Annotated in this window: 50 protein-coding genes and 2 riboswitches (1 of these 52 running past the window's edge); of the genes, 40 read left to right on the forward strand and 10 right to left on the reverse strand. The window is 29.3% G+C overall.

Annotation, left to right across the window (positions count from 1 at the left end; translation table 11 throughout):
• The 16 genes from I1959_RS12205 to I1959_RS12280 form a co-directional block, all read left to right on the forward strand.
• A partial coding sequence (locus tag I1959_RS12205) for a methionine adenosyltransferase domain-containing protein (protein WP_195238431.1) occupies positions 1-483 on the forward strand: 483 nt, incomplete at its 5' end.
• A 118-nt stretch (positions 484-601) separates the two neighbouring features.
• Positions 602-2824, forward strand: a complete 2223-nt coding sequence (gene recD2 / locus I1959_RS12210; protein ID WP_195238440.1) for an SF1B family DNA helicase RecD2 — start codon at positions 602-604, stop codon at positions 2822-2824.
• Entirely contained in the window at positions 2825-3595 is a 771-nt protein-coding gene (locus tag I1959_RS12215) for a ComF family protein (RefSeq protein WP_195238442.1), read from the forward strand. It begins immediately after the preceding gene.
• A 608-nt stretch (positions 3596-4203) separates the two neighbouring features.
• Positions 4204-4752, forward strand: coding sequence for a ribosome hibernation-promoting factor, HPF/YfiA family (gene hpf, locus I1959_RS12220; RefSeq protein ID WP_092921917.1), 549 nt, complete (start codon positions 4204-4206; stop codon positions 4750-4752).
• A 218-nt stretch (positions 4753-4970) separates the two neighbouring features.
• On the forward strand, positions 4971-7643 hold the full coding sequence (gene secA / locus I1959_RS12225) for a preprotein translocase subunit SecA (RefSeq protein WP_195238452.1): 2673 nt from the start codon (positions 4971-4973) through the stop codon (positions 7641-7643).
• A gap of 15 nt (positions 7644-7658) precedes the next feature.
• Positions 7659-8769, forward strand: a protein-coding gene (gene prfB / locus I1959_RS12230; protein WP_195238454.1) for a peptide chain release factor 2 whose coding sequence is annotated in 2 segments (ribosomal slippage) — positions 7659-7733 and positions 7735-8769 — 1110 coding nt in all. Because the reading frame shifts where the segments join, the coding sequence is not laid out codon by codon here.
• A gap of 80 nt (positions 8770-8849) precedes the next feature.
• Positions 8850-10988 carry a Tex family protein gene (locus I1959_RS12235; protein WP_195238456.1) on the forward strand — a complete coding sequence of 713 codons (2139 nt, stop codon included), beginning with the start codon at positions 8850-8852 and terminating at the stop codon, positions 10986-10988.
• A gap of 20 nt (positions 10989-11008) precedes the next feature.
• A complete protein-coding gene (locus I1959_RS12240) occupies positions 11009-12166 on the forward strand; it encodes an amidohydrolase (RefSeq protein ID WP_195238458.1) in 1158 nt (385 codons plus the stop codon).
• A gap of 122 nt (positions 12167-12288) precedes the next feature.
• Positions 12289-12408: riboswitch (FMN riboswitch) on the forward strand.
• Between the two features lie 115 nt (positions 12409-12523).
• Positions 12524-13138, forward strand: a complete 615-nt coding sequence (locus I1959_RS12245) for an ECF transporter S component (RefSeq protein ID WP_195238466.1) — start codon at positions 12524-12526, stop codon at positions 13136-13138.
• Positions 13139-14601: 1463 nt separating this feature from the next.
• Positions 14602-15564 (forward strand): histidine decarboxylase, pyruvoyl type, encoded by a 963-nt coding sequence (gene hdcA, locus I1959_RS12250; RefSeq protein WP_092921928.1) that lies wholly within the window; start codon positions 14602-14604, stop codon positions 15562-15564.
• Positions 15565-15658: 94 nt separating this feature from the next.
• Entirely contained in the window at positions 15659-17137 is a 1479-nt protein-coding gene (locus I1959_RS12255; protein WP_166506102.1) for a basic amino acid/polyamine antiporter, read from the forward strand.
• 611 nt (positions 17138-17748) lie between these two features.
• The gene (gene tsaE, locus I1959_RS12260; protein WP_092921932.1) at positions 17749-18201 is read left to right on the forward strand and encodes a tRNA (adenosine(37)-N6)-threonylcarbamoyltransferase complex ATPase subunit type 1 TsaE; all 453 of its coding nucleotides are present in this window, start codon (positions 17749-17751) and stop codon (positions 18199-18201) included.
• Positions 18201-18917, forward strand: coding sequence for a tRNA (adenosine(37)-N6)-threonylcarbamoyltransferase complex dimerization subunit type 1 TsaB (gene tsaB / locus I1959_RS12265; protein ID WP_195238473.1), 717 nt, complete (start codon positions 18201-18203; stop codon positions 18915-18917). The genes tsaE and tsaB overlap by 1 nt, the downstream gene beginning before the upstream one ends.
• A complete protein-coding gene (rimI, locus tag I1959_RS12270; protein ID WP_242871280.1) occupies positions 18907-19362 on the forward strand; it encodes a ribosomal protein S18-alanine N-acetyltransferase in 456 nt (151 codons plus the stop codon). Before tsaB ends, rimI begins: the two co-directional genes overlap by 11 nt.
• A 2-nt stretch (positions 19363-19364) precedes the next feature.
• Positions 19365-20381, forward strand: a complete 1017-nt coding sequence (gene tsaD / locus I1959_RS12275) for a tRNA (adenosine(37)-N6)-threonylcarbamoyltransferase complex transferase subunit TsaD (protein ID WP_092921936.1) — start codon at positions 19365-19367, stop codon at positions 20379-20381.
• Between the two features lie 32 nt (positions 20382-20413).
• Positions 20414-20686 carry a hypothetical protein gene (locus I1959_RS12280; protein ID WP_166506100.1) on the forward strand — a complete coding sequence of 91 codons (273 nt, stop codon included), beginning with the start codon at positions 20414-20416 and terminating at the stop codon, positions 20684-20686.
• A 42-nt stretch (positions 20687-20728) separates the two neighbouring features.
• On the opposite strand, the gene I1959_RS12285 is transcribed toward I1959_RS12280, so the two are convergent.
• Complete coding sequence (locus I1959_RS12285) at positions 20729-22105, reverse strand: MATE family efflux transporter (protein WP_176579625.1); 1377 nt, start codon at positions 22103-22105, stop codon at positions 20729-20731.
• A 162-nt stretch (positions 22106-22267) separates the two neighbouring features.
• The gene (locus I1959_RS12290; protein WP_195238474.1) at positions 22268-24181 is read right to left on the reverse strand and encodes an ABC-F family ATP-binding cassette domain-containing protein; all 1914 of its coding nucleotides are present in this window, start codon (positions 24179-24181) and stop codon (positions 22268-22270) included.
• A gap of 119 nt (positions 24182-24300) precedes the next feature.
• Between I1959_RS12290 and I1959_RS12295 the strand changes: the two genes are divergently transcribed.
• A complete protein-coding gene (locus I1959_RS12295) occupies positions 24301-24939 on the forward strand; it encodes a redox-sensing transcriptional repressor Rex (RefSeq protein WP_092921948.1) in 639 nt (212 codons plus the stop codon).
• A gap of 47 nt (positions 24940-24986) precedes the next feature.
• Here I1959_RS12295 and I1959_RS12300 read toward each other — a convergent pair whose 3' ends face one another.
• Entirely contained in the window at positions 24987-25157 is a 171-nt protein-coding gene (locus I1959_RS12300) for a DUF362 domain-containing protein (protein WP_092921951.1), read from the reverse strand.
• A gap of 392 nt (positions 25158-25549) precedes the next feature.
• Here I1959_RS12300 and cooS point away from each other — a divergent pair, with 392 nt between their 5' ends.
• The 5 genes from cooS to I1959_RS12325 all read left to right on the forward strand — a co-directional run bounded on the left by cooS (position 25550) and on the right by I1959_RS12325 (position 31686).
• Entirely contained in the window at positions 25550-27451 is a 1902-nt protein-coding gene (cooS, locus tag I1959_RS12305; RefSeq protein ID WP_166506098.1) for an anaerobic carbon-monoxide dehydrogenase catalytic subunit, read from the forward strand.
• Entirely contained in the window at positions 27444-27896 is a 453-nt protein-coding gene (locus I1959_RS12310) for a 4Fe-4S dicluster domain-containing protein (RefSeq protein WP_166506097.1), read from the forward strand. The genes cooS and I1959_RS12310 overlap by 8 nt, the downstream gene beginning before the upstream one ends.
• The gene (locus I1959_RS12315; protein ID WP_207733587.1) at positions 27890-29158 is read left to right on the forward strand and encodes an NAD(P)/FAD-dependent oxidoreductase; all 1269 of its coding nucleotides are present in this window, start codon (positions 27890-27892) and stop codon (positions 29156-29158) included. Before I1959_RS12310 ends, I1959_RS12315 begins: the two co-directional genes overlap by 7 nt.
• A 114-nt stretch (positions 29159-29272) precedes the next feature.
• Complete coding sequence (locus tag I1959_RS12320; RefSeq protein WP_166506096.1) at positions 29273-30082, forward strand: ATP-binding protein; 810 nt, start codon at positions 29273-29275, stop codon at positions 30080-30082.
• A gap of 398 nt (positions 30083-30480) precedes the next feature.
• Positions 30481-31686 carry a C40 family peptidase gene (locus I1959_RS12325; protein ID WP_242977258.1) on the forward strand — a complete coding sequence of 402 codons (1206 nt, stop codon included), beginning with the start codon at positions 30481-30483 and terminating at the stop codon, positions 31684-31686.
• 63 nt (positions 31687-31749) lie between these two features.
• Here the strand turns inward: I1959_RS12325 and I1959_RS12330 are convergent, their stop codons facing one another.
• Positions 31750-32259 (reverse strand): ferritin, encoded by a 510-nt coding sequence (locus I1959_RS12330; RefSeq protein WP_092921965.1) that lies wholly within the window; start codon positions 32257-32259, stop codon positions 31750-31752.
• A gap of 416 nt (positions 32260-32675) precedes the next feature.
• Here I1959_RS12330 and pyrB point away from each other — a divergent pair, with 416 nt between their 5' ends.
• Genes pyrB through pyrE form a run of 4 tightly spaced genes read left to right on the forward strand, consistent with a single transcriptional unit; the run spans position 32676 to position 35909 of the window.
• Entirely contained in the window at positions 32676-33647 is a 972-nt protein-coding gene (pyrB, locus tag I1959_RS12335; RefSeq protein WP_166506095.1) for an aspartate carbamoyltransferase, read from the forward strand.
• 30 nt (positions 33648-33677) lie between these two features.
• Positions 33678-34370, forward strand: coding sequence for a dihydroorotate dehydrogenase electron transfer subunit (locus I1959_RS12340; protein WP_166506094.1), 693 nt, complete (start codon positions 33678-33680; stop codon positions 34368-34370).
• Entirely contained in the window at positions 34363-35265 is a 903-nt protein-coding gene (locus I1959_RS12345; protein ID WP_166506093.1) for a dihydroorotate dehydrogenase, read from the forward strand. The genes I1959_RS12340 and I1959_RS12345 overlap by 8 nt, the downstream gene beginning before the upstream one ends.
• Positions 35266-35324: 59 nt before the next feature.
• Positions 35325-35909: an orotate phosphoribosyltransferase gene (gene pyrE / locus I1959_RS12350; protein ID WP_166506092.1), complete on the forward strand. Its 585-nt coding sequence runs from the start codon at positions 35325-35327 to the stop codon at positions 35907-35909.
• A gap of 379 nt (positions 35910-36288) precedes the next feature.
• On the opposite strand, the gene I1959_RS12355 is transcribed toward pyrE, so the two are convergent.
• Positions 36289-37182, reverse strand: coding sequence for a LysR family transcriptional regulator (locus tag I1959_RS12355; protein ID WP_166506091.1), 894 nt, complete (start codon positions 37180-37182; stop codon positions 36289-36291).
• Between the two features lie 173 nt (positions 37183-37355).
• On the opposite strand from I1959_RS12355, the gene I1959_RS12360 reads away from it, so the two are divergent.
• Entirely contained in the window at positions 37356-38408 is a 1053-nt protein-coding gene (locus tag I1959_RS12360) for a YeiH family protein (protein ID WP_330615183.1), read from the forward strand.
• 82 nt (positions 38409-38490) lie between these two features.
• Here the strand turns inward: I1959_RS12360 and I1959_RS12365 are convergent, their stop codons facing one another.
• The 3 genes from I1959_RS12365 to I1959_RS12375 form a co-directional block, all read right to left on the reverse strand.
• Positions 38491-39750, reverse strand: coding sequence for a cation:proton antiporter (locus tag I1959_RS12365; protein WP_195238478.1), 1260 nt, complete (start codon positions 39748-39750; stop codon positions 38491-38493).
• Between the two features lie 174 nt (positions 39751-39924).
• Complete coding sequence (locus I1959_RS12370) at positions 39925-40578, reverse strand: deoxynucleoside kinase (protein ID WP_195238480.1); 654 nt, start codon at positions 40576-40578, stop codon at positions 39925-39927.
• Positions 40566-41234, reverse strand: a complete 669-nt coding sequence (locus I1959_RS12375) for a deoxynucleoside kinase (RefSeq protein WP_092921995.1) — start codon at positions 41232-41234, stop codon at positions 40566-40568. The genes I1959_RS12370 and I1959_RS12375 overlap by 13 nt, the downstream gene beginning before the upstream one ends.
• Positions 41235-41409: 175 nt before the next feature.
• Between I1959_RS12375 and I1959_RS12380 the strand changes: the two genes are divergently transcribed.
• From I1959_RS12380 to groL, 4 genes are all read left to right on the forward strand, one after another.
• Positions 41410-42285: a DNA-3-methyladenine glycosylase family protein gene (locus tag I1959_RS12380; protein ID WP_195238485.1), complete on the forward strand. Its 876-nt coding sequence runs from the start codon at positions 41410-41412 to the stop codon at positions 42283-42285.
• A gap of 16 nt (positions 42286-42301) precedes the next feature.
• Positions 42302-43792 (forward strand): cardiolipin synthase, encoded by a 1491-nt coding sequence (gene cls / locus I1959_RS12385; RefSeq protein ID WP_195238487.1) that lies wholly within the window; start codon positions 42302-42304, stop codon positions 43790-43792.
• A gap of 154 nt (positions 43793-43946) precedes the next feature.
• The gene (locus tag I1959_RS12390) at positions 43947-44231 is read left to right on the forward strand and encodes a co-chaperone GroES (RefSeq protein WP_092922004.1); all 285 of its coding nucleotides are present in this window, start codon (positions 43947-43949) and stop codon (positions 44229-44231) included.
• 18 nt (positions 44232-44249) lie between these two features.
• The gene (groL, locus tag I1959_RS12395; protein ID WP_195238489.1) at positions 44250-45875 is read left to right on the forward strand and encodes a chaperonin GroEL; all 1626 of its coding nucleotides are present in this window, start codon (positions 44250-44252) and stop codon (positions 45873-45875) included.
• 102 nt (positions 45876-45977) lie between these two features.
• On the opposite strand, the gene I1959_RS12400 is transcribed toward groL, so the two are convergent.
• On the reverse strand, positions 45978-46514 hold the full coding sequence (locus tag I1959_RS12400) for a hypothetical protein (RefSeq protein WP_195238491.1): 537 nt from the start codon (positions 46512-46514) through the stop codon (positions 45978-45980).
• Positions 46515-46959: 445 nt separating this feature from the next.
• Here I1959_RS12400 and larB point away from each other — a divergent pair, with 445 nt between their 5' ends.
• From larB to I1959_RS12435, 7 genes are all read left to right on the forward strand, one after another.
• On the forward strand, positions 46960-47703 hold the full coding sequence (larB, locus tag I1959_RS12405) for a nickel pincer cofactor biosynthesis protein LarB (protein WP_166506087.1): 744 nt from the start codon (positions 46960-46962) through the stop codon (positions 47701-47703).
• A gap of 30 nt (positions 47704-47733) precedes the next feature.
• Positions 47734-48468, forward strand: coding sequence for a LarC family nickel insertion protein (locus I1959_RS15670; RefSeq protein ID WP_195238493.1), 735 nt, complete (start codon positions 47734-47736; stop codon positions 48466-48468).
• A gap of 29 nt (positions 48469-48497) precedes the next feature.
• On the forward strand, positions 48498-48917 hold the full coding sequence (larC, locus tag I1959_RS15675) for a nickel insertion protein (RefSeq protein WP_195238495.1): 420 nt from the start codon (positions 48498-48500) through the stop codon (positions 48915-48917).
• Positions 48918-48964: 47 nt separating this feature from the next.
• A riboswitch (purine riboswitch) is annotated at positions 48965-49066 on the forward strand.
• A 214-nt stretch (positions 49067-49280) separates the two neighbouring features.
• A complete protein-coding gene (gene guaB / locus I1959_RS12420; protein WP_092922022.1) occupies positions 49281-50744 on the forward strand; it encodes an IMP dehydrogenase in 1464 nt (487 codons plus the stop codon).
• A gap of 1 nt (position 50745) precedes the next feature.
• A complete protein-coding gene (guaA, locus tag I1959_RS12425; protein ID WP_092922026.1) occupies positions 50746-52278 on the forward strand; it encodes a glutamine-hydrolyzing GMP synthase in 1533 nt (510 codons plus the stop codon).
• Between the two features lie 159 nt (positions 52279-52437).
• A complete protein-coding gene (locus tag I1959_RS12430) occupies positions 52438-53775 on the forward strand; it encodes an NCS2 family permease (RefSeq protein ID WP_092922028.1) in 1338 nt (445 codons plus the stop codon).
• 80 nt (positions 53776-53855) lie between these two features.
• Positions 53856-54878, forward strand: coding sequence for a BMP family lipoprotein (locus tag I1959_RS12435; RefSeq protein ID WP_092922031.1), 1023 nt, complete (start codon positions 53856-53858; stop codon positions 54876-54878).
• 26 nt (positions 54879-54904) lie between these two features.
• Here the strand turns inward: I1959_RS12435 and I1959_RS12440 are convergent, their stop codons facing one another.
• Positions 54905-55771, reverse strand: coding sequence for a potassium channel family protein (locus tag I1959_RS12440; protein WP_195238497.1), 867 nt, complete (start codon positions 55769-55771; stop codon positions 54905-54907).
• A gap of 336 nt (positions 55772-56107) precedes the next feature.
• Here I1959_RS12440 and I1959_RS12445 point away from each other — a divergent pair, with 336 nt between their 5' ends.
• Both I1959_RS12445 and I1959_RS12450 read left to right on the forward strand, forming a co-directional pair.
• Positions 56108-57436, forward strand: coding sequence for an NCS2 family permease (locus I1959_RS12445; RefSeq protein ID WP_271893805.1), 1329 nt, complete (start codon positions 56108-56110; stop codon positions 57434-57436).
• Positions 57437-57635: 199 nt separating this feature from the next.
• Positions 57636-57671, forward strand: the beginning of a protein-coding gene (locus I1959_RS12450; RefSeq protein WP_195238499.1) for a hypothetical protein. It continues 309 nt past the right edge of the window; the window shows 36 of its 345 coding nt (coding positions 1-36); its start codon is at positions 57636-57638; the stop codon falls past the right edge of the window.

Here is a 57671-nt window from a genome sequence, read left to right on the forward strand (position 1 = left end):
CCAACAGGAAGATTCGTTATAGGAGGACCACAAGGAGATACAGGTCTTACAGGAAGAAAAATAATAATAGATACTTATGGAGGATACTCAAGACACGGTGGAGGAGCATTCTCAGGAAAAGACCCAACAAAGGTTGATAGATCAGCAGCTTATGCAGCAAGATATGTAGCTAAAAACATAGTAGCAGCAGGACTTGCAGATAAATGTGAAATAGAGTTAGCTTACGCAATAGGTGTTGCTAGACCATTATCAGTATTTATAGATACTTTTGGAACTGGAAAAGTTGAAGAATCTAAGTTAGTAGAATTAGTAAATAAACACTTCGATTTAAGACCAGGAGCAATAATAAGAGATTTAGACTTAAGAAGACCTATATACAAGCAAGTAGCAGCTTATGGTCACTTTGGTAGAACAGATATAGATTTACCATGGGAAAGAACTGATAAAGCAGAGCTATTAAGAAAAGAAGCATTAGGACAATAATTTAAAATAACTATAGAGAATTCACCCCAGTTCAAGGGGTGAATTTTTTTTGTATAAAAGGTATAATAAATACAACTTAAGTGAACGATAGAAATATTATGGGTTGTAGGAGATGAATATGGAAAGATTAGAAGGAATGATAAGTGATATAGTATTTAAAAATGAGGATAATGGGTACACTATAGCCCACTTGGCTAACTCAGATAATGAAGTAGTCATAGTTGGTTGTATGCCTACCTTATCGGTGGGGGAAAGCATAGAAGTTGAAGGAAAATGGACAAATCATAAAACTTATGGAACTCAGTTTGAAGTAAATAAATTTATGCCAGTAACACCAACATCTCTGGAGGGGATATATGTATACTTATCTTCTGGTATGATACATGGAATCGGCGAAAAAATGGCAAAAAAAATAGTGGATAAGTTTGGAGTAAGTACATTAGATATAATTCAAAATAATCCTCATAGGCTGAGTGAAGTGGATGGTATAGGTCAAAAGAAAATAGATCAGATAGTAAAAAGCTATGAAGAAAATAGAGAACTTAGAAATATAATAATAGAACTTTCTCCATATGGAATAACTCCTAACTACTGTATGAAAATATATAAAAAGTATAAAAACAAAGCTATTGAAGTTATAAACAAGAATCCATATAAATTAGCGGAAGATATAAGAGGTGTTGGATTCAAAATAGCAGATAATATAGCTAGTAAAATAGGAATTGAAAAAAATTCAAAAGATAGGGTCTCTCAAGGAATACTCTATACTCTAAACCAATCATTAGGGAATGGTCATACATACCTACCAGAAAATATCCTTATACAAGAAGCTATTAAATTATTAGAGGTAAAAGGAGAGCTTGTAAAAGAGTGCATACTAGAACTTGCATATGATCAAAAAATACATATAGAGAAAAAAGATAATAAACATCTAATATATTTAATACCATACTATTTATCGGAAAATGGAGTATGTAAACAAATAATAAAATTATCTCAGCATGAATTTAAAGATTTAAATATAGATATAGAAGAAGAGATAAGAGTAGTAGAAAAAGAAGAAGGTATAAAGCTTGCTAACAATCAAATGTTAGCTGTAAAAGAAGCAATAGAAGGTGGAGTAGTAATAATAACTGGTGGTCCGGGAACAGGAAAAACCACTACTATAAACACCATAATAAAAATATTTGAAAATAATAATCAAGAAGTTGTATTAGCTGCCCCAACAGGAAGAGCAGCAAAGAGGATGAGTGAAACTTCAAGTAAAGAGGCTAAGACTATACATAGATTGCTAGAAATGGGATATGCAACAGATAGTGATGAACTTCAATTTATGAAAAATGAAGAAGAGCCAATAAAAGCCGATGTAATAATAATAGATGAGGTTTCTATGGTTGATATTTTACTAATGTACTCTTTACTAAGGGCAATTAAACCTGGAACAAGGGTTATATTAGTTGGTGATAGTGACCAATTACCATCAGTAGGTGCAGGAAATGTACTTAAAGATATGATAGATTCTTGTGTTATAAAAGTAGTTAGATTAACTGAGATATTTAGGCAAGCTCAAGAAAGTATGATAGTAGTTAATGCCCATAAAATAAATAATGGCCAGCCATTACATTTAAACTCCAAAGGAAAAGACTTCTTTTTTATAAGAAAAAATACCAATGAAGAGATAATAAATGAAATAATAGGTTTAGTAAGTGAGAGATTGCCTAAATTTTATAATGTAGATAAATTAAAAGATATACAAGTTTTATCTTCTATGAGAAAAGGAGATTTAGGAGTTACAAATCTAAATATAGAACTTCAAAAGTATCTTAATAAACCAGAAAAGTATAAAGTAGAGGAAAACTTCCAACGAAGGATTTTTAGAGTTGGCGATAAAGTCATGCAAATAAAAAATAATTATACTAGAAAATGGGAAAATGAGGATAAAACTGATAGTGGAGAAGGTATATACAATGGTGATATTGGATATGTATATCATATAGATAAAGATAAAAGAATAGTATACGTTATATTCGATCAAGTCAAAATTGTATCATATACCTATGATGAGTTAGATGAGTTAGATCATAGTTATTGTACTACTATTCATAAAAGCCAAGGAAGTGAGTTTCCAATAGTTGTAATACCTATAACCTGGGCGCCACCAATGCTTTTAAGTAGAAATTTATTATATACAGCAGTAACTAGAGCAAAAAAACTAGTTGTACTAGTAGGAGATGTAAAGTATTTAGAATACATGATAAAGAACAATAGAATTAATAATAGACATTCAAATTTATCCTATAAGCTAAATAAATTTAAGGAAGAAGGTTTGTTAATTAAATAGATGTATAATTTCTTAATACATAAACAAAAACTAATAAGAGAAATATTTCATACAAGTTTAGAATTATTGTATCCAGATAATATATCTTGTATAATTTGCAACAATCCTATAAAAACTACAAATACATATTCATTATGTACATCTTGCTTTAAGGAATTACATTTTATATTAGATGGATGCCTAAAATGTGGAAAACCAACTATCAATGATTCTTTAGAAGAAATAGATATTTACAATTGTAGATATTGCAAATGTAAATCTTTTTATTTTGATAGAGCTATATCATGTATAGAATATAGTGAATTTAGCAAAAAAGTAGTTTTTGGATTAAAGTATAATAGCAAGACATATATGAGTAGATATATAGCGACTATAATGAAAGAAAGGATACAATTAGAGTCTTTAGAATTTGATTATATTTTGTTTGTTCCACTTCATAAAAAAAGACAAAGAAAAAGAGGTTTTAATCAATCAGAGAAAATAGCTAAGTACTTAGGTGAGATATTAGGTAAAGATGTTTTAGATATAATTGTAAGAACTGAAAATACAAAAAGACTTTACAAATTGAATAAAGAAGAGAGGAAGAAAGAATTAAAGAATGTATTTGAATTAAAGGAAGAATCGTTCAAATTAAAAAATAAGAATATTTTATTAGTGGATGATATTTTTACAACAGGGTCAACAGTAAATGAAATATCAAAAATATTAAAGTTAAATAATGTAAATAGGATTACAGTGATAACATTTTTAACTAGAACCATTGATACCTAAAATTACTATTGACATTAAGTTACTAAAATATTAAAATAGATAAGTAATATTTAGGTCTGTGGTTGAAAGTCCAAGCCAGTCGCAGGCAAAGGGATCCACGTAAGTTAACACTAAAAATTGGGTTAATGATCATGGTGCGGCTTAGAAGTAAGACCTACCGATATAAAATCGAGAGAGCTAGTAGTGCGGCAAACCCAAGCGAACCCTCCAGTAGGCGAGTGTGGGGTCAAAAACCAGGTCAGCTAAATATTCAAAAGTACCTTCAGAGGTGCTTTTTTTTTTACAAAAATTTAAATTACGACAATAATTCACAAATTAATCACAATTATTATTGATATATGTGGATAGTTGAAGAATTATGAATAGCTAGAAATACAGTATTTAAGAGTTATTAACAAATTTATCCACATTATCCACAAAGGTAATAAAAACATTAATCCACATGATAATAGTAAATATTAATAAATAAAATAATATAACTTTATTTGAATATAATGAATTATAAAAGTAAACAATAAAAATAAAGGATTGTATAAGTCGATATAGAATATATTATGTAAGTATAAAATATAAGTTTTATACCGTTATAACCGAAGGGAGATGTTCTTATGAATATAATTATATCTGGAAAACAAATAGAACTAACAGATGGAATAAAGTCATCGATAGAAGAAAAAATAGGTAAGTTAGATTATTATCTTCATCCATCAACAGAGGCTAAAGTAACTGTTAGTGCTAAAAAAGCTAGACACAAAATAGAAGTAACAATAATCCCTATAAGTGGACCAATAATAAGAGCAGAAGATATAGAAGAAAATTTATATGCTGCTATAGATGTTGTATACGATAAATTAAATACTCAATTAAGAAAATATAAAAAAAGATTGCAGGATAGACACCATGTAAATGAGAGTATAAGATATCAAACAGATGATTTATTAGAGGATAGTGATTATTCTGAGGATGAAGAAAATATAGACATAGTTATAGAAAGACATAAGAAATTTGATATGAAGCCTATGAGTGCAGAAGAAGCTGTTTTACAAATGGATCTTATAGGACATGATTTCTATATGTTCAGAAATGTTGATACTGATGATATTTCTATAGTTTATAGACGTAGAAATGGTGGATATGGAATGATAGAACATGAGTAAGCTGTATTAATGTATTTATATATTAAAAATAATGCCACTAATTAAAGACATATAAAATCTTTGTTAGTGGCATTTATTTTGTTTGTAGATAATAATTGCAAAATTAAAATATTAAGCAAGATCAAGTAAATACATGGTAAATATAACAATATAAAATCTATTGTTTTTATGGTAAAATGTATAATAGTATAATAAATGAGCGAGGAGAGATGCTAAACATGGGTTTTTTAGATAATTTATTCAATATGGCAGATAGAAGAGAACTAAAAAAATTCAATAAGATAGTTGATGAAATAGACTCTTTAGAATCAAAGTTCGAGCCTATGACAGATAAAGAACTGAAGAATATGACTAATATATTCAGAGAAAGACTAGATGGTGGAGAAAGTATAGATAGTATTTTACCAGAAGCATTTGCTGTAGTTAGAGAAGCATCTAAAAGAGTACTAGGTATGAGACACTATAGAGTACAGCTTATAGGTGGGATAGTGCTACATCAAGGTAGAATAGCAGAGATGAAAACAGGGGAAGGTAAAACGTTGGTTGCAACAGCTCCAGTATACCTAAACGCTCTTACAGGAAAAGGGGTACATGTAGTAACTGTAAATGATTACTTAGCAAAACGTGATAAAGAGCAAATGGGAAAAGTATATGAGTTTTTAGGGATGACTGTAGGTGTAATAGTTCACGGTCAAAACCCACAAGTTAGAAGAGAACAATATCAATGTGACATAACTTATGGAACAAATAATGAGTATGGGTTTGATTACCTAAAAGATAATATGGTAATACATAAAGAACAAATGGTTCAAAGAGAATTAAACTATGCTATAGTGGATGAGGTCGATTCAATACTTGTCGATGAAGCAAGAACTCCTCTTATCATATCAGGACCTGGAGATAAATCTACTCATTTATATTCGGATGCAAATACATTTGTATTAACACTAAAGCCAGATGACTATGAGATAGAAGAAAAACAAAAAGCGGTGTCTTTAACAGAATCAGGTATACAAAAATCAGAAATTTACTTCAATGTTGATAATATAACTGATGTAGCTCATATAGAGTTATATCACCATATAAACCAAGCATTAAAAGCGCACGTTATAATGAAACGTGATGTTGACTATGTATCTAAAGATGGAGAAATAGTTATAGTTGATGAATTTACAGGAAGACTTATGTTTGGTAGAAGATACTCTGAAGGATTACACCAAGCTATAGAAGCTAAAGAAGGATTAAGAATACAAAGAGAATCAAAAACATTAGCTACTGTAACATTCCAAAATTACTTCAGAATGTACAACAAGTTATCAGGTATGACAGGTACAGCTAAAACTGAAGAAGAAGAATTTAAAGCAATATACAAAATGGATGTTGTTCAAATACCTACAAATAAAGGGATACAAAGAGAAGATTTACCAGACTCTGTATATAAAAATATGAAAGGTAAATTTAATGCAGTTGCTGAGGATATAATAGAAAGACATAAAACAAAGCAACCTATACTAGTAGGTACAGTTTCAATAGAAACTTCAGAATTATTATCTCATCTATTAAAAAGAAGAGGAATAAAGCATGAAGTATTAAATGCAAAATACCATGAAAAAGAAGCAGAAATAATATCACAAGCTGGTAGATTAGGAGCAGTAACAATAGCAACTAACATGGCAGGTCGTGGTACGGATATAGTTCTAGGAGGGAACCCTACTTTCTTAACTAAAAAAGAAATGAAGAAAATGGGATACGAAGAAGACATTATAAATAAAGTAGATTCATCATTAGAGGGAATAGAAAAAGAAGGAAATGAAGAATTATTTGCAGCTAGAGAAGAATACATAAAATTATATGCAAAATATAAAGCGCAAACTCAAGCAGAGCAAGAAGAAGTTTTAAAAGCTGGTGGTTTAGCTATCATAGGTACAGAAAGACATGAATCTAGAAGAATAGATAACCAGTTAAGAGGACGTGCTGGTCGTCAAGGGGACCCAGGTAGTTCAAGATTCTATATATCTTTAGAAGATGACCTTATGAGATTATTCGGAAGCGAAAGAATAACTTCTGTTGTTGAAAAAATAGGTCTTGAAGAAGATATGCCTATAGAGCATAAGATGTTAACTAAATCAATAGAAAGTGCTCAAAAGAAAGTTGAAGGTAGAAACTTTGGTATAAGAAAACATGTACTTCAATATGATGATGTTATGAATAAGCAAAGAGAAATAATCTACGCTGAGAGAAGACGTGTATTAGAGGGTGAAAACTTACAAGAACAAATACAAGGCATGATCTTATCTATAATAGAAGACACAGTAGCTGCATATACTTTAGAAAATGGATTTAATTTCGTTGGATTTAGGGATTACTTATATCATGTATTCCTACCAAAAGGAAGTATAGAAATACCAGATGTGGAAAAACTTAATACTGCTCAAATAGTAGAAGAAGTTTATAACATAGCAATGAAGATATATCAAGGTAAAGAGGAAAGAATAGGATCTGAAAGAATGAGAGAAGTTGAAAGAGTAGTATTACTTCAATCAGTAGATAACCATTGGATAGACCACATAGATGCGATGGATCAATTACGTCAAGGAATAGGTCTTCGTGCAATAGGTCAACAAGATCCAGTAGTTGCATACAAAATGGAAGGATTTGATATGTTTGATGAAATGACTAAGCATATCAAAGAAGATACTGTAAGATACCTATTTAATATAACTATAGAAGAGCCTGTAGAAAGAAAACAGGTTATAGATGTTGACCACTTATCATCAAATACTGATGAAGAATCATCAAACAAAACTGTTAGAAAAGAAGAGTCAGTAGGAAGAAATGATGATTGCCCTTGTGGAAGTGGGAAAAAATACAAAAAATGTTGTGGTAGATAATTTCGGAGGACAGAAATGTTAAAATTACAAGACTATAGAAATAGCATAGAGTCAATGTCTTCAAATCTAGATGAAATGAGGGTTTCTCTTTGACATTGCTGGTGCACTAGCTAAAATAGAAGAAAATGAGAAAAAAATGAACGAGCAAGATTTTTGGAACAACAATGAACTTGCTCAGAAGGTTCTTCAAGAAAATAAGGTTTTAAAAGAAACAGTAGGAGAATTTAACACTTTAAAAGATTCATTAGAAGAAATCGAAGTTTTAATAGAATTAGGACTAGAAGAAAATGATGAATCTATAGAAAAAGAAATAGAAGAGTCTATATCGAACCTTGAAAAAGAAATAGATACTCTTAAAATTAAAACATTACTTAGCGGAGAATATGATAAAAATAATGCAATTTTATCTATAAATGCAGGAACTGGTGGTTTAGATGCTCAAGATTGGGCACAAATGTTACTAAGAATGTATATTAGATGGGGAGAAGGTAAGGATTATAAGGTTAAAGTCTTAGATATGCTATCAGACCCAGCAGCAGGTATAAAAAGTGCAACACTTCTAATAGAAGGAATAAATGCATATGGATACCTAAAGAGTGAAAAGGGAGTTCATCGTATAGTAAGAATATCTCCTTTCGATCCATCAGGAAAGAGACATACTTCATTTGCATCAATAGATGTGCTACCAGAGTTAGATGAAAGTATAAATATAGATATTAACCAAGCTGATTTGAAAATAGACACATACAGAGCCTCTGGAGCAGGAGGACAGCATGTAAATACTACAGATTCAGCTGTAAGAATAACACATATTCCTACAGGGGTAGTAGTTCAGTGTCAAAACGAAAGATCTCAGCATAAAAATAAAGATACAGCAATGAGAATGCTTATGGCGAAGCTTATAGAACTTAAGGAGTTAGAGCAAAAAGAAAAGATAGAAGACATTCAAGGTAAATATTCTCAAATAACTTGGGGAAGTCAAATCAGGTCATATGTATTCCAACCATACAAGTTAGTTAAAGATCATAGAACTAATGCAGAAGTAGGTAATGTAGATAGCGTAATGGATGGAAATATAGATTTATTTATAAATGAATATTTAAAAATGAATAAATCTAGTAAATAGTAAAATAAGGGCTTGAGAATTTTATTCTCGAGCCCTATTTTGAGGCTACATATAAATTTCTACGAAAGAAGAGGACAAATATGAAAATAAATGAAATCTTAAAAAAAGAGTTTAACCTTAGAGATGAACAAATAAAAAATACTATCAAGCTTATAGACGAAGGCAATACAATTCCTTTCATAGCTAGATATAGAAAAGAAATGACTGGTGAAATGAGCGATGTTGTATTGAGAGCTTTTCATGATAAGCTAGTATATTTAAGAAATTTAGAAAGTAGAAAAGAAGATGTCATAAGAATCATAGAAGAGCAAGGAAAACTTACTGAAGAATTACAGAAAAACATAGCAAAAGCAAATACACTTCAGGAAGTAGAAGATATTTATGCTCCATTTAAACAAAAGAAAAGAACAAGAGCAACTATAGCAAAAGAAAAAGGATTAGAAAATTTTGCTTTAGCTATACTAAATGGAGAAGTAGAAAATATAAGTATAGAAGCTAAAAAATACATTAACTCAGAAAAAGACGTAAATAGTGAAGATGATGCTATAAAAGGAGCAAAAGATATAATTGCCGAAATAGTTTCAGAAGATGCTAAGATAAGAAAATATATAAGAGAATTAGCATTAAGAGAAGGTATGATTAGTACAAAAAATTCTAAAGATGAAAAATCAGTTTATGATATGTACTATGACTACAATGAAGCAGTAAAGACAATGGCTCCTCACAGAGTACTAGCAGTAAATAGAGGGGAAAAGGAAGGATTCTTAAAAGTTAAATTAGAAATAAACAATGATAAAGTAATAAATCATATAGTAAATGAATATGTAAAAGAAAAGAATAAATTAAAAGAAGAAATAATATCATCTATAGAGGATGCTTATAAGAGATTAATATTCCCATCTATAGAAAGAGAAATAAGAAATCAACTAACAGAAAATGCACAAGAAAGAGCAATAAGTGTATTTGGTAAAAATATAAAAAGTTTATTATTACAGCCACCTGTTAAAGACAAGGTAGTCATGGGATTTGACCCAGCATTTAGGACAGGATGTAAAATAGCTGTTGTAGATAAAAATGGTAAATTATTAGACTTTACAACTGTTTATCCTACACAGCCACAAAACAAAGTAGAAGAAGCTAAAAAAGAGTTAAAAGAATTAATAAGAAAATATTCCATAGATATAATATCTATAGGAAATGGAACAGCATCCAGAGAATCGGAAAAAATAGTATCAGATATGATTAAAGAGATGGATGAAGACGTTCAATACATAATAGTAAATGAAGCAGGAGCATCTGTATATTCTGCATCAGAACTTGCAAATGAAGAACATCCAGACATAAACGTATCTATAAGAGGTGCCATATCAATAGCTAGAAGGCTACAAGATCCATTAGCAGAACTTGTAAAAATAGACCCTAAGAGTATAGGTGTAGGTCAATACCAACATGACCTTAATCAAAAAAGATTAGAGCAGGTTCTAGGTGGAGTTGTTGAAGATTCAGTTAATAGTGTTGGAGTAGACTTAAATACTGCATCATATTCTTTATTAGAGCATATTGCTGGTATAAGCCATAGTATAGCTAAAAATATAGTAGCATATAGAGAAGAAAATGGAGATTTCACATCTAGAGCACAACTTAAAAAAGTAAAAAGACTAGGGCCTCAAGCCTTCACTCAATGTGCAGGTTTTATGAGAATATTAGATGCTAAGAATCCTTTAGATAATACTTCAGTTCACCCAGAAAGTTATAAGATTTGTGAAAGTATGTTAAAATTATTAGGATACTCAATGGATGACTTAAGAAATAAAAATATAGAAGGTATAGATGCTAAAGTTGAACAAATAGGGCTTAAAAAATTAAGTGAAGAGTTAGAAGTTGGAGAATTAACATTAAAAGACATTATATCTGAAATTAAAAAGCCAGGTAGGGACCCTAGAGAAGACGGTATGAAACCTGTACTCAGAACAGATGTCTTAAAAATAGAAGATATTAAAGAAGGAATGGTATTAAAAGGAACAGTTAGAAACGTAGTAGACTTTGGTGCATTTGTTGATATAGGTATAAAAAATGACGGATTAGTTCACAAATCTCAAATGAGTAAAAGTTTTGTAAAGGATCCTATGGACATAGTTACAGTAGGAGATATTATAGATGTAAAAGTTATAGGAGTAGATATGGATAAACAAAGAGTAGCTTTATCTATGAACATATAAACTATATTAGGAGGGAAGATATGCTTCTTATAAAAAATGGTGTAATAAACACTATAACAAATGGAATAATTGAAGGAGATATCCTTATAGAAAATGGAAAAATAAAAGAAATAGGAAGTAATATAACTTCTCAAGAGGATATAAAAACAATAGATGTAGAAGGAAAATTTGTATTTCCAGGATTTATAGATGCACATACGCATCTAGGATTATGGGAAGATGGAATGGGATTTGAGGGTGCTGATGGAAATGAAGAAACAGACCCTATAACACCACACTTAAATCCAATAGATGGTATAAATCCAATGGATAATACATTTACAGAAGCAGTCCAAGGTGGTATAACATCAGTATGTACAACACCTGGAAGTGCTAATGTGATGGGTGGAGAATGTATAGCTATAAAAACTTATGGAAAAAGAATAGATAAAATGGTTCTAAAAAATCCAGTAGCGTCAAAAATTGCATTTGGAGAAAATCCGAAGAGTTGTTATGGTAGAGATGAAAAAATGCCTCAAACTAGAATGGCTATAGCTGCACTTTTAAGAGAGCATTTAAAAAAAGCTGAAGAATATTTAGAAGAAATAGAGTTATACGAAGAACATGAAGATCATGATAAACCAGAATATGATATGAAAATGGAATGTATGATACCTATATTAAAGGGTGAAATACCATTTAAAGTTCATGCACATAGAGCAGATGACATATTCACAGCTATAAGAATAGCTAAAGAATTTGATATAAAGTTAACCTTAGATCATTGCACAGAAGGGCATCTTATAGCAGATGAATTAGCTGAAGAGGGATATCCTGTTGTAGTTGGACCATCATTATCAGAAAGATCTAAAATAGAGCTTAGAAATCTGACTTTTGATACAGCAGGTATACTTGCAAAAGAAGGACTTCAAGTTTCATTAACGACAGATCATCCTGTAATACCAGTACAGTACTTGCCAATATGCTCTGGAATAGCAGTAAAACATGGTATGGAAAAAGAAAAAGCATTAGAAGCTATAACTATAAATCCAGCCAAAACTTTAGGAGTAGATGATAGAGTTGGATCTTTAGAGGTTGGAAAAGATGCAGATATAGTTGTATGGGATGGTTGTCCTCTAGAAATACAAAGTAATGTACTAATGACTATTATAGATGGAAAAATAGTTTATAGAAGATAGTTATGGGTATAATAATATTGTAATTGAAATAAAACTATACCCCAAAATTATATCTAATAACCAGTTGACTTTGAATAAACTATTTAATATTATTAAAGTATACGGAAAATTAAATAGTTTCTGAAGATCTTCGGGGCAGGGTGAAATTCCCTACCGGCGGTTATAGCCCGCGAGCTACAATAGTAGCATGATTTGGTGAAATTCCAAAGCCGACAGTAAAGTCTGGATGAGAGAAGGTATTTATGGAAATATCTATATATAAGGACATATTTATAGTTTTTGCTATATCCATAAAGGCTCGAAGGTAAGATCTTCGAGCTTTTTATTTTTCCTAATAAAAATTAGGAGGTAAAAATTATGCAACAAACACTTAAAAGTAATAGGGTGTTTTCTACATCTACATTAGTAAAGGTAGGGATATTATCGGCTATTGGATATATACTTATGTTTATATCAGTTCCAATACCTGTATTATTCCCAGATTTCTTAAAAATAGATGTATCGGATTTACCAGCACTTTTAGGAGGAATAACTTTAGGACCTACTGCTGGTGTTATAATAGCTTTTTTAAAGAATTTGCTTCAATTTATAACAGGAATGTCTACTACAGGCGGGGTAGGAGAGCTAGCAAACTTTATAATAGGTGGATCATTTGTATGGACGGTATCATATATATATAGCAAAAAAAGAGAAACGAAAGATCTTATAATTGGCCTTTTACTAGGAATTATAGTAATGACAATAGTAGGGTGTTTATCTAACTACTTTATCATGTTACCATTTTATAGTACTATAATGCCAATTGAAGCAGTTATAGAAATGGGTGCAGCGATAAATCCAGTAATCGTAGATAAGTTAAGTTTTGTTATATGGATAATAGCACCATTTAACATATTAAAGGCAACGATAATGTCTTTACTAACATTACCAATGTATAAAAAAACTGAAAAAGTTTTAAATAGAATGAAATAAAAATAAAGCTATCTCTTAGAAGGGATAGCTTTATTTTTATAAATTTTTTATATGACAATAAATTTAAAAAATCGATATAAATTAATAAATATGTTGGTAAGTTAAATTTTAACTAAAAATACTCCAAATATACAATTATACTTAAAATAGCAGCAACTATAGTATATAGCACAGAAACTATAAAGGGAGGACTTATATAAAATCTTAAAAAATGTGTATTTCTACGAGATTCACTTTCTAATAAGTGTTTAATTGGTAGGTCAGTTTTGGAAGTAAAAAAGCCACCTTCACTAGAGAAATAAAAAATAATTACTGATATTAATAAACCTGTTAAAAATGACATTTCTATAAATGATGTATTAAATAATTTAGAGAATAAAAAATTAATAGTAACTAATACGATAAGATATAATAAAGAGTATATCTAGTTTTTCATATAATACCTCCAAAAACTAAAACTTATTATATCAGTACGGGACACCTGAGAAAGATATTTCCCTCATGCTTTCACAATATAATTATTTTCTGAATCACATGTACATACAAGCATATTTGGTTACTGTTTATAACTAATGTATATGTAATATTTCATTAATTGTTACATGTTTTTAATACGGATTTTTCTATAGATTAGCAACATCTTAATTAGTATTTGATGATGTTATATATTGAGCGAATTTTTTGCTTTATAAATTATATTCTCAATAGAAACTCTAAATTCTGTGTATTCAATCATTGATAAATATTTTTGCTATTACTTCTATGTATAATTTCATCTTTTTTTAAATTTCAAATTTGATTTTTCCATCGTCTTTTAGATGATTATTTAAAAATTTATAAATATAATTTTCTGAAAGCACATTAATTGATGCAATACCAAAGTTCGCAGTTAAATAAGAAAATACTCTATATTTTTTTTGAGTATCTAAAAAATATTTAAATTCATTAGATGTTAATGAGTTATTGAAAATAGATTGCCCATCACTTCTATCAATAAAAGCCTTATTAGAGGATATTATTAGTGTTTAATCCAATTTAATCAGAGTATAATTTAGCACAATCATATACTCTGCCAGTAGTGATAGCAACATAAATACCTTTAGTAAAAGCATTTTTAAAAGCAGTTTTATTTTTTTAGAAATAGTTTATTGATTTATTAGAAGAGCATCATATATATCTAGAGATATTAATTTTATATTCATATTAAATTTTTTTAGGTTTATTATAATGTATGCAAAAAAATAGGTTAAATTGAAAAAATCTATAATTATTAAAGGAAAAGTTTATTATATCTAATAAATCGTATGATATAAATAATCATTAAAATAATGTACAAGTATATAGAACTTTAGTAAATTTCTAAATATAAAGAAATAAACGTTTTCTGATTTTATTTTTTTGTCAAGGGTATATGTACTCATGTACAGCGATTTGCTGTATATAATTTTTGGGAGGTGTTCAAAATGAACAAGAATTTAGAAGAACAGAGAAATCGAACTATAGGGGTAGGGCCCAGAAAGGTAAGAAAAGTAAGAGCGGCTAAGGTAGATAAAACAGCTATAAGTCCATATAATCGTTACTGTGATGGATACGGAATGCCAGGAGCTTATGGAAATGGATATGTTTCAGTTCTTACAGTTTCTGTTGGTACAGTTAAAAAAACAGATGACTTTTTATTAGACGGGATAGTTTCATATGATAGAGCGGAAATAAATGATGCATATGTCGGTCAAATAAATATGCTTACAGCTTCATCTTTTTGCGGTATAGCAGGGCAAGTATGGGGTTATGATTTAGCAACACATATGAATATAGCGGATGAAAAAGAACAACCATTATTTGATGTTGAACAATTTGATGGAACACCACTTAAAGTGTATGACGCTAAACCTTTATTAGAAGCAGGTATTGAATTATTCGGTACAGAAAAAAATAGACGTTTCCCAACAATACCAGGAGCTCATGTAATATGCGCAAACAAGAGTGTTACATCTTATAGACCAAAAGAAAATAGACCTTTAAAAGAAGGAGAAGCTTACGGAGTTTGGTCATTTATAGCAATTTCATTATCAAATGATAGAGATAATTGTGCGGATTTATTTATAGAAGATGCGGGACTTTGGACAAAAAATGATAATGAAGAAGATCTAAAAAAATTCTTAGAAAAACACAGAAAAGCAGTTGCTTGGTCAGTTAAAGAGTGTGGTAGAGATTCACATGTAGTATTTGATAGAACTTATGTAGGATTTGCATATACAATAATGAAACCAGGTGAAATCGGAAATGCATTAACTTGTGCTCCATATGTAACTTTAGCAAGAGATGCAGTACCTGAAAGCGGATTTTCAAGTTTAAATCAATTAACACTTAATGAGTGGTTAGATGAGATGGAATTTAAGCCATTAACAGAATGTACTCAGAAATAATTATTTTAAGTACATTTTGTTAAGAGTTTAAATTACAAAATGCACTTAAAGCTAGTAATTTTCATAAAACTTAATGAAATTTAGGAGGGCTATTATGAGCGATAAAAGTAGCGGTAGCGAAGCGAAAGATAATAGCACTAAAAAGCTTGGTGTAGTTGCTTTAGCGGGCGTAGTAATAAGCGCTATGCTAGGTGGTGGAGTTTATAATCTACCACAAAATATGGCTCAGCATGCATCTGCCGGTGCAATACTAATTGCATGGATAATAACTGGTTTTGGTATGTGGTTTATTGCAAACACTTTTAGAGTGCTTGCAGCAGCCAGACCAGATGTGACAACTGGTATATATGCTTATGGTGAGTTAGGATTTGGTAAATTTACAGGTTTCTTAATGGCATGGGGGTATTGGATATGTAATTCTTTTGCCAATGTAGGATATGCAGTACTATTAATGGATTCACTTAACTATTTCTTTCCATCATATTTTACAGGTGGGAATAACTGGTTGTCTATTGTTTGTGGGTCAATAGTACTTTGGGTTATTTATTTTGCAGTTTTATCAGGTGTTAAACAGGCTGCATTTTTAAATGTAATAGGAACAATCGGTAAACTAGTTCCATTAGCTATATTTATATTAGTATTAGCTATATCATTTAAAGTTTCACTCTTCTTTACTGATTTTTGGGGCTTAAAAACTGTTGCATCAGTTCATGATAGCGCGCTAGGTGGATTATTGCCTCAAGTTAAGAGTACCATGCTGGTAACTTTATGGGTATTTACAGGTATAGAAGGAGCGGTTGTTGTATCTGGTAGAGCTAAATCACAAAAAGATGTTGGGAAAGCTACATTTTTAGGGTTCTTAACTTGTCTTTTACTATACACTATGCTTTCATTATTACCACTTGGTGTAGTTCCTCAAGGGGCTGTATCTAAAATGGCACCACCGTCAACTGCAGCAGTCTTAATGACTATAATGGGCAAATGGGGTAGTATAATAATGAATGTTGGTGTAATTATAGCCATTTTAAGTTCTTGGCTTATATGGACAGTTATGTTAACAGAATTACCATATGCAGCGGCAAAAGATGGAACATTCCCTAAAGTATTTACAAAAGAAAATAAAAAAGAAGCACCATCATTTTCATTACTTGCATCTACTATTGTAATGCAAATAATATTAATATGTGTTCACTTTACCGGAAATGCTTGGAATATGATGTTAAGTATAACAAGTGTTATGGCTTTACCTTGTTATATAGCTTCAACTTTATACTTATATAAAATATCTTCAAAAGAGGATGCTTATCCGAAAAAAATATTTGCAAGCCGTACTTATGCATATATAACTGCCATAATAGGTACTATATATGGGTTATGGTTATTATATGCAGCGGGGCTAGAATATTTATTAATATCACTAATTATCTATGCGATAGGTATTCCAGTATTTAAAAAAGCAAGAAAAGAAATAGAGCCAGACAAACCTGAATTTACTAAGATAGAAAGATATGTTGCTATAGGGCTAATAGTGCTTGGGATAGTAGGTTTAATATATCTATTTAAATTTATGTAATTTAGATAAAATAAAAAAATAGAGAGATTATAAAAATTAATCTCTCTATTTTTTCGTTTTATTTAGAAATTTAATATTTTATTATATAAGAATATATTCATTATTAACTTTGTTTATTTATTTGTATATCTCTGACTTAAGTATATGTGTATTCAAATTAAAAAGCACCTACTAATTTCTTAGCAAGTGCTTCAGGGGAATAAGGAATATATTGTTTGGGGGAATAAATATTTCTTATACTATAATTATTATCAAATTAAAAGATTATATACATATTTTATAAAAAAATTTATTTATAATGAATATGGCTAAAATATTAAACTAAAAAGAAAAAACTGCCTACATTACAGGCAGTAGGAAATAATTATTTTAAAAAGGGTTAGGAATATAGAGTAAATTTAAAAAAGGTTTTTAAAAGTACATACACCTGTACCTTTAAAAACCTTCATGGTTTCAATTAACTTATATTCTTAATTAAATAGTAGTTCACTATTTTCAAAAAGTCAACCATAAATGTATATTATATTTATAAATACTTTATAATACCAGATGGTTATAATATAATAATATCTAGTTGATAATTTTTTCAAACTATTTATGGAGATGAATTTATGATTAAAATATATTTAGAAGATGAAAATAAAACAAAAGAAATTGGATATAAATTAGGAAAATTGCTAACACCAGGAAGTGTTATATGTTTAATAGGAGATTTAGGAGCTGGAAAGACTACAATGACTCAAAGTCTTGCAAAGGCCCTAGAAGTAGATGATTATATAACTAGCCCAACATTTACAATAGTAAATGAGTATGAAGGAAAAATGCCTTTATACCATTTTGATGTATACAGAATTGGTAGTAGTGATGAAATGTATGATATAGGATATGATGAGTATATAAATGGAGAAGGAGTATGCATAATAGAATGGGCAAATCTAATAGAAGACATACTTCCAGAAGAATACTTACATATAGAATTAAGATACAAAGATATGTCTAGAGAAATGATATTAAATCCAGTGGGAGAAAAATATGAAAAGATAGTTGAGGAGTTGACAAGATAATGAAGGTACTAGGAATAGATACATCTTCGCTTGCTACAAGTATAGCTGTTATAGAAGATGATAAATTAATATGTGAATATATAGTAAATACAAAAAAGACACATTCTCAAAAACTTATGCCTATGATAGAAAATATGCTTAAGATGAGTGATTTAAATGTTAATGATATAGACCTAATAGCTATATGTGAAGGACCTGGATCATTTACTGGACTTAGAATAAGTATGGCTACAGCAAAGGCTATATCACATGTAAATAATATACCAATGGTAGGTGTTAATTCAGTAGAATTATTAGCTGGGAATATGGACTTATGTGATAAGAAAATATGCTCTATATTAGATGCACAAAGAACTCAAGTTTATATGGGACAATATAAATATGAAAATGGAAAATTAGTTGAGTTAAAAGGTGTAGATGTAGTAGAGATATATGATTTATTAGAAGAATTATCAAACTCTAATGAAGAGTGGATATTAGTTGGAGAAGCTGTATATAAATATGAAGACAAGATTAAGGAAATAGAAAATATACATATACCAGAACCTTCTCATAATGTAAATAAAGCAAGTAGCTTATGTGTAATAGGTATGGAAAAGTATAAAAATAATATAAATGTTCATGATTGCTATACTATAAATCCAGTATATATTAGAAAATCTCAAGCAGAAGTTCAATATGATGAAAAGATGAAGAGGTTAAATGATGGAAAATAATATAGTTATAGAAAGAATGACGGCCAAAGATATTGACGGAGTTTTTGAAGTTGAAAAAAACTGCTTTGAAGATTATTGGTCTAAAGATGCATTTAAAAAAGAATTAAGTAACGATGTTGCTAGATATTTAGTTGCTAAAATAGATGATAAAGTAGTAGGTTACGTTGGAATATGGTTTGTTGTTGATGAAGGCCATATCACTAATGTAGCGGTACATGAAGATTATAGAGGTAGAAAAGTAGGAGACAAGCTAATACAAGCACTAGTAGAGCTTTGCAGAGAAAGTAATATAGTATCAATGACTTTAGAAGTAAGGGTTTCAAATATAGTTGCTCAAAATCTTTATAAAAAGTATGGATTTAAGTTAGCAGGAATAAGAAAAGAATACTATAGCAACAACAAAGAAGATGCCATGATTATGTGGAGTGATATAAAGGCGGTGTAGTAATGAAAGATATAATAACATTATCAGTAGAGAGTAGTTGTGATGAAACTTCTATAGCTATTTTAAAAAATGGTAGAGAAGTTTTGACAAACATAGTTTCAACTCAAATAGATTTACATAAAAAATTCGGTGGAGTAGTTCCTGAGGTTGCATCAAGAAAGCATATAGAAAATATAGATGGAGTATTACAAGAAGCTTTAGATGAAGCTAAAATAGAATTAAAGGATATAGATCATATAGCAGTAACTTATGGACCAGGCTTAGTTGGTGCTTTACTTGTTGGATTATCTTATGCAAAATCATTAGCATTTTGTTTAAATAAACCACTTGTAGGGGTAAATCATATAGAAGGGCATGTTAGTGCAAACTATATAGCTCATAAGGATTTAAAGCCACCATTTATAACTTTAATAGTTTCTGGTGGACATACTCATTTAGTAGAAGTTAAGGACTATGGAAAATATGAGATACTTGGAAGAACAAGAGATGATGCATCTGGAGAAGCTTTTGACAAAATAGCGAGAGCTATGGGATTAGGATACCCAGGAGGACCTATAGTAGATAAGTTAGCTAAGCAAGGAAATAAAAATGCAATAGATTTTCCTAGAGCTTATTTAGATGAAGGTTATGATTTTAGTTTTAGTGGATTAAAATCTGCTGTATTAAATTATCTAAATGCTAAAAAGATGAAAAAAGAAGAAATAGTAGTAGAAGATGTATGCGCATCTTTCCAAGAAGCTGTTGTAGAAGTATTATCTCAAAAGGCAATAAAAGCAGCTAAGGAAAAAGGATACAATACAATTGCTTTAGCAGGAGGGGTTGCTTGCAACTCAGCACTTAGAGAAAAAATAACAGAATTAGGAAAAGAAAATAATATAGATATAAAATATCCACCAGTAGATTTATGTACAGATAATGCAGCTATGATAGGTTGTGCAGGATATTATAATTATATAAATGGAATAATAGATGATATGAGTTTAAATGCTGTTCCAAATCTAAAAATTGGACAGAGGTAAATACAATAAATTGTAAATTATAAGGGGAAATTATGAAAAAATCAAATGTACTATTAATTGTAGCAGTGATATTTCAAATTATGTTTTTATTAGTATTTACATCAATAATAGATTTATATGCTATATTAGCAAGCTCATTAGCTACATCAATAATAGACTTTTTATGTTCAGGAGCTATAGTTTCTGGATTTATAGCATCATATATTTATTATGAAGAAAATAAAAAAATATCTATAGGCTTATGGATTATAAGTACATTATTTTTAGTGATATATATTTTTAGTGCATTTATAGGTACAATGTGATAAAAAATAACTCTGAGAAATTTCTCAGAGTTATTCTTTTAATTAATTCATTTCTTTTACTATATTTGCAGCCCATTTTTTAGATAATGCTCTTGGAACACCAAAAATAAACTTAACTAGCTCTTCACTGTAAGTTAATAGTACTAATACATAAATAGGAGCACCTTTAAATGCTGCTATAAATGTTAATGGAATTGATACTAACCACATACATCCAAGCTCTAAAAATAAGGCATATCTAGTATCTCCACCACTTCTTAAAACACCTATTATTATTAATGTATTAAATGATTTAAGAGCCATTAAAATACCCATTATAATAAATATCTTAGTTATATCCGGAGCTAAATTTGGTGTAACACTAAATATATTCAATAATAGAGGAATATTTAATATTAGCAACCCTCCAAAAATTAGACCTGTAATAAATACAAGAGCAGAGAACTTTTTAGCATAAGAGATAGCTCTATCTATATTATCTGCACCAAGTTCATTACCCAACATTATAGATGCTCCTATAGCTATACATACAGCTGTCATTATAAAGAAGTTACCTGTACTTGTTGCTATTTGGCTAGCAGCTATGGCAGAAGTACCAGCTTTTGAGTACGCAACTGAATACAATACTGTACCAATTGCCCATGCAGTATCATTTAAGAAGATTGGAAAACTAGTTTTTAAAAATGATGAAGAAAACTCTTTATCAATAAGTTTTAATTCTTTTATACCAAACTTTAAAGTATAATCTTTTTTAAAGAAGTATACATATCCAATTAGTAAAGAAAATTCAACTATTCTAGCTATAACCGTAGCAAGTGCAGCACCTTTAACACCTAACATAGGCATCCCTAAATTACCGAATATAAGGCCATAATTAAGAATTATATTAACAATTAACGCAACTGAGCTACAAATCATACCTAGCTTAGGATTTCTAATTCCTCTTGAGCCTACACTAAAAACACTACTCATAGCAATAAGAGGATAACAAAATACAACTATACTAAAGTATTCTGTGCATTGTCTTATTACTTCAGGGTCATATGAAAATATATGAATAATTTCGGTTGGTATGATTAATGCTGGTATAAAAAATACTAGACTAAGTAAAACTGCTAGTATAATAGTAAATCCTGTTACCTTACGAATATTAGTTGTATCACCTTTTCCAAAGAACTGAGAAATAAATATTCCAGCACCACCAGTAATACCTGATAGAGACATACTAAATAAGAAAAAGAACTGGTTTGCAACACCGATAGAAGCTACTGATGTTTCGCCCAAACTACTTATCATCATAGTATCTATTACATTTACTGATGTTGATATAAGTTGTTGTATTATTATTGGAATGCATAAAGATACAAGTACCTTATAGAACATCTTATTATCATCACTTAAAGAAAATAATCCTTGCAAAATATCACCCCTTTATTTAATTTTAAAATCATCTTGTTAAATAATATCATAATAAAGTACGTGTGTAACTATATAAATAATAGAAATTTAAATTAAAAATATTTTATATTATAATATTATCTTATAGAATTACCCACAAAAAAAGAAGCCTGTAAATGGCTTCTACATAAATAATTCCCACTCTTCATATAAGGTAGATAATTTATCTTCAAGAGATGATTTTTTTTGACTAACTTCTCTTGATTTATCAGGATTAGAATAGACTTCCTCTTGACATAGTAATACATCCAGTTCTTCTATTTCAGATTCAGTTTCTTCTATTTCTTTTTCTATATTTTGTCTTTTAATTCTATTTTTCTTTTCTATTTCTCTTTGTTCTCTCTCTTTACGTTTTTCATCTTTTAGTTGTGTTTTAGTTTTCTCTACAACCTCAACATTGTTACTCATTTCTTGAACCTGTTTTTTCTTTTCTAAATAGTAGTCATAGTTACCAAGGTATTCAGTTATACCAGTTTCATCTAAAACTAATATTTTATCTACAACAGTATTTAGGAAATATCTATCATGAGATATTGTAAACACTGTACCCGTATATCCACATAAAGCTTCTTCAAGAACTTCTTTAGAATCTATATCTAAGTGGTTAGTAGGCTCATCAAGAAGAAGAAAATTAGCTTTTGAAAGAATTAATTTAAGTATAGCAACTCTAGCTCTTTCTCCACCACTTAATGTTGAAATCTTTTTAAACACATCTTCACCTTCAAATAAAAAGGCTCCAAGCATACTTCTAAGAGTAGTTTGAGTCAGGTGAGTATTATCATTCCATATCTCATCTATAATAGTATTTTCTAAATTAAGAGTTTTTTGCTCCTGGTGGAAATAAGATACATTAACATTAGTACCAAACTTAACATCTCCAGAAAAAGGAGTTAACTCATTCATAATTATTTTAAATAGAGTAGATTTACCGATACCATTAGCACCTATAAGAGCCACCTTTTCTCCCCTGTATATATCAAGGTTTATATCTTTAAATAATATTTTTTCACCATAACCCATAGAGATATCTCTTAATTGGAGAACATCATTACCACTAGTAACAGATGGATTAAATTCTATTCTAGCTCTCTTTCTTTTACCATCAGGCTTATCTAACACATCGACTTTAGCAAGCATTTTTTCTTTACTTCTAGCTCTTTTTATATGCTTTTCTCTGCCATATGCTTTTAATCTTTCTATAGATTCTTCTTGTTTCTTTATTTCCTTTTGCTGGTCTTCATACTTCTTTTGTTCTATTTCTTTTTCTACAATAGAAGCTTTTACGAAATCAGAGTAATTTCCATTATAAGATTTTAATCTCTTATTATGTATCTCAAATACTCTATTAACAACTTGGTCTAGGAAATATCTATCATGTGATATTAAAATTACTGTACCTTTATATTGTTTTAAGAAAACTTCAAGCCATTCTATTGCTTCTGCATCTAGGTGGTTAGTAGGTTCGTCTAATAGAAGTAGGGTAGGTTTTCTAAGAAGTAGTTTACCTAGAAGTACTCTAGTTTTTTCACCTCCAGAAAGTACGTCGATAGGTTTGTTCATATCGTCATCGCTAAACCCTAATCCTTTTAAAACACCTTTTGCCTCAGATTTATATCCGTAACCATTCATATCAGAGAACTTTTCTAATTTGTGAGAGTATTCGTCCATTATTTTTTCAAGTTTATTTGAGTTAGGATTTGCACTTTCTTCAGCTATTTTAACCTCTAAGTTTCTTAAGTAGTTTTCCATTTCTATTAAGTCTTTAAATACTTCTAAAACTTCTTCTAAAATAGTGTTGTTTGAGTGGAAATTGGTATGTTGTTCTAAGTATCCTATTTCACAATCTTTAGACGTATATATATCTCCACTATCATAACCATATATCCCAGAGATAACTTTAAATAGAGTAGTTTTACCCGTACCATTTACACCAACTATCCCTATTTTATCACCTTCATTAACAGTAAAACTTACATTTTCTAATATAGAATCTATTCCAAAACTTTTATTTAAGTTATTACACGACAAAACGATCATAAATTTATACCTCCTTGAACTACCTAAAATTATAATGTTTTGATATAATATAATCAAGGATATTAAACTATGTTTTAAAAATATAGATAATTATGTCATATTTACAGGAGGTGAAAAAAATGGGTTCTAAGAATATATCGATGGCAGTTATAAGAAGATTACCGAAATATCATAGATACTTAGGAGAGTTATTAGATAAGGATATACATAGAATATCATCTAAGGAATTAAGTGAGATTATCGGTTTTACAGCATCTCAAATAAGACAAGATTTAAATAATTTTGGTGGTTTTGGCCAACAAGGTTATGGATATAATGTAGAAGCACTTCATAATGAAATCGGAAAAATTTTGGGGCTAGATAGAAAGTATAATGCAATACTAATAGGGGCAGGAAATTTAGGTCAAGCAATAGCTAACTATTCTGGATTTAGAAAAGCTGGATTTGAAGTTAAAGCATTATTTGATGCAAATCCCAAAATGATAGGGTTAAAAATAAGAGACTTTGAAGTACTAGATTCAGAGGAGATAGAGAAATATGTTGAGGAACATAATATAGATATTGCTATACTATGTATACCAAAGAACGGAGCGCAAGACACAGTCAATAGATTAGTTAGTGTTGGTATAAAAGGAATATGGAACTTCGCACCTATAGATTTAGAAGTACCAAAGGATGTTATAGTTGAGAACGTAAATTTAACAGAAAGCTTATTCACTCTATCATACTTAATGAAAGAAAGTGAAGAAGAATTATAAAAATAAAAAACTACCATACATATGTATGGTAGTTTTTGTATATTAGATTACTCTGGTTGAGGAGCATCAACTGGACATACTCCAGCACAAGCACCACATTCAACACAAGTATCTGCATCTATAACGTATTTGTCATCTCCTGCAGATATACATTCAACTGGACATTCAGCAGCACAAGCACCACAGCTTATGCAAGCATCATTTATCATGTAAGCCATCACAAAATCCTCCCTTGATTTTTTTATTATGTATTCATTAATATTATAACAAAAAAATTCCAACATAACAAAGAAAAAAATTTTACAAGAATATTAATAAAATGACAGATTAATATAAAATAAAATGGGTATAGACTAACAAAAAATAATATTTAATTATATAATGAACAGATTAATCATTATAAAAAATAAATATATATAAAAAAAGTTTTATAATTAAGACAAGAAAAATTTAAAAAATATGTTTAAGATTAAAATTTTTATGGTAAATATTGAATATAAAATTATAGTTAAAAAAAAATCAATCAAGTCATCAAGGTCAAATCAATTCAATTCTAACTAAATTTTCATCCAAATTAAAATCTAATAAATAATATTAAGGGGGAAATATTATGTCTTGTAATACTTGTAGAATGTGTGAAAGTGCTGATAAGAGGTTAGAAAGCTTTATAGCTTCAAAGGATGTAGAAACATCATTCCATAGAACAGAAGATCAAAAAATTAAATGTGGATTTGGGCTTCAAGGAGTGTGTTGTAGACTATGTTCAAATGGTCCATGTAGAATAACACCAAAATCACCAAGAGGTATATGTGGAGCAGATGCAGATACCATAGTAGCTAGAAACTTTTTAAGAGCAGTTGCATCAGGTTCCGCTTGTTATTTACATGTAGTAGAAACTACAGCTAGAAATCTAAAGGATTTAGGAGAGAAAAAAGGGAATATAAAGGGATTAAATGCACTAAATAATTTAGCTGAAATGTTTGGAGTAGAATCTAAAGATAATCATCAAAAATGTATAGATATAGCCAATAAGGTGTTAAATGACTTATATAAGCCAAGATACGAGAAAATGGAATTAGTTGAAAAGGTAGCATATGGACCAAGAGTAGATAAATGGAAAGAGCTAGGAATAATGCCAGGTGGAGCTAAGTCAGAAGTCTTTGATGCAATAGTAAAATCATCTACAAACTTAAATAGTGATCCAGTAGATATGTTGGTTAATTGCTTAAATTTAGGTATATCAACAGGCTTATATGGTCTTACATTAACTAACCTTTTAAATGATGTTATGTTAGGAGAGCCAGTTATAAGAATGGCTCCAGTAGGATTTAATGTTATAGATAAAGATTATATAAATATAATGATAACAGGACATCAACATTCAGTATTTTCTCATTTCCAAGATAGATTAAAAGACAACGATGTAGTAGAATTAGCAAAATCGGTAGGAGCTAAAGGGTTTAAATTAGTTGGATGTACTTGTGTAGGTCAAGATTTACAGTTAAGAGGAGAACATTACCAAGAGGTATTTGTGGGTCATACAGGAAATAACTTCACTAGTGAGGCTGTACTTTCAACAGGTGCTATAGACATGGTACTATCAGAATTTAACTGTACAATACCAGGACTTGAGCCAATAGCAGATAAATATAAAGTTAAGATGGTTTGCTTAGATGATGTAGCTAAGAAATCAAATGCAGAGTATATACCATTTGATAGAGAGAATATAGAATCTATAAGCGAAAGTCTAATAAATAAAGCATTAGAAGCATATAAAGAAAGAAGAAATGTAGTAGAAATAGATATACCAAGTGACCATGGATACGAAAAATCTTTAACAGGAGTAAGTGAAAAGAACTTAAAAGCATTCTTAGGAGATTCATGGAAACCATTAATAAACTTAATTGCAGAAGGAAAAATTAAAGGTATAGCTGCTGTAGTTGGATGCTCAAATATGACTGCTGGTGGACACGATATAAATACAGTTGAATTAACTAAAGAATTAATTAAGAGAGATATAATAGTTCTTTCTGCTGGATGTTCAACAGGAGGGCTTGAAAATGTAGGGCTTATGTCTCCAGGGGCAGAAGAATTAGCAGGGGATAACTTAAAAGAAGTTTGTAAGTCTTTAGGAATACCACCAGTACTAAACTTTGGACCATGTTTAGCAATAGGAAGATTAGAAATAGTTGCTACAGAAATAGCAGCAGAATTAGGTATAGATTTACCTCAATTACCACTTGTACTATCAGCACCACAATGGCTAGAGGAGCAAGCATTAGCTGATGGGGCATTTGGTTTAGCACTAGGATTACCACTTCACTTAGCATTACCACCATTTATAACAGGAGGAAAACTAGTAACAGAAGTGCTTACAGAAAAATTAAAAGATTTAACAGGAGGCCACGTTATAGTTAATCCAGACCCAAAATCGTCAGCAGAGCAATTAGAAGAAATAATAATTGATAGAAGACAAAAACTTGGGTTAAAGGAAGTGGAATCTTATGCATAGAATTATAATTAATAAAGAATTATGTACTGGATGTAAAAGTTGTGTTTTAGCTTGTATGTTAAAGCACAGTGAAAATAGCAACATGTATACACTTAATCTAGATGATATAGATAATGATAGTAGAGGGCATATAGAATTAGATAAAGATAATAAACCAGTACCAATTATATGCAGACATTGTGATGAGCCAGAATGTGTTCTAACTTGTATGAGTGGAGCAATGGTTAAAGATAAAAAGACAGGAATAGTTTCTTATGATGAAAAGAAATGTGGGTCATGTTATATGTGTATAATGTCTTGTCCTTACGGGGTTTTAAAAGTAGACGATAAAACAAAGCAAGTTGTATTAAAGTGTGACTTATGTATAAATGAAGAAAATCCTAAGTGTGTAGCAAATTGTCCAACTGGAGCACTAGAGCTACAGAAGGGAGAATCATTATGTTAGATAAAATATTAAACATATTTAGAAGTAAAAAAAGTATTGATTATGTTATATTAGGTGCAAGTGCAGCAGGGATAAGTGCAGCTAAAACATTAAGAGAATTGGATAAAGAAGGTAGCATAGTAATAGTATCAAAGGATGATAAAACATATTCGCGTTGTATGTTGCATCATGTTATATCTAACCATAGAACTGTAGAGGAAATAAACTTTGTAGATGAAGAATTTATGAAAGAAAATAATATTATATGGGTAAAAGGAACAAGTGTTAAATCTTTAGACACAAATTCTAAAAAGGTAATATTAGAAAATCAAGCTATAGAATATAATAAACTTCTAATAGCTACTGGTGCATCTGCATTTATACCGCCAATAAAGAATTTAAGAGAAGCAAACAATGTATACCCATTAAGAGATATAGAAGATGCATATAATATAAAAGATAAAGTTAAAAAAATAAATAAAGTAGCCATTATAGGGGCTGGATTAGTTGGAATAGATGCTCTTGTTGGGTTGTTAGAGTACAAAAATATTGAAGTATCTTTAGTAAACACAGGTCAATTTATACTTAATAAACAATTAGATAAGTATAGTGCATCAACATATGAGAAAAAATTTATAGAAAACGGTGGAAAGCTATATCAAGGTGTAGCCATAAAAGAAATAGTAATAAAGGACAATAAGGATATAGTAGGGATATTGTTAGAAGATGGAACTTTGGTTGAATGCGAAATGATTATTGTGGCTACAGGAGTTAGACCAAATGCAGATTTTATAAAGAACACTAACATATCCTATGATAAAGGAATAGTTATAAATGACAAATGTGAAACTACGCAAAAAGACGTATATGCGGCAGGAGATGTAGTAGGAAAAAATGCTATATGGCCAATAGCTGTAAAACAAGGCTTAGTCTCAGCCTATAATATGTACGGAAAAGAAAGATTAATAGATGATAGTTTTGCAGCAAAAAATAGTATGAACTTTATGGGAATAGCGACAGTATCCCTTGGAATGGTAGAACCTATAGATGAATCATATAAAGTTGCAATTAGAAAGGATAATAATAATTACAAGAAATTTATATATAAAGATAATATGATATATGGAGCTATTGCTCAAGGTGATATATCTTATATAGGAACTATAACTTATTTAATTAAAAATAAGATAGAAATAGAAAACTTAGAAAACAGAATATTTGATATAGGTTATGCAGATTTCTTAAGTCTAAAAGAAAATGGAGAATTCTGTTATAATATATAATAAATAAGGCTATAGATTAATCTATAGCCTTATTTATTATATATTATAGATATATTAAAAATATAAATAATAATTTATATAGAATTAAAATTTATGGGGTATAGAGGTGTTTTTATGAGAATTTATGCACTTATTGGTTCAAGTGGAACAGGTAAGAGTTATAGAGCTTTAGAGTTGGCATATGAAAAAGATATAGATTATATAATAGATGATGGTCTTCTTATACATAAAAATAAGATATTAGCTGGAGTATCTGCGAAACAAGCAAAGACAACTATGGAAGCAGTAAAAAGAGCTATATTTAATGATGAATTACATAGACAATCGGTTAAATCAAAGATAAAAAACGAAAAAGTAGAGAATCTATTAATATTAGGAACATCAAAAAAAATGATAGATAAAATAGTAAAAAGATTGGAAATAGGAACAGATTATAAAGCAATAGATATAAGAGATATAAGTAGTGATAGGGAGATAGATATAGCAAGAGAGTCTAGAAGAAGGGGCAATCATATAATACCCGTACCAAGTGTGGAAATAAAACAAATAGCTACTGGATTAAGTATAAACTCTATAAAAAAATTATTTAGAAAAAAGGATAAAGATTGTAAACTAATAGAAAAAACTATTATTAGACCAACATTTAGTTATATAGGAAAATTTTATATAAGTCCTAATGTCATGCATCAAATTATAAGATATGAGTTGAGGCAAATAAATGAAATAGAAAAAGTCAATAAAGTAGAGGTATTTAATGCAAATAATAACATAAAGATATTTTTAAATGTGAATATCAAAAGCCCAACAATTTTTAATAAAATTGAAGAAATACAAAAAAAATTAAAAAATAACATAGAAAAAGTAACAATGATGAATGTATATAAAATAGACATTTATATAAATAAATTAAGGAAAGATTTTTAAAGTTAAGTATAGAATTGCATAAAAAAATACCTGTTAGTATAAAAATTCTACAGGAAAATATGACGAAAATTGTAAAAAACTTTACATAAAACCATTATTAGGATATAATAAAGGTTACAAATGTATATTTAAGTGATACATTGGATAAAATAATAAATTTAATTAAAATATTTTTTATACAAGATTTGTAAAGTTTTAAATAATTCTCAAAATAATTCAAAATAATTCAAAATAAATAATTCTTAATAAAATAATACTACATAGTTAGTAACAATAGATTACAAAAAAGTTACAAGTTTTACAAAAATTATAAAATCTTGTGTATTAGTATTTTATCCGTATAAGTTTCACGTAAAAAGTAACCATAAATTATGGTCAGTTTTTGGAGGAGAAATATTATGAAAAGGAAAATATTAGTACCAATGTTTGCATCAGTTGTAGCATTATCAATGAACTCAGTTGCCAATGCAGATGAAAAAGCAAACGTAGAACAAAAAGAAGATAAACAAAATACTTTAAAATTAGATGAATTTAAAGATGTTTCATATAAAGTTGCAACTGTTAAAGATGGAGTAGCTGTAAAGATAAGAAAACAAGGTGAAGTTAAAAAAGTAGCTTACACTGGAGAGGAATTTAAAGTTTTAGGTATTCAAGGTGAGTGGGTAAAAATATCTGACAATGGTGAAGACGGTTGGTTACCAAAAAGATTTGTAGATATAAAAGAAGCTCATGGGTACACTACTGAAAACAAGGTAAACTTTAGAAAAGAAGCAAATACAGACTCTGATATAATAGATGAGTTAGATTTAGGAAGTTCACTTAAAGTTTTAGAGGACAAGGGTGAATGGGTGAAAGTTAAAAAAGGTGAAGATGAAGGGTATGTTAAAGCATCTTATATTTCTGATCAAGCCCCAGTTATAGAAGAACAAGTTGCTCAAGATAAGCAAAATTTAAATGATGCAGCTGTTGATACTAACGTAAGCAATAACGATACAGATAATAATGATGTAAATAATAATACAAATAATTCTTCAAGCACTAGCATGAATACTAACTCAAATAGCAACGCAAATAATTCTTTAAACACTGATAAAAATGCTAACTCAAACAGTAGTACAGATAGTGAATTAAATACAATAAAAAAACCTAGTTCAAATGAAAACAATGTACAAGCTGACAAGATAACTCAAGAAAAAAATGATTCTTACAATCCACCAGCAAGTAATACATCAGCTGCTCAAGCTGTAGTTAATTTAGCTTATGCTAAGTTAGGGTCACCATATGTTTGGGGTGCAGAAGGTCCAAATAGCTTTGACTGTTCAGGTCTTACATCTTATGTATATAGAAATGCAGCAGGAGTATCATTACCAAGATCGTCAAGTGCTCAAGCTGGATACGGACAAACTGTAAGTAGATCTAATCTTAAACCAGGTGATTTAGTATTCTTCTCAACTAATGGGACTGGAAATGTAAGTCATGTTGGAATATATGTAGGTGGAGGAACAATGATTCACTCGCCTAAGCCAGGTAAAAGTGTTGAAACAGCGAATATAAACTCATCTTACTATTCATCAACATTTGTTACAGCAAAAAGAGTTTTATAAATAGATTTTGATAAAAAATATTACTGGAATTAATAATTCCAGTAATATTTTTTTACTTAGATTTTAAGCATTAGTAGGAGGTGTGAAAACTCTAGTTGATAGCTCTTCATCTAGCATATATAAAGCAGCTGTATTTCCTTCACATCTTCTAACTTTTTTAAGAAGAGAATTAAAGGTATTTTCTTCTTCAACTTGTTCATCTATAAACCACTTAAGGAAACTTATAGTAGCATGTTCTCTTTCTTCGTTAGCAGTATCTGCAAGTTCATAGAATCTACTAGTTACAACTTGCTCATGGTTGTATCCTCTTTGGAAGGCATCTAATATATTCTCATAATCATTTTCTGGTTTAGCTATTTCTTCTAATTTAACCATACCGTTTTTTTGGAATATGTAATCATATAGCTTCATTGCGTGGAATAACTCTTCTTGAGCCTGAACTCTAAAGAAGTTAGCAAAACCACTTAGGTCAATAGATTCTGCATATGCTGCCATACCTAAGTAAGTATAAGAAGAGTAGAATTCAAAATTAACTTGTTCATTAAGTTGAGAAAATAATTTTTCGCTTATCATATAAAATCTCCTTTCTAATTTATATCTAATTAAAAGTTTAGCATAACGATTGATTTATATAAACAAAATTTTCCATATACTTAAATACATCTGTTGAAGTCTAACTAATAAATATCTTTATTAAGAAATCTAATACCAATTTATTTTAAGTAAAATAAACTAAAAATATAACATAGGAAAAATTAATTAAATTATACTTTAGGAACTGATCAGTTTAATTTATTTTTAAAGTAATCATCATTACAATTACTTTAAAAATAAATTAATACTTAAAACTAGGAAATAGTGTCATTATATTTGTTGAAACAATAATTATGGAACATATTGACATAAATATTAAAAGGTGCTAGAATTCAATCAGAAATAAAAATGCTTTTAAATTCAGTCCAGAGAGGCTGACAAGGAGGAAAAATAAAATGTTATTAAAAGGAAGAAATTTAGTCCAACCAGAAGACTTTTCAATACAAGAAATAGACGAGATACTATCTTTATCTCAAAATATAATAAACAATCCAGCAAAATATTCCCGTGTATGTGAGGGAAAATTACTCGCAACTTTATTTTATGAACCATCAACAAGAACAAGATTAAGCTTTGAATCTGCCATGCACAGACTGGGCGGAAGTGTAGTAGGTTTTTCAGAGCCAAATTCATCATCTGTATCAAAAGGAGAATCTCTAGGAGATACAATAAGGACAGTATCATGTTATGCAGATGTGATAGCTATGAGACATCCAATAGCAGGTTCAGCTAATGAGGCAGTAAAGTATGCGGAAGTACCATTTATAAATGCTGGAGATGGGGGAAATCAACATCCAACTCAAACACTTACAGATCTATTAACAATAAAATCTCTTAAAGGAAGTTTAGAAAATCACACTATAGGATTATGTGGAGACTTAAAAAATGGAAGAACAGTACACTCTTTAGTAAAAGCAATGGCTAGATACAAGGGAACTAAGTTTGTATTCATTTCTCCAGATGAATTAAAGATGCCACAATATATAAAAGAAGAAATACAAAATCAAGGTCATGCTTACTATGAAACTAATAACTTAGATGAAGTTATTGGAGGATTAGATATACTTTATATGACAAGAGTTCAAAGGGAAAGATTTGAAAATCAAGAAGAGTATGAAAAGCTAAAAGACTACTATATACTAAATAAAGCTAAAATGGTGAATGCATCAAAGGATATGCTAGTAATGCATCCATTACCAAGAGTAAATGAAATAAATATTAATGTAGATGATGATGAAAGAGCTGTATATTTTAAACAAGCAAAGTACGGAATGTTTGTAAGAATGGCTCTAATAATGAAATTACTAGGGATAAAAAATAATGTAGATGTATTAGAAAGAGAATTAGAGTTAGTACAAAATCTTTAATTAGCATATGACAAATGAGGGGAGAATCACATGTATAAAGTTATTGAAAATAGATATGTAGGCGAAGGAATGTACCTTATGAAGGTAGAAGGCAAATTTGAAGGTAAAATGGGGCAGTTTTATATGTTAAGGGCATGGGATAAATACCCATTACTTTCAAGACCTATAAGCATTCATGATATAGATGAAGAAGGAATAACATTCTTATACAAAGTTGTAGGGGAAGGAACGGAAATATTAAGCAAATTAGAAGTAAATGATACTATAAAGCTAGAAGGGCCATACGGAAAAGGATATGAAAAAGTAGAAGGTAGAATAGCTTTAGTAGGTGGAGGGATTGGAGTAGCACCATTATACTTAGTAGCTAAGAACCTAGATAACTGCGATGCATATTTAGGATTTAGAAATGAAGCTATACTAAAAGAGAAGTATGAAGAAGTTTGTAATGATGTTTATATAGCAACAGGAAATACATTTGTAACAGATATACTAGATGTAAATAAATACGATTACATATTAACTTGTGGTCCAACACCGATGATGGAAAAACTAGTTAAAATGACAGAAGGTACGAGTACTAAAATAATGGTATCATTAGAAAATCATATGGCTTGTGGGGTTGGTGCATGTTTAGTATGTACTTGTAAAACTCAATTTGGAAATAAAAAAACATGTAAAGATGGGCCAGTATTCTGGGGAGAGGACGTGATATTTAATGGCTAATCTAAGAGTGAAATTCGGTAAAATTGATTTTAAAAATCCTGTTGTAATGGCATCTGGAACATTTGGGTTCGGAAAAGAGTATAACGAAATTTATGATATACAAAAGCTTGGAGGAGTAAGTAGTAAAGGACTTACTTTAGAAAAGAGAGATGGCAACACTGGTATGAGAGTATGGGAAACACCATCTGGAATGATGAATAGCGTTGGATTAGAAAATCCAGGAGTTCAAGGATTTATAGATAATGAATTACAGTTCTTTAAAGAATTAGATTTAGTAAGAATAGCTAATGTTGGTGGTGGAACATTAGAAGATTATATAAAAGGTGTTGAATTATTAAATAATCAACCAATAGATATGATAGAGCTAAATATATCTTGTCCAAATGTTAAAGCTGGAGGAATGGCTTTTGGAATAAAAAACGAAGTGGCAAGAGAAGTTGTAAGAGAAGTAAGAAGTATAACTGACTTACCTTTAGTAATAAAATTATCACCAAATGCAGAAGACGTAGTAGGAATGGCAAAGGTATGTGAAGAAGAAGGTGCTGATGGAGTATCTTTAGTAAATACATTCAAAGCATTAGCAATAGATATACACAAAAGAAAGCCCGTATTTGACAATGTATATGCAGGATTATCAGGACCAGCAATAAAGCCAATAGCACTAAGAATGGTTCATGAGGTAAGCAAAAATGTCGATATTCCGGTAATGGGAATGGGAGGAATAACAAGCGCTAAAGATGCCATAGAATTTATAATGGCAGGCTCTACATGTATACAAGTTGGAACAGCAAACTTTATAAATCCTAAAATAGGGCTTGAGATAATAGATGGAATAGAAAAGTTTATGGAAGCTGAAGGAATAAAGACTTTAGATGAAATAAGAGGAATATTATAAAGGTACAATTAAATTAAAAGGGAATTATTAAATAAACATAAATTTTGGAGGGCATAAATATGAGTAAAGTAGATGTAATAGAAATATTAAAGAAAAGTGAAGCATTATTAGAAGGACATTTTTTATTATCATCAGGAAAGCATAGCAATAGATACGTTCAGTGTGCAAAAGTATTAAGATATCCACAATATGCTGAAGCGGTATTAAGTACAGTTGTTGAGCAAATAAAAGATTTAAATATAGATTTAGTAGTTGGGCCTGCTATGGGGGGAGTAATAGTTTCTTATGAATTAGGAAGACAATTAAATAAAGAAACAGTATTCACTGAAAGAAAAGACGGAGTAATGGAATTAAGAAGAGGATTTGAAGTTAAGCCAGGTGCTAAAATAATAATAGCTGAAGATGTTGTAACAACTGGTAAGTCTACAATTGAAACTAAAGAAGCTTTAGAAAAGTTAGGTGGGGAAGTTATAGGTGTTGCTTGTATAGCAAACAGAACTAGTCATGATATAGGAATGCCAATATATAGCGCTATAAAATTAGATATACAAGTTCATGATGTAGATGAGTGCCCCTTATGCAAAGAAGGAAATATAGAGTTAGTTAAGCCAGGAAGTAGAGAATTTAAAGAAATAGGAATGTAATATAAACAAAAAGACTAGAGATTAATCTCTAGTCTTTTTATAAAATATTGATATAAGAGTTATCTCAACCAACAAAATTATAAACATAATATAAGATTTATTATCTTCGAATAAATGATATTGCCAATTACTTCTTAAAAATTCATCTATAAAATATAACAAAAATATAGGTGCGAAAAATGAAATGATTATAGAAAATATAACTATGCCTATAACTATGAATATTTTATTTGAATTTTGAATCTATCCACAATTTGACCACCCTTAATAAATTTTAATCAATAGTAGTATACTATGGAACACTTGTAGTAATTTGTCATTTAATGATGTATTTAAATTTTTTTTAGGTATAATATTATGTTTAAAACTACTAAATATACTATTTATTTATATTAGATACATACTCTTTCAACTCATCAATAAATACTTGAGTTACGTTAGACGTAGTTATATTTCTTGGTAAAATTAAAGAAAAACATCTATAGTAAGATTCACCTATATCTATTACTGATATTTCATTATTTTTAACAGCAGGGCTTGTAACAAGGTCAGATATAATAGTTATTCCTATACCATTTCTAACAGCTTCTTTTACTGCATAGTTACTACCAAAAGTAATTATATTTTTAGGAATGATTTTATTATTATTTAAAAACATATCCATAAACTCTCTAGTACCAGAACCCTCTTCACGAGCAATCCAGCTTTGATCTTTTAGCTTATCAAAAGAAAAATTACTAGAATTAAGTTCATATTCAAAAGGTGTAGCTAAAACCATTTTATCTTTTAGGAAATAATCTTGATTAAAATCAGGATATATAGAAGTACCCTCGATTAAGCCTATATCAAAATTAAGATCTTTTAGGTGATTGCATATAACAGTAGTATTTTCTATGAATACTTCAACTATTACATCAGGGTATTTCTTTGAAAAACTAGCTAAAAATTGAGGAAGAAGATATTCTCCTATAGTTAAACTAGCACCAATTTTTATATGTCCTTTAAACGAATTTGAAGTATCTCGAACATCCATATATGTAAGGTCTACCAAATTTAAAATTTCCTTAGCTCTTTTATACAATATATATCCACTTTCAGTTATAAAAATATGTTTTTGTTTTATAGATCTATTTATAAGAACTACACCAAAGTAACTTTCTAAATTTTTTATATGAGTGCTTACACTAGGTTGGGATAAATTTAGGTATTCACCAGCTTTAGTAAAGTTTTTTAATTCTACGACTGAAATAAAAGTCTTTAATTCTTCTAGCAATTTAAATCCTCCAATTCTAAGAAATGTATAGTTTAACTTCATTTGTCTTAATAATTATTATATCACAAATAACTATTAATAAAATTAATGATTATTATTTTTATTATTTATTTTACTTATGCATATTTAGATTGTATACTAAAAACATAAACAACAGAGAAGAGAAAGTGGGTATGATAAATATGGAAACTTCTAATGGATTAATAAAACAAAATAAAAAATTACAATATATAAAAGATATACTACCAGGACTAATAGTATCGGTTTTAATAGGTATAGTAAGTATGATAATTGCTACGATAGTTCCAAAGATTGGAGCAGCAACTATATCTATTTTCTTGGGGATGTTAGTAGGAAATTTATTCTTAAATCAACAAGTATTTCAAAAAGGATATAAGTTCTCAGAAACTGATTTACTATCGTATTCTATAGTATTATTAGGAGCAACTCTAAGTATATCAACTCTAATGGAATTAGGATTTAATGGTATATTATTTATAGTAATTCAAATGGCTATAACTATAATAGGTGCCTTATATATAGGGAAAAAATTAGGGTTTGGAGAAAATTTTAGATATCTAATGGCAGCAGGTAACGCGGTATGCGGATCATCTGCTATAGCAGCTACAGCTCCAGTCATTGAAGCTGATGATAAGGATAAAGGTATAGCTATAACGATAGTAAATGTAATAGGAATATTTTTAATGTTTTTACTGCCATTAATAGCAGATTGGTTATATAATCTTGAACTTGTAAAAACATCAGCTATAATAGGTGGTACATTACAATCAGTAGGGCAAGTTGTTGCAAGTGGTGCTATGGTAAGTGAGCATGTAAAAGATTTAGCTACTATATTTAAAATAGTAAGAGTTATACTTTTAGTAGTTGTAGTATTTACTTTCGGTCATTTAAAAAATAAATCAAATACTGAAATAGTAGAAGAAGAGATACAGGATACTAAAAAAGGTAAAATAAAAGTTCCTTGGTATGTATTAGGATTCTTTATAACATGCGCTTTATTTTCTACAAGTATTATATCTCCAGAGGTATCTCATATTTGTAAACTGTTAAGCAATAAATTAGAGATAATAGCATTAGCAGCTATTGGGTTAAGAGTAAATATAAAAGATTTAGTAAAACAAGGTAAGGCAGTATCTTTATATGGATTATTTGTAGGTATTTTACAAGTAATTACTGCAGTTACTTTAATAGGAATATTATTATAAAAGGGTGTTCATATGAACACTCTTTTATAATGTGAACATCAATTGTTTATTAAGTAAAGTAAGTTTAATCACTCAAATAATACTATAAGTTATGAGATTTATTTTCAGTAGTATCTTCCAATAAGTTGAGTTTTTTAGCTAGAAGCTTAGTTGTACTACCTTGAACTATTAAAGTAACTAGGATAGCCATAAATGTGATAGAAGAGATTATCTCGTAACCAGGGATTTTCATAGTAGAAATTATGCCGCAAAGTGCAGCAGGTATAACTCCGGTTTCTCTCACCCACATCATAAATAACAATTCTTTTTTTGTCCACATTGCTTTTCTGTCTGGGAGAGCACATATTAGAACACAGATTGGTCTTATTATAAAAATAAATGCTAAAACAACTAATAATGATGGTAGGAAATATTTTGATAATACAACTAATTCAACTTGACTGCCTAAAATAATGAATATAGCCATACGACATAAAGTTCCGAGGGTTTCAGCAACATAAAAATCGGCATCGTATGATTTTTGAGAAAGCCAAATTTTGAAATTTTTTTTATTACCTGTAATTATTCCAACTATAAAGCAAGCCATATATCCACTTCCACCAAATTTAGTTGCAATTTCATAAGCTATAATAACTGAAAGGATAGATATTATTGGAGCAAAGTCCTTAAAAACACCATAAGGTTTATCATTGACTAGTTTTAAAAGTACAATACCAGTAATACAACCGACTAAAGAACCTACAATAATCATTATGGATAAATCCCATATATTTTGTGTCAAAGAAAATTTACCAGAAAGTAAAATGGTAACAATTGCAGAAGTCAAAATAGCCCCAGTAGCATCATTAAATGCAGATTCGCTTATAACTGTTTGTGCCACCCTATCTTTAACTTTGATTTTATTAAAAATAGGTACTAATGTCGCAGGATCGGTAGAAGAAATTATTGAACCTATAAGTAGAGCTGTAATAAAAGGAATTTCGAAGTTAAATTTTACAAATTGACTTACTAAAACAGATGAAACAATAACACCTAATGTAGAAAGTAAAAACACAGTTATTTTTACATTTTTTAATATTTTTAAATTAATCTCTTTTCCACCTAAATAAAGTATAAAGGCAGAACCAAAAGTAAGGATAAGTTGTTTTTCTAGTTCAAAATAACTAAGATCTATCATTTCAAGAAAATAGGGTCCTAGCAAAATACCTGCTAGTAAAAATAAAACAACATCAGGTATTTTTAGTGATTCACTTAATTTACTGCAAATAATGCCGGTCATAGCAACAATTGCAAAGGTTATAAGTAAATCATTACTTGCTATAATTTGAATAGAATCTTCCATTTAAAACACCTCATCTTTTAAAATATTAATACTATAAAAATAATATTATTTTTTATAGTATTAATATTTTTGAAAAATGGAACTGTCTAATATTATTAAAATATTATCAAATAGTTTACTTTAAATATATACTGCACTAAAGATTGTCCATATAAAAAAGGAATGTAGTTTACACTACATTCCTAAAATTCTTTTTATTTCATCGCATAACATGTCTACATGCTCTGGATTATTTACTAAATCTACCTTATCTATATTTACATATAGCACAGGTGATTGATCATATTCAGCTATCCATTTTTCATATCTGTTGTGAAGGTTCTTCCAATATTCTATATCAACGGCTTTTTCCATTTCACGACCCCTAAGCCCTATTCTATGAACTATAGTATCTATAGAACCATCTAAGTATATCATTAAGTCAGGTCTTCTAAGGTGAGGAACCATGTCATTAAATAAATCCCTATAAGTTATATAATCTCTTTTAGTCATTTTCCCATTATCATATAAATTTCTAGCGAATATTTCTACATCTTCATATATACTTCTGTCTTGTATATTGTTTAACCCATTACAGTCTATTTCCTTTTGTTGTTTAAATCTTTGGGCTAAGAAATATAACTGAAGGTGGAATCCCCATTTTTTTTGATCTTTATAGAAATCCTCTAAGTATGGATTTCCATCAACCTTTTCAAAATGAGTTTCAAAATTTAATTTTTCACCAATTATCTTTGTTAAAGTTGATTTTCCTGCACCAACATTTCCTGCCACTGTTATGAATAAGTCCCTATTTAGAGGCTTATTACATTGATTTACTAAATTAAACATGCTGTTTCTCCTTCTAATGCCTTTATTGCATTTTCTACTTTATCTATTATAAATTGTCTATCTTCTTCTTTATTTAAGAAATCTAGGTTTGAATTATCTATTTCAATTATCAATGGCTCTTTACCTACAAAGTTATGCTTTATAGATAAAGGGTTAAAATAATATTTATATTCTGTGCTTAGCTCATGTATATAATTTCTATCCATTTGTCTTTCAAAGCTTCTATCTCTCATAGCTATCCTTTTCATTAAGACATCTGTATTAGAGTTTAAGTAGATAACTATATCTGGTTGAGGCAAATCATTTACAAATATATTGTACATTTGCTTATATCTATGGAATTGATTATTATCAAGTGTTATACCAGCAAATATAAGATTTTTTATTATATGGTAATCACTAACAACTCCATGAGACTTATTTAATTGATTTTTTTCTATATCTTCTAATTGTTTTACCCTATTAAATAGAAAAAATGCTTCTGTTTGTAAAGCATATTCTTTAATATCAGTATAAAATTTTGATAAAAAAGGATTCTCTTCTACAATTTCTCTAAGAAGAGTATAACCGAAATGTTCATTAAGTATAGTTGCTAAAGTAGTTTTCCCAACACCGATAGGCCCCTCTATAGCAATAAATATTCCTCTATTTTTCATATGAAATCACCTTCTAAAAATAATATCTTTTGTATTTTATCAGAAAAAAATTTTAAATTCTACTCTAGAATTTTTAGGAAAAATTTGATAGATAGAATATAAGAAGATTTAATTTATATAAAATATGGGTAAATTAGTATTATTAAGAATAATCATAAAAAAGGAGTATATATAAATGAAGGTTTATGAAGAAAATAATACAGTAATATTAGAAGGTGTAGCAGATTTTAATCCTAAGCATATATTTGAATGTGGGCAATGCTTTAGATGGCATAAAGAAGCAGATAACTCATATACTGGAGTTGCAAAAGGTAGAGTGATAAATGTATCTCAAAAAGACAATAAAATATACTTAGATAATACAAATTTAAAGGATTTTGAAGAGATTTGGTATAATTACTTTGATTTGGGAACAAATTACACAGATATAAAAAATACTTTAAAAAACATGGATGAACATTTAAATAAGGCATCTGAGTTTGGTTATGGTATAAGGATATTAAAACAAGATGGATGGGAAATGTTGATTTCATTTATAATATCTTCTAATAATAGGATCCCAATGATACAAAAAGCAATAGAAAATCTATCAAGAAATTATGGAACTTATATTGGAAATTATAGAGGTAAGGATTATTATGCTTTTCCAACACCAGAAGAATTAAACAAAGCTTCGCAAGAAGAAATAAGAGCATGTCAGACTGGGTTTAGAGATAAATACATAAAAAGTACAACTGAGAGTGTAATAAAAGATAATGAAAATATATCTGGATATACAAGTTTAAGCACTGATGATTGCATAAAAGAATTAAAAAAATTCAATGGAGTAGGACCAAAGGTAGCTGACTGTATAGCTTTATTTGGAATGCAAAAGTATGATACTTTCCCTGTTGATGTATGGGTAAAAAGAGTTATGCAAGAATTTTATGTAAGTGAAGATATGAGTTTACCTAAAATGAGAACTTATGCTATTGATAAGTTTGGTAATTTAGCCGGGTTTGCACAACAATATTTATTCTATTATGCAAGGGAGCTTGGTATAGGCAGATAAAGATGAGGTAGAAATTATGAGTATTGGAGTTTTTTTGTTTTTAAGCTACTTAACCATATCATATATTGTTGGGGCGATTATTTCTATGTCAATAATACTTGAGAATAGAGATCCTGCTAGAACTGTTACATGGTTACTCATTTTTATATTACTTCCAGGAATAGGTTTAGTTATATATGCTATATTAGGGAGAAATATGAGGAAGAGGAAATTATTTAAAACACAAAAGCTAGCAAGTAGTATAAGAGAAGGAAAGATATTTGAAAATCTAGAGCGAATAGAGGAAATTGCAAATATAGAACAAAGTACAATTAATACAAATCAATTATTAAATGAAAATATAGAAGACTATAGCAAAAAAAGGGTAATAAGTTTACTACTTAATACAGGAAAACTTCCATTTACGACGAATAATAAAGTAAGTGTATATATTGATGGAAATGAAAAATTTAAAAATCTTCTAGAAGACATAAAAAATGCAAAAAATCATATACATTTAGAGTACTTCATTATAAAAGATAGTGAAATAGGAAGAGAATTAAAAGATTTATTAATCAAAAAATCCAATGAGGGTGTAAAGATAAGAATATTATATGACGATGTAGGATGTTGGAGGTTTTGGTTTTACAGAAAGTTTTTTAATGAAATGAAGGAAAATGGAATAGAAATAGTAGCATTCTTACCAGCTAAATTTCCATTGACAGGTGGAAAGCTAAATTATAGAAATCATAGAAAGATAGCTATAATAGATGGGAAAATTGGATACACTGGTGGAATAAATATAGGGGATGAATATATGGGTAAGAACAAAAAGTTTGGATACTGGAGAGATACCCATATAAAAATAGAAGGAACCTCAGTGTATATGTTACAAATGATATTCTTAACAGATTGGTACTATACAACAAAAGAGATAATAACAGAAGATAAATATTTCCCAAGTCCTCAAAGATGTGGTAATAGTATGGTTCAAATAATAGCTAGTGGACCTGATAGTGATTGGGAATCTATACGATATGCTTATTTCTCAGCTATTTGCCAAGCTAAAAAAAGTATTTATATAGAAACTCCTTATTTTATACCAGATGAAAGTATACTTATAGCACTTAAAAGTGCAGCTCTAAGTGGAGTTGATGTAAGGATAGTATTCCCGAAGATAGCTGATCATAAGATGGTCAACAATGCTTCTTACTCATACTTTGATGATATATTAAAGTCAGGAGGTAAAGTCTACTTATATACAAAGGGATTTATACATTCTAAGATAATGACAATAGATGATAAAATAGCATCTACAGGGTCTGCAAATATGGATTTAAGAAGTTTTATGCTTAATTTTGAAATAAATGCATTTATATATGACAAAAAAATTGTAGAAAGAATGAATAAAGATTTTTTTGAGGATTTAAATAATAGTGAAGAGTTAACATTAGAGGAATTTTCTAAGCGAAAATTAGGTAAAAAGGTTAGAGAATCAATAGCTAGGTTGTTCTCGCCTATATTATAAAATTTAACAAAAACTATTGAAAAATATGGGAAGTTAATATATTATAATAATTGTTAGCACTCTAACCTAAAGAGTGATAACAATTATTTTGTTTATAATATATTTCAAATATTAGAATTTTTACATATTTACAATTCATTTAGGAGGGAAAAATATGAAAATAAGACCATTAGCTGACAGAGTAGTTATTAAGATGTTAGAAGCAGAAGAAAAAACTGCAAGTGGTATAGTTTTACCAGGAGCTGCTAAAGAAAAGCCACAAATGGCTGAAGTTTTAGAAGTAGGACCAGGTGGAATAGTTGACGGAAAAGAAATAGTTATGGAATTAAAAGTTGGAGATAAAGTTTTATTCCAAAAATATGCAGGAACAGAAGTTAAAATAGATGGGCAAGAGTACACAATATTAAGACAAAGTGAAATACTAGCAGTAGTTGAATAATAATAGGAGGGGATAGAAATGGCTAAAGAAATAAAATTCGCACAAGATTCAAGAAAAGCTTTAGAAAATGGTGTTAACAAATTAGCAGATACAGTTAAGGTTACATTAGGACCTAAAGGAAGAAATGTTATATTAGATAAGAAATTTGGTGCACCTCTTATAACTAATGATGGTGTTACAATAGCTAAGGAAATAGAGTTAGAAGATAGATTTGAAAATATGGGAGCTCAATTAGTTAAAGAAGTTGCCACTAAGACTAATGATGTAGCTGGAGATGGTACTACAACTGCAACAGTACTTGCTCAAGCTATAATAAGAGAAGGGCTAAAAAACGTAACTGCTGGAGCTAACCCAGTATTATTAAGAAAAGGTATACAAAAAGCTGTTGAAGTAGCAGTTGAAGAATTAAAGAAACAATCAAGAACTATAGAAACTAAAGAATCTATATCTCAAGTTGCTTCTATATCTGCTGGAGACGAAGAAGTTGGTAAGTTAATAGCAGAAGCTATGGAAATAGTAGGAAAAGATGGAGTTATAACAGTTGAAGAATCTAAAACTATGCATACAGAATTAGATGCTGTTGAAGGTATGCAATTTGATAGAGGATTTGTATCTGCTTACATGGTAACAGATGTAGATAAGATGGAAGCTGTATTAAATGATCCATATATATTAATAACAGATAGAAAAATATCTAATATACAAGACATATTACCAGTTCTTGAGCAAATAGTTCAACAAGGTAAGAAGTTATTAATAATAGCTGAAGATGTAGATGGAGAAGCATTATCTACATTAGTAGTTAATAAATTAAGAGGAACATTTGAAGTTGTTGCTGTTAAAGCTCCAGGATTTGGAGATAGAAGAAAAGCAATGCTTGAAGATATAGCTATACTTACAGGAGGAACTGTTATATCTGACGAATTAGGATATGACTTAAAAGAAGCTGACTTAACTATGTTAGGTAGAGCTGGTTCTGTAAAAGTTACTAAAGAAAGTACTACAATAGTAGATGGATTTGGTGATAAGGTAGCTATAGAAAACAGAGTTAATCAAATAAAACATCAAGTAGAAGAAACTACTTCTGAATTTGATACAGAAAAGTTAATGGAAAGATTAGCTAAACTTGCTGGTGGAGTAGCTGTAATAAAGGTTGGAGCTGCTACAGAAGTTGAAATGAAAGAAAGAAAATTAAGAATAGAAGATGCACTTAACGCTACAAGAGCGGCTGTAGAAGAAGGTATAGTTGCTGGTGGTGGTACTGCATTGGTAAGTGTTATACCAGTTGTAGATAAATTAATAGAGACACTAGAAGGTGAAGTACAATTAGGTGCTAAAATAATAAGAAAATCATTAGAAGAGCCATTAAGACAAATAGCTATAAATGCAGGTCTTGAAGGTGCTGTAATAATACAAAAAGTAATAAATGAAGATGCTGAAGTCGGATTTGATGCTTTAAATGAAAGATATGTAAATATGATAGAAACTGGTATAGTTGACCCAACTAAAGTTACTAGAAGTGCATTACAAAATGCTTCTTCTATAGCTGGAGTATTTTTAACTACTGAGGCTGCTGTTGCAGACCTTCCAGAAAATGATGCTCCAATGCCAGGAATGGGTGGAGCAATGCCGGGAATGATGTAAATATAATTTACAAAAATATGAAAAGCTACCTCAATATTGAGGTAGCTTTTTGCTAATTAAATTTTTATTGCAAATGAACTATATGTGTAAAGTGTATGTATGCTAGATTTTTAGATTTATATATTTATCCTTTAAATTATCTTTATATAGATTTCTTAAATTATTTATAGTATCAGTATCTAGATTTGTTTTATTTATTAATGTAGCTTGATTAATATTAAAATAAGTAATAAAGTAATGATTAGACTCAAATACTTTATAAATCTGGTTATATTTAATCTTTATTTCACCTTCAAATACTGAATTATTAACTATTATAAAATCATTATAAAAATCTAATGTTTCTTGAGTATTAAATATCCCAGTAGCATCAGTTTTAATCCTTTTATTAATTCTTGATTCAATACGAATAAGTATCAGAGATACAAATATAAATGATAATAATATAAATATAATAAAGAAACTTTTTAAAGAGAAAGAGCCTTCACTATATATACAAAACATAGATATAGAAAAAAGCAATAAAATCATCTTGAAAATAGCAAATTTATCTTTGAAAAATGTTGATATGTACAGAAAATGCCTATAATCTTCTTTACTCAGGTTTGATTCTATTGTAAATAATTTAGATGTATTCATAAAAAACCTCATTTCTTTAGCTATATACAAGTACATTATATAATCAAATTCAATAGATTACAAATGAGTAAATAGTAAAGAGATTAATAATCAAATTAGCTTGAAATAGAAATGAGCACATATAAAAATGATAAATTAAATAATTTAAAATGAAGTAGGTTATGAATACAATCTTCATCATACATAAAATTAGGATTATGTATTACACAACAGTCTTTATTTAAGTCAGATTGATAACCGAGAAAGAAGAAAGTACTTTGATAATGGAAATAAATTTTGATTCTATAAATAAAATAATTGAATCCATTTAACATGGAAAGCTAAATATAATGGTTCTTATTTTTGGATGAAAAATAACAGCAAATGAACGAATTATAATTATGGAAAAATAATATATATACGGATATAATTTAAAGTATAAATTATAAAGTGAAAGGGGTAGTTTATGGACTTAAGGGAGTTATTAAGTGAGTTTAAAAATGATAATATAGACATAGAAGAAGCGTTAGATAAGTTAAAAAAGCTACCCTATGAAGATTTAGGGTATGCCAATATAGATCATCACAGGCAAATAAGAAATGGATACCCAGAAGTAATTTACTGTGAAGGTAAAAATGATGAGCAAATAATAGGTATTATAGAAAAGATGTATGAAAAAGGATCTAACATATTAGGTACTAGATGTAGATTAGAAACATATGAGAAAATCAAATCTATATATGATAATTGTGAATATGATAAAACATGCAAGATCCTAAAGATAAACAATCATCCTATAGAAAATAAGGGAAAAGGAAAAATATTAGTTGTTACAGGTGGAACTTCTGATATACCAGTAGCAGATGAAGTATATCATACTGCTAAGTTCTTAGGTAATGATGTTGGGAGAATATATGATGTAGGTGTGGCAGGAATACATAGACTGTTATATAGGACAGAAGAGTTACAGAGTGCAAGGGTAATAGTAGTAGTTGCTGGTATGGAAGGTGCTTTACCTAGTGTAGTAGGAGGACTTGTAGATGTACCAGTTATAGCAGTTCCAACTTCAGTTGGGTATGGTGCAAACTTTAATGGCTTATCAGCTCTTTTAACTATGTTAAATAGTTGTGCATCGGGAATATCAGTAGTAAATATAGACAATGGATTTGGTGCAGGATACTTGGCATCTATGATAAATAAATTAGATTAGAAACGGCAATTAACGTTAAGGAGTTGTATTATGGGAGAAAGAATACTTTATTTAGACTTGGTTAATGGTATTTCAGGAGATATGACCATATCAAGTTTGTTAGATTTAGGGGTGCCTAAAGAAATATTCTTAGAAGAAATTAATAAACTAAATATAAAAGAAGAATTTGAAATTAAGATTACACCTAAAAATGAAAGTGGAATACTTGGAACGAATGTAGATGTTATAACTAAAGAAAATAATCCACATAGGCATTTAGTAGATATATTTGAAATTATAGATTCTAGTTACTTAAGTGATAAGGTAAAAGAAATGGCTAAGAAAGTATTTCTTGTAATAGGTGAAGCTGAGGCTAAAGTACATGGAACGACTATAGATAAAATACACTTTCATGAAGTGGGAGCAATAGATTCTATAGTTGATATAGTAGGTTCATGTATTTTAATAGATCTACTTTGTATAGATAAGATATATGCAAGTACTGTTCTTCTTGGGTCAGGATTTGTAAAATGCGACCATGGTGTTATGCCAGTACCAGCACCAGCAACATTAGAAATATTAAAAGGTGTACCAGTTAAGTTAAATAATGTGAAGGGTGAATGCACAACTCCAACAGGAGCAGGTATAATAAAGGCATTATGTAATGATTTTGTAGATGATATAGAGTTTGAAGTGAATAAAGTAGGGTATGGAATAGGATATAAGAAGTTTGAAGTACCAAATATGCTAAGAAGTATTTTAGGTATAAAAAAAAACAGGAAATAGTATATGAAATAACTACTAATATTGACGACATGTCATCAGAGGTATATTCGCACTTATACAATAAAATATTACAAGAAGGAGCTCTAGATATATATACTGAGAGTATATATATGAAGAAGAATAGACCAGCAGTAAAATTATCGGTTATATGTAAAGAAGATGATTTAGAAAAAATAACCGAACATTTACTAAAAGAAACATCTACTTTTGGAGTGAGATATTCTAAGTATAATAGAGTGACATTAAAAAGGGAATTTCGAAAAATCGAAACTATTTATGGTAAAGTATCTGTAAAGCTTGGGTACTACAAAGGAAATTTAATAAAAGTAACACCTGAGTATGAAGATTGCATAAAAATAGCAGATAATTACGGGATATCGTTTACAAAAATTCTTCTAGAAATAAACAATATTATATATAAAGAATTTAATATAAAGATATTGACATAAATAATAAATTTTGATAAATTAGGATTTAACCTAAAGAAATTATTTATAAATGAATACATACCATCACTCGTATATACTCAGAAATATGGTCTGAGAGTTTCTACCGAGATACCGTAAATATCTTGACTATGAGTGAAATTATTATCACAGAATATCATATAAAGTAAACTTGTAGGCTGATTAAAATCCTTACAGGTTGGCTAGAACAGATATTTTGGAAACCTGTATAGTAATTTCACTTTTATGAGAAGTAAGATGAAGTTATTATGCAGGTTTTTTTGTATACATTTATAACACGAATAAATGATTAAAAAAATGGAAATAAAATTCGTATAAATAAAAAATAAAGGGAGGAGAACTACCATGGCAACTATACTAAAAGAAGGCTTAACTTTTGATGATGTTTTATTAGTTCCTCAAAAATCTGAGGTATTACCTAAAGATGTTAAATTAGAGACTTATTTAACTAAAGAAATAAAATTAAATATTCCTCTAATGAGTGCAGGAATGGATACTGTTACTGAATCTAAAATGGCTATATCTATGGCTAGACAAGGTGGAATAGGAATAATACACAAAAATATGTCAATAGAAGAACAAGCATTAGAGGTTGATAAAGTAAAGAGAAGTGAAAGTGGTGTAATAGTAGATCCTTTCTACTTATCAAAAGACCATTGTATACAAGATGCAGATGATATAATGGCTAGATATAAAATTTCTGGGGTACCTATAGTAGATGAAAATAATAAGCTAATAGGAATAATAACTAACAGAGATATAAAATTTGAAGATGATATGACTAAGAGTATAGAGGAAGCTATGACTAAAGAAAACTTAGTAACGGCTAAGGAAGGAATCGATTTAGTTGAAGCTCAACAAATACTTAAAAAGCATAAAATAGAAAAGCTACCTATAGTAGACGAAGAAGGTCGTTTAAAAGGATTAATAACTATAAAAGATATAGAAAAGAAAATACAATACCCAAATTCTGCTAAGGATGCTCATGGAAGACTTTTATGTGGTGCAGCTGTCGGAATAAGCGCAGACTTATTAGATAGAGTAGATGCATTAGTTAAGGCTAATGTAGATGTTATAGTATTAGATAGTGCACATGGACATTCAAAGGGAGTTATGGATGCAGTTAAAAAAGTAAAAAATGCTCATCCACAGCTTCAAGTTATAGCAGGAAATGTAGCAACACCAGAAGCAACAGAAGATTTAATAAAAGCTGGAGCAGACTGTGTAAAGGTTGGTATAGGACCAGGGTCAATATGTACTACAAGAGTAGTAGCAGGTATAGGGGTACCACAATTAACAGCTGTAATAGATTGTGCAGAAGTTGGTAAAAAATATGGAGTGCCTGTAATAGCAGATGGAGGAATTAAATTCTCAGGAGATATAGTTAAAGCATTAGCAGGTGGAGCAGCAGTATGTATGATGGGATCAATGTTTGCTGGAACTGAAGAAAGTCCAGGAGAAACAGTTCTTTATAGAGGTAGATCATACAAAACTTATAGAGGAATGGGCTCTATAGGGGCAATGGAAAGAGGATCAAAGGATAGATATTTCCAAAATGATGCTAAGAAATTAGTTCCAGAAGGTGTTGAAGGAATGGTTCCTTACAAAGGCAAAGCAGAAGATATAATATTCCAAATGATAGGTGGAATAAGAGCTGGTATGGGATACTGTGGAGCACCTACATTAAAAGATTTAGCAGATAATGCTCAATTTGTTAAGATAACAGCAGCATCTTTAAAAGAAAGTCATCCACATGATATAACAATAAGCAAAGAAGCACCAAACTATAGTATGCAAGGGGAGATATAATATGAAGCATGAATTAGTACTTGTTGTTGACTTCGGAGGTCAATACAATCAATTAATAGCAAGAAGAGTAAGAGAAAATAACGTATATTGTGAAATAATACCATATACGACTCCTATAGAGAAAATAAAAGAAAAAAATCCAAAGGGTATAATATTTACAGGAGGACCTAATAGTGCATATTTAGAAGATTCTCCTAAGATAGCTAAGGAAATATTTGAAATAGGTGTACCAATACTTGGAATATGCTATGGTATACAAGTAATGGCTCACATATTAGGTGGTAATGTAAGAAAAGGAAATACTAGTGAAAAAGAGTATGGAAAAACATCAATAACTTATGAAAAGTCAGCTATATTTGAAGGTATAACTACAAGTACAGTATGGATGAGTCATACAGACTTAATAGATGTTTTACCAGAAGGGTTCAAGTCAATAGCTTACACTGCTGATTGTCCAGTAGCAGCTATGGAAAATGCTGAACTGAACTTATATGGAGTGCAATTCCATCCAGAAGTTGAACATTGTTTAGAAGGAGATATGGTTCTTAAAAACTTCTTATACAATGTATGTAAGGTAAGTGGAGATTGGACAACAGATTCTTTCATATCAGATAAAATAAAAGAATTAAAGGAAACAATTGGAGATAAAAAAGTTTTATGTGCATTAAGTGGTGGAGTTGACTCATCAGTTGCTGCAGTACTTGTTCATAGAGCTATAGGAGATAACTTAACTTGTGTATTCGTTGACCATGGTTTACTTAGAAAAAATGAAGGTGACGATGTAGAAAGAATATTCAGAGATAAGTTTGACATGAACTTAATAAGAGTAAATTGTGAAGATAGATTCTTAGGAAAATTAAAAGGGATAACTGAACCAGAAGCTAAGAGAAAAATAATAGGTGAAGAATTCATAAGAGTATTCGAAGAAGAATCTTCAAAGTTAGGAAAAATGGACTTCTTAGTACAAGGTACTATATATCCAGACGTAGTAGAAAGTGGACATGGAGAAGCTGCTACTATAAAATCTCACCACAATGTAGGTGGAATACCTGAAGATATAGAGTTCCAAATAGTAGAACCATTAAGAGAATTATTCAAAGATGAAGTTAGAAAAATAGGTTTAGAACTTGGAATAGATGAAGCTTTAATATTCAGACATCCATTCCCAGGACCAGGTCTTGGTATAAGAGTTATAGGAGAAGTTACTAAAGAAAGATGTGATATCTTAAGAGAAGCTGATGCTATATATATGGATGAATTAAAAAAGGCTGGATTATACAAAGAAATATGGCAAGCATTCGCTACTTTACCAGATGTTAAAACTGTTGGAGTTATGGGAGATGAAAGAACTTATGCTTACTTAGTAGGTTTAAGAGCTGTTACATCTTCTGATGGGATGACTTCTGATTGGTACAAAATGCCATATGATGTTTTAGAGAAAATATCAAATAGAATAGTAAATGAAGTTGATGGAGCAAATAGAGTTGTTTATGATATAACTTCTAAACCTCCAGGAACTATAGAATGGGAATAAGATTATAATATAATTACTTCATATACACTTTACACTATAAAAATAAAAGGCTATAAGCCTTTTATTTTTATAAAACTATCGACAAAATATTACATTATAAAATAAAAAATAATATAAAATTGAAAAGATTCTGAAATATTAATTATAGGAGGCGTATAAATGAAAAATACGGTAAAAAATAACCAAGGAAAAGTTAATGTTTTAGAAAAAATATTTAAGCTTAGCGAAAATAATTCAAATGTTAAAACAGAAGTATTAGCAGGAATTACTACATTTATGACAATTGCATATATATTAGTTGTAAATCCTACAATACTAGGACAAGCGGGTATGGACAAGGGAGCTGTTTTTACAGCCACGGCAATAGCATCGGCAATAGGATGCTTAATAATGGGATTACTTGCTAATTACCCAATAATATTAGCGCCAAGTATGGGTATAAATGCATTCTTTACTTATACAGTAGTTTTAGGTATGGGATATAGTTGGCAATTTGCTTTATGTGCAATGTTTATAGAAGGTATCATATTTGTTTTATTAACAATAACTAATGTCAGAGAAAAAATAATAGAGTGTATGCCAGATGTTTTAAAACATGCTATAACAGCTGGAATAGGTTTATTTATAACATTTATCGGATTTGTTAATGCAGGAATAATCCAACAAGGTGGAGCCATTATATCTCTTGGAAATGTAAAGTCTCCAACAGTTATACTTGCTATAGTTGGCTTAATAATTGCTGCAACATTATTAATAAGAAAAGTAAATGGAGCATTCTTAATATCCATAATAATAACATCAATAATAGGTATGATATTTGCAATAGTTCCTATGCCCCAAGGAGTTATAGATGTACCACCATCTATACAACCAGTATTTATGAAAGTTTTTGAAGTAGGAAAATCAGATATTTTTAGCTTAGATATGTTAGTGATAGTATTAACTCTTTTATTTGTAAATATGTTTGACTCTATAGGATTTTTATTAGGTATAGCTGATAGAGCAAATTTAATAGATGAAAATGGAAATATGCCAGGGGTAAAAAAAGCATTATTAGCTGAATCAGTTTCAACTACTATATCTTCAGTGTTAGGGACATCTACACTTGCTACTACAGTAGAAAGTGGTGCTGGCATAGCCGTAGGTGGTAGAACTGGATTAACTGCAATTGTCACAGCAATACTATTTTTTATATCATTATTCTTTGCACCTTTATTTACATCAATACCAGCTCAAGCTACAGCTCCAGTACTTATACTAGTTGGGTTTATGATGGCAAGTTCTATAATTAGAATAAACTTTGATGATTTAACAGATGCAATACCAGCATTTATAACATTTATAGTAATGCCTTTATCGTATAGTGTTGCAGATGGGATAATGTTTGGGATAATATCTTATACAGTATTAAAATTATTATCAGGAAAAAAAGATGAAGCAAAAACATCCTTAATAATATTATCAATAGTATTTATATTAAAATTTGCACTACTATAAAATCAATAAATTAAGAATATAAATTAAATATACTAAGCAATATATAGACATATATGAAAAAATACACTAGGAGGAAAAATATGAAATTCAAAAAAATAACAGCATTAAGTACAGCTATAATAGTAGCATCATTAAGTTTAGTTGGATGTGGTTCAGATTCAGCTAAGGGTGAAAAAGAAACTATAAAAGTAGGTATGGTAGCAGATGTTGGAGGAATAAATGATGAATCATTCAACCAATCAGCATATGAAGGTCTTAAGCAAGCTGAAAAAGAATTAGGTATAAAAGTAAAAGTTATAGAATCTAAACAAGCATCAGAATACATACAAAACATAGAAAGTGTCATAGATGAAGGTGTAGACTTAGTTATAGGTGTAGGAAACACTATGAAGGATGATATTAAGAAGGAAGCTGAAAGTTATCCAGATCAACAATTTGCAATAATCGATGAAACTTATGATGATATCCCAAAAAATGTAACACCAATACTATTTAAAGAAAATGAAGCAACATTCTTAGCAGGTCTTGTAGCAGGTAAGATGACTAAAACTAATAATGTAGGATTTTTAGGTGGTATGGAAAACCAAATAATATCAAGATTTGAAAATGGATTTAAGTACGGAGTAAAAACTGCAAATCCAAATGCTAATATAAATGTACAATATGCAGGTACATTTGGAGATGCAGCTAAAGGTAAATCAATAGCAAATCAAATGTATGGAAACAATACAGATATAATATTATCAGCAGCAGGAGCTACTGGATTAGGTGCTATAGAAGCAGCTAAAGAGAAAGATAAGTACGCTATAGGAGTAGATAGAGATCAAAGTAATTTAGCACCAAAAAATGTATTAACATCAGCTTTAAAGAAAGTTAATGTAGGTGTATATGATACAGTTAAAGAATTAGTAGAAGGTAAGTTAAAAGGTGGAGAAGAAAAAGTATACGGACTTAAGCAAGGTGGAGTTGGTATAGTAGAGAAAAAAGATGGATTAATCCCACAAGATGTATTAAACTATGTTAATGAAATGAAAGAAAAAGTTAAAAATGGAGAAATAAAAGTACCTGCAACTAAAGCAGAATACGAAAAAACTCAAGGATAAATCAAAAGCTAGAGCAAAATTATGCTCTAGCTTTTTTTCTTTAAAGAAGAAAGTACATTACACATAGTATTTATATCATCTTCACTTAAATCATCGAAGTTTTCCAACCTATTTACTATATCTAGTATAACCATGTCTTTATATTCATCTTTACTAAATCTAGCACCAATAACTACATCCTTTAGGCTATCTTGAAGGAGAGAATGATGTTTTTTATGTTTTTTATGATGATGTCTTATATTTTCCTTTTTAATAAAATATGTAGATAGCGTAGAAGTAAGCGAACCTATAAATCCTATACCAAATATCATAAGAATCGATGCTATTATTCTACCACAAAAAGTTTTAGGGCATATATATCCATATCCTACTGTTGTAACAGTAACTATACTCCACCAAAGAGAATCTCCAATATCCCAATTTTCAAAATAACTAATAGAAATAGAGCTTAGGAGTATTATTATAACGGCTATAAAAAGAGTATAACTAAAGTTATTGGTTCTTATTAAACGATAAAAATTGCTATTACTTCTTTTTATTATAGCTAATATTCTTAGCACCATGACTAACTTCAGTAAAAGTATATATTTTCCAACATGAAAATTACATAAGTTTGAGAAAAATATATATATTGTATGAAAAGGTATTATTGATACTAAATCTAATATATTATTTTTTATAAAAAGTTTCTTATTATCACTAGTAATAAATCTAGCTATATAATCTATAACAAATATTACCCATATGAAAAATTCTATATTTGAAAGAATTAACGAGGTTTTGGGGCTAATACTTATAGTTAATTGAATAATTAAAATACTAGCAATTAACAACGAAAGAAGTACCATAGTAACGTTGTAGAAAACTCGCTTTTTTCTTGTAATAACTAACAAAATAAAAACCTCCAATTTATATAAGTGATTTGAAATCAAACTATGATACTAATAATTCTAAGATATAAAAAATATAATGTCAAAATAAAGCCAATATATAAGAGTTAAAAATCTGATAGAAATAAGCGAAATATAGAACGTTTTAGAGTATATACTAGTAAAATATAATAAAAATTAACTAAAAATACGAACTTTAGAAATGAAAAATATAAAAAGGTTCAAAAAAACTATTGAAAAAATATGGACTATATAATATACTTACTAATGTAAGGTTAAGATAAAAACGAATTATTTATATAAGATATTATTATAAATTCGAAAATTGGGGAGGTACAAATGCAGTCAACTCAGACAATGAACAAAGGTGTTCTAGAAAAAGTATTTAAACTATCAGAACATAACACAAACGTAAAGACTGAAGTTATAGCAGGAATAACGACATTCATGACTATGGCATATATTTTAGTAGTAAACTCAAATATACTTGCAGATGCAGGTATGGATAAAGGTGCAGTATTTGCTGCAACAGCAATAGCAGCATTTATAGGAAGTTGTGCTATGGGATTATTAGCAAACTATCCAATAGGTTTAGCACCAGGTATGGGGCTTAATGCATTCTTTGCTTATACAGTAGTTTTAGGTATGGGATATAGTTGGCAGTTTGCTCTTTGTGCAGTATTAATAGAAGGAATTATATTTATATTACTTACAATAACTAATGTAAGAGAGAAAATAATAGATTGTATACCAACTGCTTTAAAACATGCAGTAACAGCAGGTATAGGATTATTTATAGCATTTATAGGATTATCGAATGCAGGAATAGTAGTTAACGGATCTACAATACTTGCACTAGGAAACTTAAAAGATCCATTAGTTTTATTAACTATATTTGGATTATTATTAACAGCAATACTAATAGCTAGAAATGTAAAGGGAGCATTCTTAGTGGCTATGCTTACTATATCTATTGTAGGAATGATAGGTGGATTAGTTCATCCTCCAGAAGGTGTAGTATCGGCTGCACCATCATTAAAGCCAGTATTTATGCAAGCTTTCTCAGTTCCAATGGAACAAATATTTAGCTTTGATATGATAGTAGTTGTATTTACATTCTTATTTGTTGATTTATTTGATACAGTAGGATGTTTAGTAGGGGTTGCCTCAAAGGGAGATATGTTAGATGAAAATGGTAAGTTACCAAAAGCTAAACAAGCATTATTTGCAGATGCAATAGCTACTACAGCAGGAGCATTACTTGGAACATCTACAGTAACAGCTTATGTAGAAAGTGCGGCAGGTATAGGTGAAGGTGGAAGAACTGGATTAACAGCAGTAACTACAGGAATATTATTTTTACTAGCACTATTCTTTGCACCAGTATTTACAGCGATACCAACTCAAGCTACAGCTCCAGTACTTATATTAGTTGGAGTTATGATGGCAAGTTCATTAACTAAGATAGATTTTTCAGATTTTACAAATGCTATACCAGCATTCTTAACATTTGCTATGATGCCTCTTGCATATAGTATAGCTGATGGAATAATATTTGGTATAATATCATTTGTAGTTTTAAAGATAGCGACAAAAAGAACAAATGAAATAAATTTATCATTGATAATATTATCAATATTATTTATATGTAAGTTTATATTCTTATAAAATAACAAAAAGCCACTCAGTGAGTGGCTTTTTTATGTTAAGAAAGTTAGAGGTTAAATTAAAAATTAAATCTATTAATGCTATATATTACAATTTATTACAAATTGAGTAAAGTATAGTTAGAAATATAAATAAATGTTAAACTAAATATAAAAATATCTATGGGGAAAAGTCATATATAAAGGAGGAAAGATTTACTATGTTTGGAATAATAGTAAATATATTTTTAATAATG

This window comes from Romboutsia sp. 1001285H_161024_C4 (assembly GCF_015550185.1).
In the GTDB taxonomy this organism is placed as follows: Bacteria; Bacillota; Clostridia; order Peptostreptococcales; family Peptostreptococcaceae; genus Romboutsia_C; species Romboutsia_C hominis.

Excerpts from the sequence above, each read along its gene's own strand:
- I1959_RS12375 (WP_092921995.1), bottom strand. The coding sequence starts at position 41,234 with ATGAAAAATAGAGGAATATTTATTGCTATAGAGGGGCCTATCGGTGTT.
- pyrE (WP_166506092.1), top strand. The coding sequence starts at position 35,325 with ATGAGTAAAGTAGATGTAATAGAAATATTAAAGAAAAGTGAAGCATTA.
- I1959_RS12315 (WP_207733587.1), top strand. The coding sequence starts at position 27,890 with ATGTTAGATAAAATATTAAACATATTTAGAAGTAAAAAAAGTATTGAT.
- I1959_RS12445 (WP_271893805.1), top strand. The coding sequence starts at position 56,108 with ATGCAGTCAACTCAGACAATGAACAAAGGTGTTCTAGAAAAAGTATTT.
- I1959_RS12215 (WP_195238442.1), top strand. The coding sequence starts at position 2,825 with ATGTATAATTTCTTAATACATAAACAAAAACTAATAAGAGAAATATTT.
- I1959_RS12340 (WP_166506094.1), top strand. The coding sequence starts at position 33,678 with ATGTATAAAGTTATTGAAAATAGATATGTAGGCGAAGGAATGTACCTT.
- tsaE (WP_092921932.1), top strand. The coding sequence starts at position 17,749 with ATGATTAAAATATATTTAGAAGATGAAAATAAAACAAAAGAAATTGGA.
- I1959_RS12295 (WP_092921948.1), top strand. The coding sequence starts at position 24,301 with ATGGGTTCTAAGAATATATCGATGGCAGTTATAAGAAGATTACCGAAA.
- I1959_RS12370 (WP_195238480.1), bottom strand. The coding sequence starts at position 40,578 with ATGTTTAATTTAGTAAATCAATGTAATAAGCCTCTAAATAGGGACTTA.
- rimI (WP_242871280.1), top strand. The coding sequence starts at position 18,907 with ATGGAAAATAATATAGTTATAGAAAGAATGACGGCCAAAGATATTGAC.
- larC (WP_195238495.1), top strand. The coding sequence starts at position 48,498 with ATGTCATCAGAGGTATATTCGCACTTATACAATAAAATATTACAAGAA.
- I1959_RS12400 (WP_195238491.1), bottom strand. The coding sequence starts at position 46,514 with ATGAATACATCTAAATTATTTACAATAGAATCAAACCTGAGTAAAGAA.
- I1959_RS12360 (WP_330615183.1), top strand. The coding sequence starts at position 37,356 with ATGATAAATATGGAAACTTCTAATGGATTAATAAAACAAAATAAAAAA.
- groL (WP_195238489.1), top strand. The coding sequence starts at position 44,250 with ATGGCTAAAGAAATAAAATTCGCACAAGATTCAAGAAAAGCTTTAGAA.
- larB (WP_166506087.1), top strand. The coding sequence starts at position 46,960 with ATGGACTTAAGGGAGTTATTAAGTGAGTTTAAAAATGATAATATAGAC.
- I1959_RS12240 (WP_195238458.1), top strand. The coding sequence starts at position 11,009 with ATGCTTCTTATAAAAAATGGTGTAATAAACACTATAACAAATGGAATA.
- I1959_RS12345 (WP_166506093.1), top strand. The coding sequence starts at position 34,363 with ATGGCTAATCTAAGAGTGAAATTCGGTAAAATTGATTTTAAAAATCCT.
- I1959_RS12280 (WP_166506100.1), top strand. The coding sequence starts at position 20,414 with ATGAAAAAATCAAATGTACTATTAATTGTAGCAGTGATATTTCAAATT.
- guaA (WP_092922026.1), top strand. The coding sequence starts at position 50,746 with ATGAAGCATGAATTAGTACTTGTTGTTGACTTCGGAGGTCAATACAAT.
- I1959_RS12235 (WP_195238456.1), top strand. The coding sequence starts at position 8,850 with ATGAAAATAAATGAAATCTTAAAAAAAGAGTTTAACCTTAGAGATGAA.
- I1959_RS12390 (WP_092922004.1), top strand. The coding sequence starts at position 43,947 with ATGAAAATAAGACCATTAGCTGACAGAGTAGTTATTAAGATGTTAGAA.
- I1959_RS12310 (WP_166506097.1), top strand. The coding sequence starts at position 27,444 with ATGCATAGAATTATAATTAATAAAGAATTATGTACTGGATGTAAAAGT.
- recD2 (WP_195238440.1), top strand. The coding sequence starts at position 602 with ATGGAAAGATTAGAAGGAATGATAAGTGATATAGTATTTAAAAATGAG.
- I1959_RS12290 (WP_195238474.1), bottom strand. The coding sequence starts at position 24,181 with ATGATCGTTTTGTCGTGTAATAACTTAAATAAAAGTTTTGGAATAGAT.
- hpf (WP_092921917.1), top strand. The coding sequence starts at position 4,204 with ATGAATATAATTATATCTGGAAAACAAATAGAACTAACAGATGGAATA.
- I1959_RS12380 (WP_195238485.1), top strand. The coding sequence starts at position 41,410 with ATGAAGGTTTATGAAGAAAATAATACAGTAATATTAGAAGGTGTAGCA.
- I1959_RS12330 (WP_092921965.1), bottom strand. The coding sequence starts at position 32,259 with ATGATAAGCGAAAAATTATTTTCTCAACTTAATGAACAAGTTAATTTT.
- secA (WP_195238452.1), top strand. The coding sequence starts at position 4,971 with ATGGGTTTTTTAGATAATTTATTCAATATGGCAGATAGAAGAGAACTA.
- I1959_RS12435 (WP_092922031.1), top strand. The coding sequence starts at position 53,856 with ATGAAATTCAAAAAAATAACAGCATTAAGTACAGCTATAATAGTAGCA.
- guaB (WP_092922022.1), top strand. The coding sequence starts at position 49,281 with ATGGCAACTATACTAAAAGAAGGCTTAACTTTTGATGATGTTTTATTA.
- I1959_RS12325 (WP_242977258.1), top strand. The coding sequence starts at position 30,481 with ATGAAAAGGAAAATATTAGTACCAATGTTTGCATCAGTTGTAGCATTA.
- I1959_RS12430 (WP_092922028.1), top strand. The coding sequence starts at position 52,438 with ATGAAAAATACGGTAAAAAATAACCAAGGAAAAGTTAATGTTTTAGAA.
- tsaD (WP_092921936.1), top strand. The coding sequence starts at position 19,365 with ATGAAAGATATAATAACATTATCAGTAGAGAGTAGTTGTGATGAAACT.
- I1959_RS15670 (WP_195238493.1), top strand. The coding sequence starts at position 47,734 with ATGGGAGAAAGAATACTTTATTTAGACTTGGTTAATGGTATTTCAGGA.
- I1959_RS12255 (WP_166506102.1), top strand. The coding sequence starts at position 15,659 with ATGAGCGATAAAAGTAGCGGTAGCGAAGCGAAAGATAATAGCACTAAA.
- tsaB (WP_195238473.1), top strand. The coding sequence starts at position 18,201 with ATGAAGGTACTAGGAATAGATACATCTTCGCTTGCTACAAGTATAGCT.
- pyrB (WP_166506095.1), top strand. The coding sequence starts at position 32,676 with ATGTTATTAAAAGGAAGAAATTTAGTCCAACCAGAAGACTTTTCAATA.
- cls (WP_195238487.1), top strand. The coding sequence starts at position 42,302 with ATGAGTATTGGAGTTTTTTTGTTTTTAAGCTACTTAACCATATCATAT.
- I1959_RS12300 (WP_092921951.1), bottom strand. The coding sequence starts at position 25,157 with ATGGCTTACATGATAAATGATGCTTGCATAAGCTGTGGTGCTTGTGCT.
- I1959_RS12320 (WP_166506096.1), top strand. The coding sequence starts at position 29,273 with ATGAGAATTTATGCACTTATTGGTTCAAGTGGAACAGGTAAGAGTTAT.
- hdcA (WP_092921928.1), top strand. The coding sequence starts at position 14,602 with ATGAACAAGAATTTAGAAGAACAGAGAAATCGAACTATAGGGGTAGGG.
- I1959_RS12245 (WP_195238466.1), top strand. The coding sequence starts at position 12,524 with ATGCAACAAACACTTAAAAGTAATAGGGTGTTTTCTACATCTACATTA.
- cooS (WP_166506098.1), top strand. The coding sequence starts at position 25,550 with ATGTCTTGTAATACTTGTAGAATGTGTGAAAGTGCTGATAAGAGGTTA.
- I1959_RS12365 (WP_195238478.1), bottom strand. The coding sequence starts at position 39,750 with ATGGAAGATTCTATTCAAATTATAGCAAGTAATGATTTACTTATAACC.